The 55633-nt window shown below is 62.3% G+C and carries 60 protein-coding genes and 1 tRNA gene (1 of these 61 only partly in view); 25 read left to right on the top strand and 36 right to left on the bottom strand.

Annotated elements, in window-relative coordinates:
* Positions 1-459 carry the start of a PRC-barrel domain-containing protein gene (locus EOB49_RS14560; protein WP_127381350.1) on the bottom strand. Its footprint begins 879 nt before the window's first position, so the window shows 459 of its 1338 coding nt (coding positions 1-459); its start codon is at positions 457-459; the stop codon falls past the left edge of the window.
* Between the two features lie 252 nt (positions 460-711).
* Here EOB49_RS14560 and EOB49_RS14555 point away from each other — a divergent pair, with 252 nt between their 5' ends.
* Entirely contained in the window at positions 712-1632 is a 921-nt protein-coding gene (locus tag EOB49_RS14555) for a diacylglycerol kinase family protein (protein ID WP_127320892.1), read from the top strand.
* 29 nt (positions 1633-1661) lie between these two features.
* Here the strand turns inward: EOB49_RS14555 and EOB49_RS14550 are convergent, their stop codons facing one another.
* Positions 1662-1862 carry a hypothetical protein gene (locus tag EOB49_RS14550; protein WP_127330379.1) on the bottom strand — a complete coding sequence of 67 codons (201 nt, stop codon included), beginning with the start codon at positions 1860-1862 and terminating at the stop codon, positions 1662-1664.
* 149 nt (positions 1863-2011) lie between these two features.
* On the opposite strand from EOB49_RS14550, the gene EOB49_RS14545 reads away from it, so the two are divergent.
* On the top strand, positions 2012-3544 hold the full coding sequence (locus tag EOB49_RS14545; RefSeq protein ID WP_127320890.1) for an HWE histidine kinase domain-containing protein: 1533 nt from the start codon (positions 2012-2014) through the stop codon (positions 3542-3544).
* A gap of 15 nt (positions 3545-3559) precedes the next feature.
* Here EOB49_RS14545 and EOB49_RS14540 read toward each other — a convergent pair whose 3' ends face one another.
* The 3 genes from EOB49_RS14540 to EOB49_RS14530 form a co-directional block, all read right to left on the bottom strand.
* A complete protein-coding gene (locus EOB49_RS14540; RefSeq protein ID WP_127320889.1) occupies positions 3560-4018 on the bottom strand; it encodes a hypothetical protein in 459 nt (152 codons plus the stop codon).
* A gap of 11 nt (positions 4019-4029) precedes the next feature.
* The gene (locus EOB49_RS14535; protein WP_023811001.1) at positions 4030-4356 is read right to left on the bottom strand and encodes a DUF883 family protein; all 327 of its coding nucleotides are present in this window, start codon (positions 4354-4356) and stop codon (positions 4030-4032) included.
* Positions 4357-4484: 128 nt separating this feature from the next.
* A complete protein-coding gene (locus tag EOB49_RS14530) occupies positions 4485-5246 on the bottom strand; it encodes a Crp/Fnr family transcriptional regulator (RefSeq protein WP_127320888.1) in 762 nt (253 codons plus the stop codon).
* Between the two features lie 149 nt (positions 5247-5395).
* On the opposite strand from EOB49_RS14530, the gene EOB49_RS14525 reads away from it, so the two are divergent.
* Positions 5396-5767, top strand: coding sequence for a response regulator (locus EOB49_RS14525; protein ID WP_027163154.1), 372 nt, complete (start codon positions 5396-5398; stop codon positions 5765-5767).
* 13 nt (positions 5768-5780) lie between these two features.
* Here the strand turns inward: EOB49_RS14525 and EOB49_RS14520 are convergent, their stop codons facing one another.
* On the bottom strand, positions 5781-6332 hold the full coding sequence (locus tag EOB49_RS14520; RefSeq protein WP_013529285.1) for an RNA polymerase sigma factor: 552 nt from the start codon (positions 6330-6332) through the stop codon (positions 5781-5783).
* Positions 6333-6335: 3 nt separating this feature from the next.
* Positions 6336-6539 carry a NepR family anti-sigma factor gene (locus EOB49_RS14515; protein ID WP_127269630.1) on the bottom strand — a complete coding sequence of 68 codons (204 nt, stop codon included), beginning with the start codon at positions 6537-6539 and terminating at the stop codon, positions 6336-6338.
* A gap of 216 nt (positions 6540-6755) precedes the next feature.
* Here EOB49_RS14515 and EOB49_RS14510 point away from each other — a divergent pair, with 216 nt between their 5' ends.
* From EOB49_RS14510 to EOB49_RS14485, 6 genes are all read left to right on the top strand, one after another.
* Positions 6756-7550 (top strand): response regulator, encoded by a 795-nt coding sequence (locus EOB49_RS14510; RefSeq protein ID WP_023810997.1) that lies wholly within the window; start codon positions 6756-6758, stop codon positions 7548-7550.
* Between the two features lie 267 nt (positions 7551-7817).
* A complete protein-coding gene (locus EOB49_RS14505) occupies positions 7818-7985 on the top strand; it encodes a DUF1328 domain-containing protein (protein ID WP_013529282.1) in 168 nt (55 codons plus the stop codon).
* Positions 7986-8163: 178 nt separating this feature from the next.
* On the top strand, positions 8164-9195 hold the full coding sequence (locus EOB49_RS14500) for a sensor histidine kinase (RefSeq protein WP_164748875.1): 1032 nt from the start codon (positions 8164-8166) through the stop codon (positions 9193-9195).
* A gap of 145 nt (positions 9196-9340) precedes the next feature.
* Positions 9341-9505 carry a hypothetical protein gene (locus EOB49_RS14495; protein WP_127381349.1) on the top strand — a complete coding sequence of 55 codons (165 nt, stop codon included), beginning with the start codon at positions 9341-9343 and terminating at the stop codon, positions 9503-9505.
* A gap of 121 nt (positions 9506-9626) precedes the next feature.
* Entirely contained in the window at positions 9627-9953 is a 327-nt protein-coding gene (locus tag EOB49_RS14490) for a hypothetical protein (protein ID WP_127267715.1), read from the top strand.
* Between the two features lie 83 nt (positions 9954-10036).
* Positions 10037-10282, top strand: coding sequence for a membrane lipoprotein lipid attachment site-containing protein (locus EOB49_RS14485; protein WP_127381348.1), 246 nt, complete (start codon positions 10037-10039; stop codon positions 10280-10282).
* Positions 10283-10378: 96 nt separating this feature from the next.
* On the opposite strand, the gene EOB49_RS14480 is transcribed toward EOB49_RS14485, so the two are convergent.
* From EOB49_RS14480 to xylF, 4 genes are all read right to left on the bottom strand, one after another.
* Positions 10379-12007 (bottom strand): CHASE domain-containing protein, encoded by a 1629-nt coding sequence (locus EOB49_RS14480; RefSeq protein ID WP_127381347.1) that lies wholly within the window; start codon positions 12005-12007, stop codon positions 10379-10381.
* Between the two features lie 127 nt (positions 12008-12134).
* Entirely contained in the window at positions 12135-12935 is an 801-nt protein-coding gene (locus tag EOB49_RS14475; RefSeq protein ID WP_127267717.1) for an ATP-binding cassette domain-containing protein, read from the bottom strand.
* Positions 12936-12946: 11 nt separating this feature from the next.
* Positions 12947-14299, bottom strand: coding sequence for a sugar ABC transporter permease (locus tag EOB49_RS14470; RefSeq protein ID WP_127267718.1), 1353 nt, complete (start codon positions 14297-14299; stop codon positions 12947-12949).
* A 142-nt stretch (positions 14300-14441) separates the two neighbouring features.
* Positions 14442-15482, bottom strand: coding sequence for a D-xylose ABC transporter substrate-binding protein (gene xylF / locus EOB49_RS14465; protein ID WP_013529274.1), 1041 nt, complete (start codon positions 15480-15482; stop codon positions 14442-14444).
* Between the two features lie 270 nt (positions 15483-15752).
* On the opposite strand from xylF, the gene EOB49_RS14460 reads away from it, so the two are divergent.
* Positions 15753-17000, top strand: a complete 1248-nt coding sequence (locus EOB49_RS14460) for an ROK family protein (RefSeq protein WP_127267719.1) — start codon at positions 15753-15755, stop codon at positions 16998-17000.
* Positions 17001-17016: 16 nt separating this feature from the next.
* On the opposite strand, the gene phoB is transcribed toward EOB49_RS14460, so the two are convergent.
* The 7 genes from phoB to EOB49_RS14425 form a co-directional block, all read right to left on the bottom strand.
* Positions 17017-17706, bottom strand: a complete 690-nt coding sequence (phoB, locus tag EOB49_RS14455) for a phosphate regulon transcriptional regulator PhoB (protein ID WP_010911896.1) — start codon at positions 17704-17706, stop codon at positions 17017-17019.
* A gap of 16 nt (positions 17707-17722) precedes the next feature.
* Positions 17723-18430 carry a phosphate signaling complex protein PhoU gene (phoU, locus tag EOB49_RS14450; RefSeq protein ID WP_127267720.1) on the bottom strand — a complete coding sequence of 236 codons (708 nt, stop codon included), beginning with the start codon at positions 18428-18430 and terminating at the stop codon, positions 17723-17725.
* A gap of 26 nt (positions 18431-18456) precedes the next feature.
* The gene (gene pstB / locus EOB49_RS14445) at positions 18457-19281 is read right to left on the bottom strand and encodes a phosphate ABC transporter ATP-binding protein PstB (protein WP_127267721.1); all 825 of its coding nucleotides are present in this window, start codon (positions 19279-19281) and stop codon (positions 18457-18459) included.
* A 17-nt stretch (positions 19282-19298) separates the two neighbouring features.
* The gene (gene pstA, locus EOB49_RS14440) at positions 19299-20615 is read right to left on the bottom strand and encodes a phosphate ABC transporter permease PstA (RefSeq protein ID WP_127330389.1); all 1317 of its coding nucleotides are present in this window, start codon (positions 20613-20615) and stop codon (positions 19299-19301) included.
* Positions 20612-22078, bottom strand: coding sequence for a phosphate ABC transporter permease subunit PstC (pstC, locus tag EOB49_RS14435; RefSeq protein ID WP_127321968.1), 1467 nt, complete (start codon positions 22076-22078; stop codon positions 20612-20614). The genes pstA and pstC overlap by 4 nt, the downstream gene beginning before the upstream one ends.
* 96 nt (positions 22079-22174) lie before the next feature.
* Positions 22175-23203: a substrate-binding domain-containing protein gene (locus tag EOB49_RS14430; protein WP_127271977.1), complete on the bottom strand. Its 1029-nt coding sequence runs from the start codon at positions 23201-23203 to the stop codon at positions 22175-22177.
* A gap of 509 nt (positions 23204-23712) precedes the next feature.
* Positions 23713-28278: a PAS domain-containing protein gene (locus tag EOB49_RS14425; protein ID WP_164781674.1), complete on the bottom strand. Its 4566-nt coding sequence runs from the start codon at positions 28276-28278 to the stop codon at positions 23713-23715.
* A 168-nt stretch (positions 28279-28446) separates the two neighbouring features.
* Here EOB49_RS14425 and EOB49_RS14420 point away from each other — a divergent pair, with 168 nt between their 5' ends.
* Positions 28447-28797: a hypothetical protein gene (locus EOB49_RS14420; RefSeq protein ID WP_127322873.1), complete on the top strand. Its 351-nt coding sequence runs from the start codon at positions 28447-28449 to the stop codon at positions 28795-28797.
* A 72-nt stretch (positions 28798-28869) separates the two neighbouring features.
* Here the strand turns inward: EOB49_RS14420 and EOB49_RS14415 are convergent, their stop codons facing one another.
* The gene (locus EOB49_RS14415) at positions 28870-29106 is read right to left on the bottom strand and encodes a hypothetical protein (RefSeq protein WP_127381345.1); all 237 of its coding nucleotides are present in this window, start codon (positions 29104-29106) and stop codon (positions 28870-28872) included.
* A gap of 124 nt (positions 29107-29230) precedes the next feature.
* Positions 29231-30145, bottom strand: coding sequence for a DUF2865 domain-containing protein (locus EOB49_RS14410; RefSeq protein WP_127381344.1), 915 nt, complete (start codon positions 30143-30145; stop codon positions 29231-29233).
* A gap of 317 nt (positions 30146-30462) precedes the next feature.
* Here EOB49_RS14410 and EOB49_RS14405 point away from each other — a divergent pair, with 317 nt between their 5' ends.
* The gene (locus EOB49_RS14405; RefSeq protein ID WP_023810978.1) at positions 30463-30675 is read left to right on the top strand and encodes a hypothetical protein; all 213 of its coding nucleotides are present in this window, start codon (positions 30463-30465) and stop codon (positions 30673-30675) included.
* A gap of 14 nt (positions 30676-30689) precedes the next feature.
* Here EOB49_RS14405 and EOB49_RS14400 read toward each other — a convergent pair whose 3' ends face one another.
* From EOB49_RS14400 to EOB49_RS14370, 7 genes are all read right to left on the bottom strand, one after another.
* The gene (locus EOB49_RS14400) at positions 30690-31019 is read right to left on the bottom strand and encodes a hypothetical protein (protein ID WP_245472699.1); all 330 of its coding nucleotides are present in this window, start codon (positions 31017-31019) and stop codon (positions 30690-30692) included.
* A 331-nt stretch (positions 31020-31350) separates the two neighbouring features.
* Entirely contained in the window at positions 31351-32178 is an 828-nt protein-coding gene (locus EOB49_RS14395) for a glutathione S-transferase family protein (RefSeq protein WP_127320621.1), read from the bottom strand.
* Positions 32179-32200: 22 nt separating this feature from the next.
* Positions 32201-32782: a VOC family protein gene (locus tag EOB49_RS14390; RefSeq protein WP_127381342.1), complete on the bottom strand. Its 582-nt coding sequence runs from the start codon at positions 32780-32782 to the stop codon at positions 32201-32203.
* Positions 32783-33064: 282 nt separating this feature from the next.
* Complete coding sequence (locus tag EOB49_RS14385) at positions 33065-33241, bottom strand: Flp family type IVb pilin (protein WP_127381341.1); 177 nt, start codon at positions 33239-33241, stop codon at positions 33065-33067.
* Positions 33242-33420: 179 nt separating this feature from the next.
* Positions 33421-33495: transfer RNA gene (locus EOB49_RS14380), tRNA-Glu, on the bottom strand.
* 90 nt (positions 33496-33585) lie between these two features.
* Entirely contained in the window at positions 33586-33993 is a 408-nt protein-coding gene (locus EOB49_RS14375; RefSeq protein ID WP_127320619.1) for a VOC family protein, read from the bottom strand.
* A 45-nt stretch (positions 33994-34038) separates the two neighbouring features.
* Positions 34039-34422 (bottom strand): fimbrial protein, encoded by a 384-nt coding sequence (locus tag EOB49_RS14370; RefSeq protein WP_127268031.1) that lies wholly within the window; start codon positions 34420-34422, stop codon positions 34039-34041.
* A 28-nt stretch (positions 34423-34450) separates the two neighbouring features.
* Here EOB49_RS14370 and EOB49_RS14365 point away from each other — a divergent pair, with 28 nt between their 5' ends.
* The gene (locus tag EOB49_RS14365; RefSeq protein ID WP_127381340.1) at positions 34451-35491 is read left to right on the top strand and encodes an RluA family pseudouridine synthase; all 1041 of its coding nucleotides are present in this window, start codon (positions 34451-34453) and stop codon (positions 35489-35491) included.
* 190 nt (positions 35492-35681) lie between these two features.
* Complete coding sequence (gene rpoH / locus EOB49_RS14360) at positions 35682-36593, top strand: RNA polymerase sigma factor RpoH (RefSeq protein ID WP_127268033.1); 912 nt, start codon at positions 35682-35684, stop codon at positions 36591-36593.
* Between the two features lie 142 nt (positions 36594-36735).
* Here the strand turns inward: rpoH and EOB49_RS14355 are convergent, their stop codons facing one another.
* From EOB49_RS14355 to EOB49_RS14340, 4 genes are all read right to left on the bottom strand, one after another.
* Positions 36736-37608 (bottom strand): MBL fold metallo-hydrolase, encoded by an 873-nt coding sequence (locus tag EOB49_RS14355; protein WP_127381339.1) that lies wholly within the window; start codon positions 37606-37608, stop codon positions 36736-36738.
* Between the two features lie 146 nt (positions 37609-37754).
* Positions 37755-38414 carry a peroxiredoxin gene (locus EOB49_RS14350; protein ID WP_127320615.1) on the bottom strand — a complete coding sequence of 220 codons (660 nt, stop codon included), beginning with the start codon at positions 38412-38414 and terminating at the stop codon, positions 37755-37757.
* 220 nt (positions 38415-38634) lie between these two features.
* Positions 38635-39000 (bottom strand): cell division protein ZapA, encoded by a 366-nt coding sequence (locus EOB49_RS14345; protein ID WP_023810969.1) that lies wholly within the window; start codon positions 38998-39000, stop codon positions 38635-38637.
* Between the two features lie 11 nt (positions 39001-39011).
* Positions 39012-39284: a DUF4164 domain-containing protein gene (locus EOB49_RS14340; RefSeq protein ID WP_013529251.1), complete on the bottom strand. Its 273-nt coding sequence runs from the start codon at positions 39282-39284 to the stop codon at positions 39012-39014.
* Positions 39285-39547: 263 nt separating this feature from the next.
* On the opposite strand from EOB49_RS14340, the gene tkt reads away from it, so the two are divergent.
* The 7 genes from tkt (at position 39548) to EOB49_RS14305 (ending at position 49002) form a co-directional block, all read left to right on the top strand.
* On the top strand, positions 39548-41539 hold the full coding sequence (gene tkt, locus EOB49_RS14335; RefSeq protein ID WP_127381338.1) for a transketolase: 1992 nt from the start codon (positions 39548-39550) through the stop codon (positions 41537-41539).
* 153 nt (positions 41540-41692) lie between these two features.
* A complete protein-coding gene (gap, locus tag EOB49_RS14330; protein ID WP_127381337.1) occupies positions 41693-42703 on the top strand; it encodes a type I glyceraldehyde-3-phosphate dehydrogenase in 1011 nt (336 codons plus the stop codon).
* 217 nt (positions 42704-42920) lie between these two features.
* Positions 42921-44810: a potassium/proton antiporter gene (locus tag EOB49_RS14325; RefSeq protein ID WP_127381336.1), complete on the top strand. Its 1890-nt coding sequence runs from the start codon at positions 42921-42923 to the stop codon at positions 44808-44810.
* Between the two features lie 147 nt (positions 44811-44957).
* Positions 44958-46154 carry a phosphoglycerate kinase gene (locus tag EOB49_RS14320; protein WP_127381335.1) on the top strand — a complete coding sequence of 399 codons (1197 nt, stop codon included), beginning with the start codon at positions 44958-44960 and terminating at the stop codon, positions 46152-46154.
* Between the two features lie 139 nt (positions 46155-46293).
* Positions 46294-47319: a class I fructose-bisphosphate aldolase gene (locus EOB49_RS14315; protein ID WP_127271757.1), complete on the top strand. Its 1026-nt coding sequence runs from the start codon at positions 46294-46296 to the stop codon at positions 47317-47319.
* A gap of 166 nt (positions 47320-47485) precedes the next feature.
* Positions 47486-48226, top strand: a complete 741-nt coding sequence (locus EOB49_RS14310; RefSeq protein WP_127381334.1) for a thioredoxin family protein — start codon at positions 47486-47488, stop codon at positions 48224-48226.
* Positions 48227-48288: 62 nt separating this feature from the next.
* Complete coding sequence (locus EOB49_RS14305; RefSeq protein WP_127381333.1) at positions 48289-49002, top strand: SGNH/GDSL hydrolase family protein; 714 nt, start codon at positions 48289-48291, stop codon at positions 49000-49002.
* 21 nt (positions 49003-49023) lie between these two features.
* On the opposite strand, the gene EOB49_RS14300 is transcribed toward EOB49_RS14305, so the two are convergent.
* Both EOB49_RS14300 and EOB49_RS14295 read right to left on the bottom strand, forming a co-directional pair.
* Complete coding sequence (locus tag EOB49_RS14300) at positions 49024-49185, bottom strand: hypothetical protein (RefSeq protein ID WP_023810961.1); 162 nt, start codon at positions 49183-49185, stop codon at positions 49024-49026.
* Positions 49186-49301: 116 nt separating this feature from the next.
* Complete coding sequence (locus tag EOB49_RS14295; protein ID WP_127381332.1) at positions 49302-50249, bottom strand: ring-cleaving dioxygenase; 948 nt, start codon at positions 50247-50249, stop codon at positions 49302-49304.
* Positions 50250-50548: 299 nt separating this feature from the next.
* On the opposite strand from EOB49_RS14295, the gene EOB49_RS14290 reads away from it, so the two are divergent.
* From EOB49_RS14290 to EOB49_RS14275, 4 genes are all read left to right on the top strand, one after another.
* Positions 50549-50716 carry a hypothetical protein gene (locus EOB49_RS14290; protein ID WP_013529241.1) on the top strand — a complete coding sequence of 56 codons (168 nt, stop codon included), beginning with the start codon at positions 50549-50551 and terminating at the stop codon, positions 50714-50716.
* Between the two features lie 82 nt (positions 50717-50798).
* A complete protein-coding gene (locus tag EOB49_RS14285) occupies positions 50799-51389 on the top strand; it encodes a DJ-1/PfpI family protein (protein ID WP_127381331.1) in 591 nt (196 codons plus the stop codon).
* 72 nt (positions 51390-51461) lie between these two features.
* Positions 51462-51869, top strand: a complete 408-nt coding sequence (locus tag EOB49_RS14280) for a hypothetical protein (protein WP_127381330.1) — start codon at positions 51462-51464, stop codon at positions 51867-51869.
* A 127-nt stretch (positions 51870-51996) separates the two neighbouring features.
* Entirely contained in the window at positions 51997-52716 is a 720-nt protein-coding gene (locus tag EOB49_RS14275) for a YafY family protein (RefSeq protein WP_013529238.1), read from the top strand.
* A 62-nt stretch (positions 52717-52778) separates the two neighbouring features.
* On the opposite strand, the gene EOB49_RS14270 is transcribed toward EOB49_RS14275, so the two are convergent.
* The 3 genes from EOB49_RS14270 to EOB49_RS37610 form a co-directional block, all read right to left on the bottom strand.
* Positions 52779-53474, bottom strand: coding sequence for a DUF1013 domain-containing protein (locus EOB49_RS14270; RefSeq protein ID WP_023810957.1), 696 nt, complete (start codon positions 53472-53474; stop codon positions 52779-52781).
* A 306-nt stretch (positions 53475-53780) separates the two neighbouring features.
* Positions 53781-54827: a hypothetical protein gene (locus EOB49_RS14265; RefSeq protein ID WP_127381329.1), complete on the bottom strand. Its 1047-nt coding sequence runs from the start codon at positions 54825-54827 to the stop codon at positions 53781-53783.
* 70 nt (positions 54828-54897) lie between these two features.
* Positions 54898-55633: autotransporter domain-containing protein (locus EOB49_RS37610; RefSeq protein WP_245472695.1), on the bottom strand; the 736-nt coding region annotated here is incomplete at its 5' end.

Below are 55633 nucleotides of genomic sequence, written 5' to 3'. Positions count from 1 at the left end.
TGCGGTCGCGTCGGTCGATGCCGCAGGGGCGGGGGCCGGACTGTAGGGCTGGCTGTCGAATTCCGCCTGAGCGGTCAACTCGTCCTTGGTCGTCTGGGCTACCAGCCAGCGGTCACCATTCTTTTCGGCCCACTGCAGCTTGCCGTACTCGAAGGCGACGCTCTTGGCACCGACACCCAGAAAACCGCCAACGTCGATGACAACAGATTTCGCCTGCCCATCCTTGTCGAAGACGACGTCGCTGACATTGCCGATGTTCTCGGCATCATCGCCGGTGCCGTTATAGACGGATTCACCGATGATGTTGGTGACGATGCTGCCCTCTGCGCGGACCGTCGCGGCGCCTGACTCCTGAACGGCTGGGCTCTGTGCCGGCGCCGGGGTCGTCGCACTCTGCGCATAAGCGCCGGTGGCGATCAGTGTTGCGAGTGCGGTCGTGGCTAAAAGATTGCGGATCATGATAGTCTCTCCTCGTGCCTGATCTCATGCGCCGCGTCTTCGCGGGAAAGTGGACGCGGCATCTACAGGTTCACAACGTTGTGACCAGTCTGTTGTTCCGACAAAACCGCGCCGTCCGGAAACCGAAATCACAGAAATGATCGAGCCGCCGGGGCAGCCCTCTGCGTCAAGGGAACATTTCCGTAGCCGCCGCGTTTCAGCCATCGGCTGGGAGTGTCCCGGTCGCTTTTTGGCTGACATGGTGGAGCGGGTATGAAATTCGCAGCGGTGCTGAACCGGGATGGCGGCACTTTGCGCACCACCGACCTCGCCGCCTTCTCCGACAGGATGCATCAGACGCTGGAGACGGCAGGGCACTCGCTCAGCATCGAAATTGTCGCAGGCAAGGACGTGGTGGAAACGCTCGACAGCGCGGCTTCGCGTCGCTCTGTCGACATCGTGCTGGCGGGTGGCGGCGACGGGACCATTTCCGCCGCGGCCGCCCGGCTGATGGGCACGAAGAAGGCGCTTGCCATATTGCCGGCCGGCACCATGAACCTGTTCGCACGGGGGTTGGGCATTCCGCAGTCACTCGATGGAGCGCTGAAATCCTTCGCCGACGGCGAAATCATCGCGGTCGACGTGGCGACAGCCAATGGCCAACCTTTCATACATCAGTTCTCGATCGGCATGCATGCGAAGATGGTGCAACTGCGCCAGAAGATGGAGTTTGGTTCGCGGTTGGGAAAGATCCGCGCCTCGGCCAAGGCGGCTTGGGCGACGATCAACAATCCACCTGCGATGAATGTGACGCTCAGCATCGGTGGTGCCGAAATGGCGGCACGCATCACCGGCATCGGCATCACCAACAATTTGTTCGGCGAAGGCCATTTGCCCTACGCCGACAATCCGGCGGGCGGCGTGCTTGGTGTCTATGTCACGGTGGCGAAGCAGCGCGCCGAACTGGTCAAGTTCTTCTTCAACGTGGCGCGCGGCAAATGGCGCGACAACGAACATGTCGAAATCCACCAGACGAACAGAACGGTGCTGAAAATCCACTCGAGCAGCCGCAAATTTCGCGCGGTCATGGACGGCGAATTGGTCAGGCTTGACCGTGAAACGGTAATCGAAATCCAGCCTGGCGCGCTGAATGTACTGGTGCCGGCGAGCGCGGCCCAATCGAGAGCCGCCTGATGCTATGCGTTGCAACGAACAAAGCGGCTTTAACCAGCAGGAGCCTGCTCGGTGGTGCTGGGTGTCGGGACATGCTGTTCATCGCTGGTTGGCGTCTTGATCAACACACCATAAATCTCGGCAATGCCCCACGCCGCAAACACCAGAAGCAATCCGGCGATCAGGATTCGAAATCCATGCCAGCCCCATCGCCCCTGCCGCGCCTTGTTTTCGGGAATGATCTTGGCCATGCTCGATCCTTGTCTCATTCTGCACCAACTGGCGCGCTCGGCAAATCATGGTCGGGTAACGGTTCCTCGCTAGGATGGTTCCGGAAAAGCGCGCTGGCCTTGCACCAGCGCAAGCAGGCGGCGGCGAAGACCGGGACGAGGCAAGTGGGGTGACTGGCAAGACGCAAACAGTGCCCGAGCTGCCGGCCGAAGTTGCGCGCGCAGTCAAGGATGTTGACCGGCTCGCTGTGCTGCACGGGTTGGAGATGCTGGATACGGCGGCCGATCCCGATTTCGACCGCGTCAGCAGCCTTGCCGCGGCGGTGATGCAGGTGCCGATGGCCCTGGTCACGCTCGTCGACCTCGAACGGCAGTGGTTCAAATCCTGCTTCGGCCTGGACGAGGCCGAAACCGCGACCGACGTCTCCTTCTGCGCCCATGCGATTGCCGCCGGCGACGAACCGATGGTGGTGGTGGATGCAACGACGGATTCCCGTTTCAAGACCAACCCGCTGGTCACCGGAAAGCACCATGTCCGCTTCTATGCCGGCGCGCCGATGATCGTGGCAGGTGCCCGCATCGGCACGCTGTGCGTGCTCGACCACGAGCCGCATGGTTTTCCATCCCGCGCCGAGCTCCACCAGCTGAAGTCGCTCGCCGGCCTCGCCGCCAGCCTGTTCACCCTCAAGGACGCAACCCGCAGCGGCGCGATCGCCGAGGCCGCACTGGTTCGCGAGGAAAAACGACGTGCCATCGCACTCGATGCGGCGTCGCTCGCCAGTTGGGCATGGGATATCCGCACCGATATCATCGAATGCGACACATTGATGTCGGAGCTGTTCAGCCTGCCGCGCTCCAACCGGCTGCGCGCACGCGACATCCTCACCGCCATCGATCCGCGTGACGTCTACCAGACCGAAACCCGCTTTCGCGACGCCCTGACCGGCAGCGACGACTATTTCGGCGAATACCGGGTGAAGGGCTTTCATCCGCCGCGCTGGCTCGCCACGCGCGGCCGTGTCATCGAGCGTGACGGCGACGGCAAGCCGACCTTGATCTTCGGCGTCAACTACGACATCTCCGAGCGTAAGCTCGGCGACGAACGCCAACGGCTGCTGCTGCGTGAGCTCAACCATCGCGTCAAGAACACTTTGGCGACCGTCCAGGCGCTGGCAACGCAGACCGTGCGCCATGCCCGCCAGCCAAGCGAGTTCCTCGAGGCGTTCGGCGCCAGGCTTCAGGCCTTGGGCATCGCCCACAATCTGTTGTCGGACCGCGAGTGGCGCGGCATCGGCATCAGTGAACTCGTCCAGATCGAGGTCAAACCTTTCGAAACGGCCGAGCAGCCGCGCATGACGATCTCCGGCGACGACCTGCTGCTGTCGCCCGACCAGGCCGTCGGGCTTGGCCTGATCCTGCATGAACTGGCCAGCAACGCGCTGAAATATGGCTCGCTGTCGGTGCCGTCAGGCAGGGTCGATCTCGGCTGGAGGACGCAAGGCAGGAGGGATGCCCGGCGTCTTGTGCTGACCTGGCGCGAAAGCGGCGGCCCGCAAGTCGCTCCGCCGGATCGGCACGGCTTCGGCTCGATCCTCATTCGCCGCAGCCTAGCCAAGGTCATTTCCAGCGAAGTGACCCATGAATTCCGGCCGGAAGGCGTGTTTGCCGAAATATCGATGCCGCTGGAAGAGTTGTCAAAGTGACCTCTCCCAACAGCTCTATCTCCGTTCGCTCTCATCCAGATCGTCGGATTTCACATTCTCGCGGTAGATGGCGTAGGCCGCGAGCGCCACGGCCGGCCCCAGAATGACGCCGAGACCGCCTTTTCCCTTGAGCAGGCTCGGCAGCACGGCGAGTGCGGCGGTGATGCCGATCGCCTTCATGTCGGCATTGCGGCGCTGCGCCCGGCGCCGGGCGCGTGAGCCTGCGGAGATCCGGTAGATCAGCAGGATAAGTCCGGCAAGCACCAGGAAACCGACGCCGAACCCCAGTGCCGCGGCAAGCTGCCCATAGCGCATCGCCGTCCAGATATAGGCGGCCCCGACAAGAAAGCCGAGACCGCAAAGTGCGGCAGCCATGGCGATCACATAGACGATTGCCGCCGTGCGCGCCCGGTGTATGGCGGCCACGGTTTCCCCCGAGGCGAGGCCCGAGATCAGGGTTGCCAACATTCCCATCTGGAGCGCGACTAGCGACGCGCGATGAGCGCGAAAAGGAAGCCTACGCCGGCGGCGATCGCCAGTGACGTCACCGGCTTTTCACGCACGCTCGCCATCATCTGCGCTTCGATGTCCTTGGCGTTGCTGCGCAGGCTGTCAAAGGCTGCTTCGCCCTGCGCACGCAACTGCTCGACCCCTTCCGTGGCTGCGCGGCGCGCGGTGCCATAGCCATGCTCGCCGGTCTTGGCCAGTTGTTTGGTGAGCTTGTCGATGTCGGCCTTCAACTGCCTGATGTCGGCTTCCAGGTCCGCATTTGCACGGGCGTCGTTTGCGGTCTTTCCTGCGGCAGTGGCCATGGCTTAACTCCTTGTGATTGCTTGGTTTCAAACGCGCTGCGCGTCTCAAGGTTCCGGCATTGGGGACAAAGTAGCCGAAAACGCATCGGCGCGCACCCGGTCCGCCGGCTCCGGCAAAACACGCTTCCTCAGATTAATGGCCGGCGCGCTTCACCCAGCCCTTCCCAGCCGGCGAGCCGCTTGAGCCCTTCATTGTCGGAAACCACGCAGCCGCCGTCGCGCCAGACGATCAGCTTGCGATCCATCAGCTTGCGGATCGTCTTGTTGGTGTGAACCAGCGACAGGCCAAGCGTATCGGCGATGTGCTGTTGCGTGATCGGTATCTGGACGGATTGGTTGCCATTCAGTCCGACAACCTTGGCGCGGCTGCCGATGAAGGCGATGAGATAGGCAGCGCGCTCGATCGCACTGCGGCGCCCGAGGCTGAGCAGATTCTCGTCCAGCATCCGCTCTTCACGCGATGCGATCCAGGTGATGTCATAGGCCAGCCCGGGATGATTGCGGTACAGCTCATGCAGATATTCGCGCTCGAAAACACACAGCAGCATCGGCGACAGTGCCTCCACGGAATGCTGCATCTCGCCCATCACACTGCCTTGCAGGCCAATCAGATCACCGGGCATGAGATAGTTGAGGATCTGGCGGCGGCCGTCCAGCAACAGCTTGTAGCGAAACGCCCAGCCGTAGAGCACGGTGTAGAGATGGGCGCTATGGCTTCCCTCCACCAGCACCGTGCCACCCTTTTCGACTGCGAGTTCGCCCTTCTTGAATTTGCTGATGAAGGCCAGTTCCTGTTTTTCGAAGTCGCGGAAAATCGGCAACGGCCGCAATGGGCAGTTCTCGCAAGGATATTGGCGGCTGGAGAAAGCGCTATTGTTCTGAACTGACATTTCGACCCCCCTTCGAAAGCCCGCTCTTGGAGAGCGCGTTTCAACGCGTTGCAAGGATTGAGGTTCCGCCTGCGGGGCCACATGTCTTTTTTAAATGACAGCAAGCCAATTAGCGATCATGACTCCGGCGTTTCAAGGAGTCTTTGCCTGTGCCCACATTGCTTGACGGATTGCGGATACTGGTCCTGGAGGACGAATTTCTGATCGCCATGGACGTCGAGCAGCTTTGCCGCGACCATGGCGCCGATGAGGTGGTGATCGCCCGTGACCTGACCGAGGTCGATGGCCGCGAGGTCGCCACGCGATTCGATGCAGCCATTGTCGACTTGATGCTGGGCGGCGCCTCAACCATCGATTTCGCCTCCGGGCTGCGCGCGGCAGGCATACCTTTCGTGTTTGCGTCAGGCTATTCGGATGCCGATGAAATCAAGGCATCGTTTCCGGGCGTCAGGCTGGTTGGCAAACCCTATTCGGGTGAAGACCTCGTGCAAGCGGTCGCCGCGGCCTGCGGACGTGCTTGAGACACGATCGCGGTCAGCTCGCCGGCGAGCTCGTTACCTGGGCCGAAATTGCGTCCGGACCATACTCGTCCTCGCCTGATATTTTCAGGATCTCCTGCAAGCGCGTACGGGCTCGGCTGACGCGGCTCTTGATCGTTCCCACCGCGCAACCGCAGATCTCGGCGGCCTCCTCGTAGGAGAAACCAGATGCGCCGATGAGGATGATGGCTTCGCGTTGGTCCTCCGGCAATTGCTCCAGGGCGCCGCGAAAATCCTTCAGGTCGAGTTGGCCGTGCTGGGCCGGATGAACGGCAAGCCTGGCCGTCATGATACCGTCGCTGTCCTGCACTTCGCGCCCGCGCTTGCGCATCTGCGAATAGAACTCGTTGCGCAGGATGGTGAAAAGCCAGGCCTTGAGATTGGTGCCGGGCTGGAAGCTCTCATGCTTGTCCCAGGCCTTGACGAGCGTTTCCTGGACGAGGTCGTCGGCTTTGTCGGCATTTTGCGTCAGCGACACGGCGAACGCGCGCAGACTTGGGATTGCCCCAAGCAGATCGGTCTTGAAGCCTTGTGAGACCGCGGCCATGCCTCAGTCCTTCTTCTGTGCGGGTTCAGCCCGTTCCAGCTGGCTAAGCAACTGGGAAAAGCGATCCGGCACATCGTCGGAGACCAGCGCGTCGTAATATTGTTTGAGTTTGCGTCCGATTTCGGAGTTCGGCCCAAGAGCATCACCAGAACCGTTCCGGCGCCTGCTCTCGGCGCCAGCCAGAATATCTTTCGTCATATCCTTCATTTTGCCCTTGTATTCCCAGCGCTCAAACCGCTCTTATCATACTCAACACAACGCAAGCGGCGCCCTCGTCTGGTTGCCCATCCCGACCCCAAACGCCCCTCCCCGGTATTTGTTCCGTCGAGGCGGAACTTTTTCTAAAAACCCGCGTTATCGTTAGGGCTTGCAGTCAGCTTGACCTGCTACGCATTCACGTCATTCTGAGGGAGACGTCTTACCATGAGCTTATCCGCCACCATCGCACCACATCTGCCCTTCCTGCGCCGCTTCTCGCGGGCTGTTTCCGGGTCGCAAGAGAGTGGTGATGCGCTGGTAGCCGCGATGCTCGAGGCCATCATCGCCGATATCGAGATATTTCCCGAAGCATCGAGCGACCGCATTGCGCTGTACAAGGTTTTCGCCAAGCTGTTCACATCGGTCGCCATTCGCGTTCCACAGGAGCAGGCGCAATCGGCGTGGGAACAGCGCACCGCCGCCAATCTGAATGCGATCGCGCCGCGGCCCCGTCAGGCCTTCCTCCTCGTGGCTGTCGAAGGCTTCAGCGAGGACGAAGCGGCTGAGATCCTCGACGTCGGCGACCAGGAGTTTTCAGAGCTGCTTGCCCAGGCGAGCAACGAGATATCCCGCCAGGTGGCAACCGACGTTCTGATCATCGAGGATGAACCGCTGATCGCCATGGATATCGAAGAAATGGTCGAGAGCCTCGGGCACCGGGTCGTTGGAACGGCGCGCACCCATGCCGAGGCAGTGATGATGTTCGGCAAGACACGGCCGAAGATGGTGCTGGCCGACATCCAGCTTGCCGACGGCAGTTCCGGCATTGAGGCCGTGAACGAGATCCTGTCATCGACGTCGGTGCCGGTCATCTTCATCACCGCCTTCCCCGAGCGCCTCTTGACTGGCGAGCGGCCGGAACCGGCCTTCCTGGTCACCAAGCCGTTCAATCCCGACATGGTCAAGGCGCTGATCAGCCAGGCACTGTTTTTTGACCGGCAGGCGAAAGCAGCCGCATAGTCGCGAATTGAGGAGTGGAGGAATTGAGGAATTGAAGGGATAGCCTCGCTCGCCGATTTCTCCAGATCATCAAAATCGTCAATTCATCAATTCCTCAATTCCTCAATTCTTCACTTCGGGCCGCCTGATCCACGCATCGGGCGGTGAGGGCGAATTTCCTGCGCGTCCGGCTGCCGAACGAATTGCAAGCTCGGTCTTTTTCGGCAAAGGGTGGGAACAAACCGCAACCACCGACGTTTTTATCGCACCATTTGAAGGAGATGCATCATGCTTTACTGGGCGCTCGTATTTCTCGTCGTTGCGATCATCGCCGGCGCGCTTGGTTTCGGCGGCATCGCCGGTACATCTGCCGGCATAGCGCAGATATTGTTTTTCATCTTCCTCGCTTTCCTGGTCATTTCGCTTCTTGCGGGCCTGTTCAAAAGGGCTTCGTAAAGACGGACGGCCGAACACTGGAAGCCGCACCCCTCAAACGGTTTCCAGCCACCGCCGGGCGGTGTCCTTCAAAGGACGCCGTCCGGCGGACCGTTTTTTGGCGGCGGGTTCGGGAAACCTCTTTGGAACCCATTCACCGGTGAGCCGTTCAGCCTGAATTGGGTGGACAGTTTGGCCGATGGGTTCCAGGACCGGAAACAGGAAGGACGACGTGCAAAGCGATGAAGTCATCGCCCTCCATCCTGCCGAAAGCGGCATGCAGCTCGGCCGCGCCCTTCTTCACGCGTTGCACAATGCCGGCATTTCCGTTCTCTACCAGGATCGCGAGATGAAAACCGTATGGGCGCGCAACATGCGTGCGCCCTGGGTTTCGGACACCGCCGACAGCATCGGTATTCTGCCGGAGGCGCAGGCCGACCGCATCGGCGCGGCCAAGCGCGACGTCATTGCATCCGGCAACCCCCAACGTCTCGAGATCAGCGTTCCCGTCGAGGATGGCAGCCGCTGGTTTGAGGTCTGGATCGATGCCGACCACGGCGACGGCGGCACGGTGCAAGGCGTCGTCACCACGATGGTCGAGACGACCGAGCAGAAGCGCCGTGAGCAGACCCTGACGACGCTGTTGCGGGAGGTGAGCCATCGCTCGAAAAACCTGCTGGCGATCATCCAGAGCATAGCCACCCAGACCGGTCGCTACTCCGACAGCATCGGCGATTTCCTGACACGTTTTCGCGGCCGGCTGCAATCGCTGGCTTCGTCCCAGGATCTCGTGACCTCTTCCAACTGGCGGGGCGCCGCACTTCGCGAACTCGTATCGGGCCAGGTGGGCCGCTACGGCGGCGATCCGGTTCGCAGCCTGAGGTTTCAGGGGGCCAACCCCTATCTCAATCCCAACGCTGCCCTGCATATCGGCCTTGCGATGCATGAACTCGCCGTCAATTCGGTGAGCTATGGCGCCCTGTCGCGGCCCGATGGATTCGTCAATGTTACAGCCAACCTGACCGCCGCCGACACGGGAACCTCCCTGTCGCTGACATGGGCCGAGGCAATCGGAGCCAGTGATGTCAGGCGTAGCGAGAAGCGCTTCGGCAGCGTCGCACTCGAACGGGTCGTGCCGGCGTCACTGAACGGAACGGCGACGCTCGAAATCGCGGCTGGCCGTCTCGAGTACCGCCTTGTCGTTCCGCACGGCAATTTCGAGACGGATTGAGCGACCCGAGCTTTCTTAACCAGCTGTTCACCATAAAAGCAGATGCTGTTTTTCCCAGATACCGCTGGAACCTGTTGCATTACCGAACATTTCCGCAGCAGGATTTGCAGCATGGTGCCGGAGGGAATGCCTTGACGGTTGCCGTATGAACAGACTGGAGCAGGCCGCCCGGATTTCCATGGGCGAGTTTGAGGACTCCGAGTCATCCGCGCCACCGCTGGCCCCTGTCCCCAACGGAGCCTTGCGCCTTGTTGCGTTGGCCTTGGTGGCGGTGATCGTGGTGGTCGCCCTGTACCAGCTGGTCTATTGAGGCCAGCTCGTTTCGGCCGGCGAGAGAATCAATTGTCGCCGTCTTATTTCCCTGCCCGGCCCAGCGCGCCAGGAACTTTGGCTGATGTAGACCGTTACTATGGCGAGAGGACTTTCCCGCCATGGAACATATCGCTGCATTGCTGCTGGTCATCGGTTGCTCGAACACGATGGCCGACTGCCGTGAACTCCAGGTGCCCGTCAGCATTTTCGCGACCGCCGAGCAATGTGTGGCCGAGCGCCCATTCGTCTTGGGCGACGTGCAAGGGCAGGCTGATCACATCGTCGCCAAATGTCTTGCCGTCGATCCGGTGCTTGAAGACGACTATGATCAGATCGTCTGGAACGTGCGCGCCGATGGTACGCTTGACGCTTCTTTGGCAATTTCCAGCCTGGTAATGGCGTCGAACGCGGCAGGCCCAGAAAAAGACTATCTTCACCAACAATAGATTGCAGCAGCAAAGGCCGTCATTTCATGCTAAATGGCAGCTGGAGCTTTACCAAGTGAGGACAAAAAGTGAGGAGTGACTCTATGCGGAAGATTATTATTGCCCTGGTTGCGGTGGTTGCCGTCAGCGGCTGCACCTCGACCGAACAGGACGTGGTTGGCGGCGGCTTGATCGGCGCCGGTGTCGGCGGCTTGGTCGGCGGCGGCAAGGGCGCGCTGATCGGCGCGGCCGTTGGCGCCGGTTCCGGCCTGCTGGTGCGCAATCTGCGCAACGGCTATTGCCAATATCGCGATCATCGCGGCCGGATCTACACGGCTCGCTGCAACTAATTCGGCGATAATCGAAACGTCGATCCGGAGGCTGGTCCGCTGGCCTTCGGATTTTTCATGTCCGGACGCTTGATCCTTTTCGGGAGAAGGTCGCGCTCAATTGGCGAGTGGAATTTTGATTTCCACGTTCAGCCCATTGGCCTGGTAGTCGCGCTTGATCGTACCGCGTAATTCGCGCGTCACGTTGAGATCGATCAGCTTGGTGCCGAAGCCGGTTTCGGCGGGAGCTTCGAGTTTCTTCTGCCCGTTTTCGCGCCAGTTCAGGGCCAGCGTCCTGTCGCGCCCACGCCCTTCCAGAGACCAATCCACTTTCAGTGCCCCCACGGAATTGCCGGCTTCGCCGTATTTCAGCGCATTCGTCGCCAGTTCGTGGAAGGTCAGGCCGAGCGCTTGCGTCGTGGTTTCGTCAAGCAGCACCTGCGGCCCTGACAGCAGCCCCTCGGGCAACTCCTTGCCGAACACCTGGCCGAGTTCGATGCGCAAGAGATCGCCAAGATCGGCCTTCTGCCAACGAGAGCGCGTCAGCATGTCCTGGGACGCTGCCATCGCCTGCAGCCTGGCCGAGAAGGATGCGGAAAACTCGTTGACGTCGGTAGCCCGCGATGCCGTCTGGCGCGCGATCGCCAGCACCCTGGTGATCGAATTCTTGATGCGATGCTTCATCTCCTGCAGCATCAGGTCTTTTTCGATCAGGCTCTTTTCCGTGGTTTCGTGCAACCGCGACGCTGCCTCATAGGCCCGCTCCTGATATCGCGCCACCAGCGCGATGGCGCCCGCCAACAGCAGGCCGAATAGCCCCAGCATCACCGGAATGGCGCGCGACGACGGCTGCGAGAAGGCGCTTGTCGGCCGGAACAGGACAGTCCATGGCCGTCCGGCGACGATGATCTTTCGGGTGACCAGCAGCCTGTCCCCGAAAGTCGAAGCTGGCGGCGTCTCCGACCGGAACAGCAGATTGTCGCCGCTCACGGCCCCATCGCCGTCATAGATTTCGGTGTTGACCGGCAGTAGCGGCGACCGGCTGAGCGCGGTCTGGAACAGATCGCGAGCCCGGAAGGCCGCATAGAGAAAACCTGATGTCGAGGATCTCGAAGCATTGATGACGTCGGGAGCGGTTTCGACATTGAGCCGCACGAAAACGAAGAAGCCGGTGAACGTCTGCGAGGCGCCCGTGTCCTGGCCCAGCTGCACCAACCCGCTGGCGTGCTGCTGGTCGTCGGACATCGCCTTTTCGATCGCCACACGCCGCATCGGTTCGCTGAACATGTCGTAGCCGATGGCGGCTTGATTGGATGGATCCAGCGGTTCGAACAGCACGATGGGGGTACGCCAGGGTTGCGTGGCATCCGGGTAGATTGGATGACTGACGCCATAATCGTGCAGCATATCGCGTTCGACCGTCGCCTCGTCGCCCGTCTTTGCCAGCCTGAGGAAACCGATGCCGCGCAAGCCGGCGAAATTCTTGTCGACATCGAGCGCGTTGAAGAACGCCTTGAACTCATTGCGAGAAATATCGCCATTGCGGGCGTCGAACAGGGCCTGCGTCGAGCGCAGCAGCGACAGATGCAGGTCGATGCGGCTCTCGATCCGGTTGAGCGCGTCGTCGGCAGTCGCCTCGAACTTGATGCGCGCGGCTTCCTGTGTGGCGAAATAGGCGAAACCTGCCATCACCATGCTGATTAGTGCGACGGCGATAAAGGCGATGATCGGGAAAAGCTTCTTCAACGGATCGTGCGGTCCCTGAGCGATATCGGACCTTTATGGGCAAGTCGCCGTGCCAACACAATGCCAAGGCCAAGCCATCCTTACGGCTGGCATATCACGTGTCCGGCAACGGCGAGCTGGCTTGATCTCAGGCCGCGATCTTCAGCGCGCCCGGTCCTGGAATGGCGCCCGGCGGGCATTTGCCAAGAATGATCATCCCCAGCACCTCGTCCTGCGTGACATCGGTGGTGCGGGCGGTGCCAACGACCTGGCCGTTCTTCATGACGCAGACCCGGTCGGCAAGCTCGAACACATCGTGGATGTCGTGGCTGATCAGGAAGATGCCGATGCCATCGGACTTGAGCTGCTTGACCAGTTCGCCGACCTGCGCCGTTTCCTGCGGACCAAGCGCCGCCGTCGGCTCGTCCATGATCAGGATGCGGGCGTTGAACAGGATCGCACGCGCGATCGCCACCGATTGCCGCTGGCCGCCCGACAGCTTGATCACCGGCTCCTTGAAGCGCTGGAAGCGGGGATTGAGCCGGCCCATCACCTTGCGCGCCTCGGCCTCCATGGCAACGTCGTCGAGCGTGCCCCAGGCGGTCATCAACTCGCGGCCGAGGAACAGATTTGCGGCGGCGTCGACATTGTCGGCCAACGCCAGCGTCTGGTAGATCGTCTCGATGCCGTATTTCTTGGCGTCGCGTGGATTGGAGATCGATGCCTCCTCGCCGTTGACGAAGATCTGGCCCGAATCGCGCTTGTAGGCGCCGGACAGGATCTTGATCAATGTCGACTTGCCGGCGCCATTGTGGCCGAGCAGCGCCACGACCTCTCCGGGGAAAAGATCGATCGAGGCGTCGTCGACGGCGCGGATGCCGCCAAACGCGATCGAGATGTTCCTCATGTCGATCAGCGCGGTGGCTGCAGGAGCAGTCTTGTCATTCATGGCATGCCCTCCTAGACGCGCTTGCGATAGACGGTGTCGAGCCACACGGCGATGACCAGTACGGCCCCGACGACGATGCTCTGCAGCGGCGAGTCGACGCCGAGCAGCACCATGCCGGACTGCAGCGACTGCATCAGCAGCGCGCCCAGCATGGCGCCGATGATCGTTCCCGACCCGCCGGCCAGCGACGTGCCACCGATCACGGCGGCTGCAATGACGAGCAGTTCGTCGAGCGTTCCAAGCACGTTGGTGGCCGAATTCTGCCGGGCCGAGGAGATCGCCGCGGCAATCGTGGCCAGCACGCCCATGATCATGAACACCTTCATGGTGATCCATCGCGTGTTGATGCCGGCGAGATTAGCCGCCTCGGGATTGCCGCCGATGGCGAACACATAGCGGCCGAAACGGGTGCGGTTGGTGATGAAGGTCATGACCAGCCCGACGGCGACAGCCATCAGCACCGGTATGGCGATACCGTGGGCGATGAACAGGCCGCCTTCGGGAACGGTGATGTTGTTGGCGGCCGCATATCTGTTCACGATGCCGATCGGCCAGGGGTAGGAGTTGGCGAGCCAGACCGCACCCATGATGGCGCCGCAGGTGACGACTCCAAGCAGCGCCTCGGCCCAGATCGGACGTAGCGGAAACCGGAAACGCTTGCGCTGCACCCGCCCGTTGAACAGCCCAAACACCACGGCGAGGCAGGCGACGATCCCAACGACCCAGCTCCAGGTCGCGCCGATCGATCCCGCCGGCCCACCGCCCATCAGCTGAAAAGTGGCGTTAAGCGGCGCCACGGTCTGGCCTGAAGTGACCCACCAGGCGGCACCGCGCCAGACCAGCAAGCCGCCCAGCGTCACGATAAAGGCGGGCACTTCGAGATAGGCGATGACGAAGCCTTGAAAAGCGCCGATCAACAGGCCGAGCGCCAGGCCGATGACCAGTGCCAGGACCCAGATCCACGGGTTGCCGAGTTCGAGCCCGACAAAGCGCACCAGGAAATGCACCTGGGCAAACCCCATCACCATGCCGATCAGGCCCTCGGCGGAACCGACCGACAGGTCGATGTTGCGCATGACGATGACCAGCACCATGCCGCAGGCCATGATGGCAACCGCGGATGTCTGCACCGACAGGTTCCACAGATTGCGCGGCGTGAGAAAGGTGCGGCTGTCGAAATCGAGCGGATTGACGCCAAGGCGCAGGCTGGAAATGACATGCAGCCCAATCCAGATGACCAGCAGCGCGCCGATCATGCCGAGCATGCGGGTGTCGATCTCGGTCGCCTTCAGGAACCGGGCGACGGCGCCGAGTTCCGACGCGCGCGCCGTATCGGTCTGCGGGTTTGACGTCGTATCGGTCATGGTTTCCTCCCACCGGCTGGCCGTCTGACGCGCATGCCGGAGCCCAGCCTAGAAGCTATCCGCATGATGCGGAAACAGAATTCTTTGAGAAAACGCCGCGGCTTTTGGGCCGCGGCGTTCAGATATTGCAAAGTGGTACGGATCAGTTGCAGGCCGCCACGGTGCCGGCGGCGACACCCGCGCAGACTTCGTCCTTCTTGATCCAGCCGGCGTCGATGACGACGTTGAGATTGTCCTTGGTGATGGCAACCGGGGTCAGGAACAGCGACTTGACGGTGTTGCCGCCCGGCGTCGTGAAGTCCTTGGCGCCGGCGATGTCGCTCGTCTTCTTGCCGTCGGCGAGCTGCGAAGCGATCTCTGCAGCGTTCTTGCCCAGTTCGCGCGCGTCCTTCCACACCGACACGGTCTGCGTGCCGAGGGCGATGCGGTTCAGCGCGGCGTGGTCGCCGTCCTGACCCGAGACCGGCACGGTGCCGGCCAAGCCTTGAGCCGTCAGCGCCGCGACGACGCCACCGGCAGTGCCGTCATTGGCCGCGACCACCGCGTCGACCTTGTTGTCGTTGGCGGTCAGGAACTGTTCCATGTTCTTCTGGGCGTTAGCGGGCAGCCAGCCATCCGTGTAGGCTTCGCCGACATTCTTGATCTTGCCGCTGTCGATGGCTTCCTTGAGCACTTCCATCGAGCCCGAGAACAGGAAGTCGGCATTGGGATCGGCGCCGGAGCCCTTGATGAAGACGTAGTTGCCTTCCGGCTTGACCTTGAACACTTCGCGGGCCTGCATGCGGCCGACTTCCTTGTTGTCGAAGGTCAGATAGAAGACGTCCTTGTTCTCGATCAGCCGGTCATAGCCGACGACCGGAATGCCTTCGTCCAGCGCCTTCTGCACGGCCGGGCCGATGGCCGAAGCGTCCTGTGCCAGGATGATCAGGGAATTGGCGCCCTGCGAGATCAGGCTTTCGACATCGGTAAGCTGCTTGCCGGGATTGGACTGCGCATCGGCGGAGATGTACTTGTCGCCAGCGGCCTCGATCGCCGTCTTCATGGCGGCTTCGTCGGTCTTCCAGCGTTCTTCCTGGAAGTTGGACCACGAAACGCCGACAACCTTGTCCTTCGCCTGCGCGACAGACGCGAGCGTCAGCGACATGGCGGCACCCGCCAGGATGGCGGCCGTGAATCTTTTCATATTATCCTCCCTGCGCCGCGTATGGCGCGACCAAACTGACCCGAGGGCCGGCACAGAGGCTCTATTTTTTCGAGCCTCGAAAAAATACTGGGCCAACGCCCGAACGCTGTCAACATCGATTCTGATGGATTTTGATGTCACTTCGAGTTTTTTTCGAGTCTCGGAATAAATAAATGACACGGCCTGCAGCTTCTGCCAGTATTTACCGGCGTCACCGACAGCGTTCCATGGGCAGGAGGAACCGCGGCGGCCGGGAGGATATGAAAGAACATGTCGGTCGGAATCCGCCACGACGATCTGCGCCGCCGCAACCGCGCCATGGTGATCGCGGCAGTGCGCCGCGCCGGACAGCCGTCGCGAACCGAGATCGCCGCGACCACAAGCCTCAGCCATTCGACCATCTCGGCGATTTCATCCGACCTGATCGTCGAAGGCATCCTGACCGAAAGCAAGCCGAGCGAGGCCGGCTCGCTCAAACGCGGCCGGCCGCAGGTCGGCCTCAGTCTCAATCCGGAAGCGGCCGCGGTAATGACCGTGGTGCTGTCGCTGAACTTCCTCTCCGTCGCCGTCATCGACTATGCCGGCCAGGTAATATCCGAGGAACAGCGCCGGCTGGACACGCTGACGATGTCGCGCGAGTCGCTGATCGGGGAATGCACGGCCATCGTGCGGCGCCGCCTGGCAGATCCCGACCTGGACGTGCGCAGCATCGCCCGCATCGCGCTGGCCATCCAGGGCATCACCGACACCCGTGCCCGCGCCATGCTGTGGTCGCCGATCACGCCGCACACCGACATCGCCTTCGCTGACATATTCGAAGACGAGTTCGGCATCCCTGCCATAATGGAGAACGACTGCAACATGATGGCGGTGGCGCTGCGCTGGCGCGACCCCGATCGTTACCGCGACGATTTCATCGCTATCCTTTTGTCGCACGGCATCGGCATGGGACTGGTGCTGAAGGGCGAATTGTTCACCGGCACCCATTCTTCGGGCGGCGAATTCGGCCACATGATCCATCGGCCGAACGGCGCGCTATGTCGCTGCGGACGGCGCGGCTGCGTCGAAGCCTATGCGGGCAATTACGCCATATGGCGCAACGCCAGGCAGATGGGCGAGGATGCAGAACCCGTTGCCGATGTCAGCGACGCCGACATGCGCGCCCTGGCTGCCGCGGCCCGCGAAGGTGACGGACCCGAACGGGAAGCCTATCGCAAGGCCGGCGAAGCGCTCGGCTACGGCCTCGGCAGCCTGTTCGCGCTGATCGATCCGGCGCCGGTCGCCATGGTCGGTGTCAGCGCCGCCGCCTTCGACCTGATCGAGCCGGCATTGCGGCAAGCGATTGCCCAGACCGCCGGCGGCCAGCATTCCAAATCGATTTCCTTCGACACCGAGCCGAACGAACTGCCGCTGATCCGCGAAGGCTGCGCCATGCGGGCGCTGATCTTCGTCGATCAGGAGATTTTTGCGCCGGGCGTGCAGGCGAGATCCGGTTTCGGCGGCAAGAACGTGGCGTGAGTTCAAACGAGGGAGTTCAGTCCTCTCGGATGGCGTATCCGGCCCCACGGATCGTGCGGATGACATCAGGCATACGGCCATTGTTGACCGCCTTGCGCAGCCGGCCGACATGCACGTCGACTGTGCGCTCGTCGATGTAGATCGTCTCGCCCCAGACATTGTCGAGCAGCTGGCTGCGCGAGAACACGCGGCCTGGATGGCGCATCATGAATTCGAGCAGGCGGAATTCCGTCGGCCCAAGCCGGATCTCGCTCTTCTTGCGATAGACACGGTGCGACTCGCGATCGAGCACGATATCGCCGACCTTTAGCACGCTGGACAGCACTTCCGGCTTGGCCCGGCGCAGCAGCGCCTTGACCCTGGCCATGAACTCCGGCGTCGAGAAGGGCTTGACCAGATAGTCGTCGGCGCCGGTCGACAGGCCGCGCACGCGGTCGCTTTCCTCGCCTCGCGCGGTCAGCATGATGATCGGCAGCCGCTCGGTCTCGGGACGCATTCGCAGGCGCCGGCAGAGTTCGATGCCCGAAACCGCAGGCACCATCCAGTCGAGCACCAGAAGATCGGGAACGTTCTCCTGCAGCCGGATTTCGGCCTCATCGCCGCGCGTCACCACCTCGACCTGGTAACCTTCGGATTCAAGATTGTAGCGGAGCAGCACGCCTAGCGGCTCCTCATCCTCCACCACCATGATGCGTGGTGCGATCATCGGCTGGTCACCCCTGTTATGCCGCTGGCGCGGACATTGCCGTCTCGTCCTGCTTCGGACGATTGGCTGGCAGCTGCGTGCCGGTCAAAACATAGTAGGCATTTTCGGCGATGTTGGTCACGTGGTCGCCGATCCGCTCGAGGTTCTTGGCGCAAAACAACAGGTGCGTGCACGCCGTGATGTTGCGGGGATCTTCCATCATGTAGGTCAGCAGCTCGCGGAACACCGAGGTGTATTTGACGTCGATGCGTTCATCATTGTTTCTGAGCGTGGCAAGCGCAGCCGCGTCAGCGGCGGCATACTCGTCGACGACCCCCTGCACCTGGATCAGCACCAGCTGCGCCATCGCGTCGATCGAATGCGAAAGGTCGTGCGGCGTAACGCTCAGCCCGACAGTGCCGACGCGCTTGGCGATGTTCTTGGCAAGGTCACCGATGCGCTCGAGGTCGCCGGCCATGCGGATCGAACCGACCACCGCACGCAGGTCGTTGGCCATTGGCTGGCGCTTGGCGATCAGCGTGATGGCGCGATCGTCCAGCTCGCGCTGGCGCGCATCCATGATGGCATCATCGGAAACCACGCGCTGCGCCAGCGCATTGTCCGAATTGAGCAAAGCCTTGGTCGAGCCACTGACCATCGAGCGGGCGAGATCGCCCATGTCGCGGATCAGCTGGCTGATCTGCTCCAGATCCTCATCGAAAGATGCAACGGTATGTTCACCCATGATCTTCGTCCCTCATATGCCTGAGCTCAGCCGAACCGGCCGGTGATGTAGTCCTGGGTGCGTTTGTCGTCGGGGGTGGTGAACATCTTGTCGGTGGCGCCCTCCTCGACCAGATAGCCTAGATGGAACATCGCGGTGCGCTGCGACACGCGCGCTGCCTGCTGCATCGAATGGGTGACGATGACGATCGTATAGTTTTGGCGCAGTTCGTCGATCAGTTCCTCGACGCGAGCAGTGGCGATCGGGTCGAGCGCCGAACACGGTTCGTCCATCAGGATCACCTCGGGTGACACGGCGATGGCGCGTGCAATGCACAGACGCTGCTGCTGGCCACCGGAAAGACCCGTGCCAGGTTCCTGCAAACGGTCCTTCACCTCGTTCCAGATCGCCGCCTTCTTCAAGCTCGACTCGACGATCTGATCCATGTCGGCCTTGCGCTTGGCCAATCCGTGGATGCGCGGGCCATAGGCGACGTTCTCGTAGATCGACTTGGGGAACGGATTGGGTTTCTGAAACACCATGCCGACGCGCGCCCTGAGTTCGACGACATCGATGTTCTTGTCGTAGATGTCTTCTTCGTCGAGCGTTATCTTGCCGGTTACCCGCGCGGAATCGATGGTGTCGTTCATGCGGTTGAGGCAACGCAGGAAGGTCGACTTGCCGCAGCCGGAGGGGCCGATCAGCGCCGTCACCTGATTCAGGCGGACGTCGAGATTGACATCGAACAGCGCCTGCTTCTCGCCATAGAACACGCCGACCTTGTCGCCGCGCATTTTGATCACTTCGTTCGACTTGGCGTTCATCTTATCGCCCACTGCATTTTCAAGGGACTGTTCGGTCATGATGTTCATACCAAAATGCCTTTTTTCTACCAGCGCCGCTCGAACCGACGCCGAAGCACGATCGCGGTGATGTTCATGGCCATGAGGAAGACGAGCAGGATGATGATCGCGCCCGACATGCGCTCGACGAAGGCGCGTTCGGCCTCGTTCGCCCACATATAGATCTGCACCGGCAGCGCGGTGGCCGGATCGAAAGGCGTCGTCGGTGGATCGGCGACGAAGGCGACCATGCCGATTAGCAGCAGGGGCGCGGTTTCACCGAGCGCACGCGCTAGACCGATGATGGTGCCGGTGAGGATGCCGGGTGCGGCAAGCGGCAGGATGTGCTGGAACACCATCTGCATCTTGGAGGCGCCAAGACCGAGAGCCGCCGAGCGGATCGACGGCGGCACCGCGGCAAGTGCAGCGCGCGTCGCGATGATGATCGTCGGCAGCGTCATCAGTGTCAGCACCAGGCCGCCGACGAAAGCGGCGGAGCGCGGCATGCCCAGGAAATTGATGAACACCGCGAGGCCGAGCAAGCCGAAGACGATTGACGGCACCGCTGCCAGATTGTTGATGTTGACCTCGATAAGGTCGGTGAAACGGTTCTTCTTGGCGAACTCTTCCAGATAGATGGAGGCGGCGACGCCGATCGGCAGCGCCAGGAGCAACACGATCACCATCATATAAAACGAGCCGATGATCGCCACGCCCATACCCGAGGTTTCCGGGCGGCTGGAGGCGCCGTAGGTGAACAGGCCGCTGTTGAAGTGCTCGGCCATCGCGCCCTCGGCCTTGAGCTTGTTCATCCAGGTGATCTGCTGGTCCGAGACCTTGCGTCGCGCTTCCTCGACACTGAGGTCGATCTGGCCCTTGAAAGCCGAGTCGAGATTGGCGGCGGCGAGGATGTTGACGTTGCGTGTCGTGCCGATCACGGACGGATCGGCGGCAACGATGTCGCGCAACTGGACGCGGGCGCCTTCCGACAGGAAGCCCTTGAGCTTCTGGATCATCGGCTTGTCATCAGGAGAGATGCCGAGCTTGGCCACAAGCGCGTTTTCGGCGAGCCTGGGATAATTTGCCTTGATCAGAACGCTCGGATCGGTTGCACGCTTGCCGGAAGGATCGATCACCTTCTCGTCGAACGAGATCGGCAGTGATACCGTCGTCTGCCAGAAGGCGGTGTAGCCTTTCGAGACGATGGTGATCAGCATGATTGCCAGGAACGCCAGGCCTACGGAAATCGCCACGACGCCATAGATGCGGAAACGGCGTTCGGCGGCGTAACGGGCCTTCAGGCCGATGTCGCGGCGCGGATGGGCCGCCGCCCTGACCATCGTATCCATGGAAATGTCGGTCATTCGTACTGCTCCCGATATTTGCGCACGATGTAGAGCGCGACGATGTTCATCACCAACGTCAGCGCGAACAGCGTCAGGCCGAGTGCGAAGGCGACCAGCGTCTGCGGCGAATTGAACTCGAGGTCGCCGGTGAGCTGGTTGACGATCTTGACGGTGATGGTCGTCATCGCCTCGAACGGGTTGATGGTGAGGTTGGCGGCGACGCCCGCCGCCAGCACGACAATCATCGTTTCGCCGATGGCGCGCGAGGCGGTCAGCAGGATGGCGCCGACGATGCCGGGCAGTGCAGCCGGCAGGATCACCCGCTTGATCGTCTCGGAGCGGGTCGCGCCGAGGCCAAGCGACCCGTCGCGCATGGCGCGCGGCACCGCGGTTATGATGTCGTCCGAAAGAGAGGACACGACCGGGATCAGCATGACGCCCATGACCAGGCCGGCGGTGAAGATGCTCTGGCCCTGGATGAAGGGCGAACCGCCGGTCAGCGCCGCGGACAGGTCGCGCAGGAACGGCCCAAGCGTGACGACGGCGAAGATGCCGTAGACGATGGTCGGTATGCCGGCCAGCAGTTCAAGCGCCGGCTTGACCACCGAGCGCACCTTGGGCGTTGCATATTCGGCCATGTAGACAGCCGACATCAGCCCGACCGGCACCGCAACCAGCAGCGCGACGGCGGCGATGTAGAGCGTGCCCGCAAGAAGCGGGATCAGGCCGAATTGGCCCTGGCTGCCGCCCGAACCGGCAGCGGCAAAACGCGGATCCCAGACGGTGCCGAAGAAGAAACTCATCGGCGAGACGCTTTCGAAGAAGGTGATCGTCTGGAACAGCATCGAAAGCACGATGCCGATGGTTGTCAGGATGGCGATGGTGGAGGCGGCAAGCAGCCCCCACAGCATCAGCCTCTCGACATTGTTGCGTGCCCTGGCGCGCGGCTCGATCTGCCTGAGCGCATAGACGGCGCCGGCGATCGAGGAAACGAGAATGACAATGGCGCCGAACAGGCCGAGCCGGTCCTGGACCTTGTTCGCCTCGACGGCGATCGGGATCATGTAATCCTGCGTGTCGCTCGCCAGTGCCACACCCTTGGCGGCGAGCAGCGGCTGCAGCTCGGCAAAGCTGGCAGGCATTGCGGCCAGTGTGCCTGCATCGAGTTTGCGCAGGCCCCTGGCGAGGCTCTTTACGAGGCTGACATCCAGTGCCTCACTGGCAACCTTGCTGTCGACGGTGCGCTCGGGCAAGGCAGTGTGAATGTGTCGGTCAAGATAGACGGAAGACCCGACGGTCCAGACGGCAAGCAGCAAAAGAGCAGGCAGAACGGCGAGCAGGAAGGCCCACCAGCCATGATAGTGGGCGCGCGAATGCGGCTTGACCTTGCCATTGTCCTGGGCCGCGGCACGTTGCCGACCGATGAAAAAGGCAACCAGGCCGACGGCAACGACGATGGCCAGTACGAGCAAGGACGACATGGACCCACCCCAAGAGAAATTCTTACGCAGCCGCCATTGCGGCCTGCGATGAAACCGGGGCGCGGGATTTGGCCCGCACCCCGGTTCGGCAGCTGATTACATCGACTTTCCGGCGGCGAAAGCGTCACGCTGGGCCTGACGCTCGGCATCCGGAGCAGCAACGAGGCCGTATTCGGCGAGCGGGCTTTCCGGGCCAACCATCTGGTCGTCAAGGAAGAACTCGACATATTCCTTGAGGCCGGGAACGACGCCCAGATGCGCCTTCTTGACGTAGAAGAACAGCGGGCGCGAGACGGGATACTTGCCGCTGGCGATCGTCTCGGTCGAAGGCACGACGTCTTCCACGGTGGCGACCTTCAGCTTGTCGGCATTGTTCTCATAGAAGGCGAGGCCAAACACGCCGACGCCGGTCTTGTTGGAGTCGATGCGGGCGAGCGTCTCGGTATAGTCGCCATCGATGTCGACGGCCTTGCCGTCCTTGCGGATGGCGATGCAGGTTTTGCCGATTTCCTTGTCGTCGGCAATGCCGGCGGCCTTGAGAGCAGCCTTGTCACAGCCGGCATCGAGAAGCTTGGTCTCGAACACTTCGCGCGTGCCGTGCTTTTCGCCCGGAATATAGGCGGCGATGTCCCAGTCGGGCAGCTTCGGATTGACCTGGCTCCACTTGGTGTTCGGATTGTCGACGAGCTTGCCGTCGACGACCAGCTTGGCCGCCAGCGCCTTGTAGATGTCGGCGGGAACCAGCGCCCAATCCGGGCCCTTGATGTCGGTGGCGAAGACGATGCCGTCATAGCCGATCCGGACTTCCTGGACTTCCTTCACGCCGGCGTCGGCGCAGGACTTGAGTTCGTCCGCCTTGATCGGACGCGACGAGTTGGCGATGTCGATGGTGTCTTCGCCGACGCCCTTGCAGAATTCCTTGATGCCGGCGCCGCTGCCGCCGGATTCGACGACCGGGGTCTTGAAGTTGGTGAATGTTTCGCCGAACTGCTCGGCGACGATCTTGGCATAGGGTAACACGGTCGATGATCCGGCGACCTGGATCTGGTCGCGCGCGGCGGCGAAGCCGGACGTCGCGGCGAGCGCAAGCGCAGCGGCCGACGCCGTATAGAGGAATTTCTTCATGTGGCCTGCTCCTGTTCGGAAGATGGTCTCTCGGCGCTCGTCAGTCGGCGCCCGCTGAGGCCAATAGCCTTCGATTATAACAGTCGCATGACAGTTTGATGTCACCCCGGTAACGCGTCATCGGGATGAGCAGAATGCCGCCTGGCCGGCACTCCCGACGCAGCCCCGCTTTGTCACCGGAATCAGGGACTTGCTCGATTCGGTCGAGGCTGGCCGGCGATTTGGGGATCAGCCGGCCTTTATGAAGAAAAGCCGGACGGGAGCGCGTTGCTCTCAGCCAGACGGTGTCGTGGCCGGGCCATCGCCGAAAACAGGTCCGTTGGGGTAGGTTGACGCTGTCTCATGCCGGCGGTCGCTGCTCCCGCCCGTAACTGGGAAGAGCGGAATTCGAATGTCGCCATTGTCTCGGCTGGATGCCGCCTTTCATATGGTGCGATCGCACCATAGTCTTGGCCGCTGACAGGGGCGCGAATCTTCGCCGTATTCCCGGTACTCGGGCAGAGCCGGCCTTACCCGGCGTTGCGCTGCGCCTGCCGGCTGGCGCCGACCCAGCGCTCGACCTTCTCGAGCAACGCCCGGGGACTGATCGGCTTGGGCAGATAGTCGTCCATGCCTGCCTCCAGGCAGCGCTCGCGGTCGCCCTTCAGCGCATGCGCGGTGACGCCGACGATCGGCACATGCGTGCCGGTTTCTTCCTCCAGCCGGCGAATGGCGGCGGTTGCTTCGAGACCGTTCATCTCCGGCATGGAGACATCCATCAGGATCATGCACGGGTTGAGCCGGCCGAAGGCGTCGAGCGCCTTGCGGCCATTGCCGACGATCTCGAAACCATAACCGGTCTCGCCGAGGATCTGGGTGAACACCATCTGGTTCACCTCATTGTCCTCGGCCACCAGGATATCCAGCCTGTCGCCGCCAGCCGCCACCGGTGGCCGGGGGCGAATTGAGGGCGGCTGCAGCAGCGCCCGCTGTTCGGACGGCGCCGAGGGCTGCGTCGGCATCACATAACTCGCAGCGACGTCGGCTGCGAGCGGCTGCGCGTCGCTGCCGCTCGCGTTGTGGCGATGCCGCTGGATGGTGGCGACCAGCGTTTCCAGCAGCACCGAGGAGCGCGCCGGCTTGATCAGCTGGGCATCGATGCCAAGATCGCGATAGCTGGTGTTGGCGAGCGACTGGTCGACCGAGGTCAGCATGATGATCGGCGTGCCGGCAAGGCCGGCGGTGCTGCGCACGATCCGCGCCATTTCGGCGCCGCTCATTCCAGGCATCTGGTAGTCGAGCACGACGCAGTCGACCGGGACACCATATGCAGCGGCGGCGATCAGCACCTTGAGGCCTTCGGCGCCGCTTTCGGCCGCGCAGGAATCGAACGTCCACGATGTCATCTGTTCGGTCAGGATGGCCCGATTGACGGCATTGTCGTCGACGATCAGTACACGCGCACCGGTCACGTCGATCGGCATGATGCGCTGTCCGTTCTGCTGTCCGGCCCTCGGCAGCGTCACCGTGAACCAGAAGGTCGAGCCCTTGCCTTCCGCACTTTCGACACCGATATCGCCGCCCATCAGCTCGACGAGCCGTGAGGTGATGGCAAGACCGAGGCCGGTTCCCTCGTGCCGCCTCGTCGAAGAGGTGTCGACCTGGCTGAATTTCTCGAACACCAGTTTCAGTTTTTCCTCGGGGATACCGATACCGGTATCGGTGACCGAGATCGTCAGCTTCGTTCCGGTCGGAACCCTCTCGCCGGTGACGTCGACCAGCACATGGCCTTCATCGGTGAATTTCACCGCGTTGCCGAGCAGGTTGGTGACGATCTGTCTGATACGGCCGACATCGCCGACGAACAGGCTCTCGAGCCGAGGTTCAACACGCACGATCAGCTCGAGGTCTTTTTCCTTGGCTCGTGTCGACACCAGTGTCGCCACATCCTCGATCGCCTCGGCCAGATTGAAGGGCGCCGGATCGAGCACCAGCTGACCGGCATCGATCTTGGAGAAGTCCAGTATGTCGTTGATGATGGTGAGCAGCGCATTGCCCGATTTCACGATGATGTCGGTGAACGTCTTCTGCTTCGGGTCGAGGTCCGATTTGGCCAGCAGTTCGGCCATGCCGAGCACGCCGTTCATCGGCGTGCGGATCTCATGGCTCATATTGGCGAGGAATTCCGACTTGGCGCGGTCGGCGAGCACGGCGCGCTGACGCGCTTCGCGCAGTTCGGCCTCTCGCATCTTCAGCTCGGTGATGTCGGTGGTCGAGCCGATCAGATAGAGCGAGCCGTCGGAGGCGATCATCGCGCCCTTGCGGGCGAATTGATGCCTGACGCTGCCGTCGGCCAACGTTACCGTCTCTTCGACCTCCTGGGTTTCGCCGGTGCGCAGCACGGCGAGGTCGCCATTGACGAAAGCCTCGCCATCCGGCCCGAAAATCTCGATGTCGGTCTTGCCGATAGCCTCTTCCTTGCTGAAGCCCGTGAGATCGGACCAGCCCTTGTTGACATAGAACTGCCGGAGATCGGAGCGCTTGGCGTAGATCGATACCGGCACGTTGTCGATCAGGCTGCGGAACACCTCGTTCTCGCGCATGCTTTCTTCCAGCGCACGCTCGCGCGCCTTGACGTCGGTGATGTCGGTGCTCGAACCGACCAGATGCACCGACCCGTCCAGCGTCACCAGGCGGCTCTTGCGCGTCATCAACTGCCGAACCGTGCCGTCGCGATGGGTGACGGGTTCCTCGACCTCCCTGACGTCGCCCGTCACGGCGACTTGCGTGTCGTCATGGCTGTAGCCATCGGCGTCCTGCGCACCGAACAACTGCCGGTCGGTGCGGCCGATGACATCCTCCTTGGCCAAGCCGGTGATCGCGCACCAGGCCTTGTTGACGAATTCTATGCTCAGGTCCTGCGCCTTGATGAAGGCGGCCACCGGCAACTCGTCCATCACGTGCCGGAACAGGTCGATCTGGCGCATCGAATCGCGCAATGCCGCCTCGCGGCTCTTGATCTCGGAGATGTCGACGCGAACACCGATGAAGGTGCCATCATCGGTCCGCATGTCGTAGACCTGGTACCAGCGGCCGTCGGGGTTATGACGCTCGTAGCAGGAATTGGGCAAGCGGTAGCGGGCGAGGATCGCATCCAGCCAGCGGTCATGGTCGCTGTCGTAGAGCTGGTCGACTTGTGGATCGCCGCTGTCGCGGAAATAGCCGTTCGCATGGCCCAGAACGAGTGCCTCGCGGAATGTGCAGCCGGGCTGCCATGCCGGCTTCAAGGCCGGCAGCGTATCCTGGATCTTGCGGTTGGCGAAAACGAACCTGTCGTCGCGATCGTAGATGATCACGGCGGCCGGCAAGGATTCCAGCACGCTGGCGAGATGCTTGCGCGCATCCTGCGCTTCCGTCTCGCGGCGCTTCATTTCGGAAATATCGAACAGGAAGCCGGCAACATAGTTGCGGCCGCTGGCCATGCCGACGCGGCTCTTCCTGACGATACGCGATCGGCTGGCGCCATCGACCTCGAAATTCTCTTCCACTTCGTACGGCCGCCCGGTCGCAAGGACCTCACCTTCGCTCTGCTCGAAAAGCGCGACAGCGTTCGCTGGGAGGAAATCGCCGCCGGGTTTGCCGAGCATGGCTTGCGGCGTCTGGCCAAACAGGGCCGCGAACGCCTCGTTGACGAAGACGAAGCGCAGATGGTCGTCCTTGACGAAGATCGGATCCTTGACGGCGTTGATCACCGCCTCCGCCAGCCGCGCCTTCTCCAGCGCGTCGGCAAGTTCGGCCTCCCGGTCCTTCATGTCGGTGACGTCGACATAGGAGATCAGCCGCTTGCCGCCGGCCAGCGGCGCCATCGACGATATCAGGGTGCGGCCGTCATTGCGCGGGAACTGCCGCGAGGCGGCGATCCCGGCCCTGATTTCCGCCTCGCGCTCTGCGACATGCCCCTGCCATGATGCATCGTCGGCACCAAACGGATCGATGTCGCGGCTGGCGTCCATCAGATCGCGGAAGCTGCAGCCGATCTCGGCGCGCCGGGCGTCGATCTGCCAGAAATCATAGAAAGCACGGTTGATGATCTCGGTGCGCATATCGGCGTCGAGGACGAGGACACCGATCGGCATCTGGTCGACCATGGTGCGGAGACTGGCGAAGGTCTCGGCGATCTTGGCGTTCGCGCTTTTGATCTCCGCATCGCGTTGCTTGATCTCGGTGACCTCATAATAGGTCAACAGCCGCTTGCCGCCTGACAGCGCCGTCACCGAGAACATCATCGTCCTGCCATTGGCATGGACAAATTCGCGCGGCGCGACGGATCCGGCGCGAATCTCCTCGAGACGAGTGGCAAGGTAGCGCTGCCATTGCCGTTCGTCGATGTCGCCATAGATGCCGCTGCGGCGGTTGAGTTCCATCAACAGGCTGAACGGAGCGCCGACGCCGACAGCGCCGTCCGGAATCCTCGAGAGGTCGCGATAGGCCTTGTTGACGATCAGCGTGTCGAGCCTGGCGTCGAGGAGCACGACGCCCATGTGCATGGCGTCCATCGTCCGCTCGAGGTCGGCCAGATGCTGGTCGGGCTCGCCGTCGGCCGATGGTTCCTGCCCCGGACCTTTGAAGGCGCCGGCCAATGCCGGGACGTTGCGGCCGATTCCGCGATAGCCGGCAAATCTTCCTTCGTCGTCGAACTTCGGAAAGCCTGATGTCAAGACCCAGCGACAGTCGGCGCTGCCACCCTTGAGTTCGTAGACGAAGTCGCGAAAAGGCCGGTGCGCCTGCAGATCCTCCAAATGCGCGGCGCCACTACGATCGCCGTTCAGGACCTGATTGAGGAAGTCGAAGCGGAACCGGCCAAGCACGTTTGCCGGATCGATGCCGGTGGCTGCCTGGTAATTTTGCGAGAGCCAGGAGAAGCGCAGTTCGGCGTCGGTCTCCCAGACCCAGTCGGAACCGGCTTTGACGAGTTGGCGAAGCGCATCGTTCGAATCCATGCAAGAGGCGGACGATGATGCATCATCGCCATGCGCTGTGGATCTGCGAGGCGCGCGCTTGCCGCGCGCGCTGATTGTTTCGTTCGCTTCCGCCATGCCGTCCCCACCCCGAAAACCAAAGCCGAACCCTCCTCCGCGGTTCGTCGGCAAAATGTGCCCGAGAAGCATTAAGGATCCGCTAACCTTAACGGTCAGTTAGCTTCATTCCGCCCGGTTGTCGGCGGGGTCGAACCCGCTATATAAGCAACGGCAGGGGTATTGCTGATGCTTGGACGGATTGTGCCTTTTTTCATGGGGCTGGCGCTGCTTTTCGGCGGCGGTTGCTCGCGCAGTTATGACGGCACGGTCGTCATCCCGAGACCGCTCGATGTCCGGCGCATCTGGGATCGGCCGCCACCGAATGTCGACTACGGCCAATCCGAGGTCGAAAGCGGCGCTTTTCCGGTGGCGCCGCAGCCACCCCGGCGTTTTTCCGAGCGCAAGGTCAGCCATGCCGCACCGAAACGGCACCATACGAGGTTGCCTGCGTCGGCGTCCCTATCGGCGCCGGCGAAGTCGCTGACCTGCAGGAACGTCAGCGAGCCTGGCAAGAGAGCTCGCATGGTCTGCGATTAGATTGGAGCTTGGTCTTAAAAGCGGGATTCGGTCAAACAAACGCGATCCGCGGATAGCTCGGCGAACCGGCCTTCACAGGGAAGCAGCGCCTTTTTTCGGCTCCTTCGCTCCGAGTTTGTCGAGTGCAAGACGAACCTGACGCAGATCTTCCTGCCAACCGTCATCGTCGTCCATTGGACCCTCCGAGGCAGCCCGCTGCAACCCACGCGCCTCGGATTCGATCTCGCGCAGTTCGGCGATTTTCTGTTCGGTGGTCAGCGAGTCGTCTTCGACGATCTTCAGCACCCGCATTTCCCTGAACGTAGCCATGGCGTTCCTCCCGGCTGATGTCGATCACAACGCCGTGAGCGCCCCTCTGTTCCAGACGGATCGCGCAGCCGCATAGCAGCAGGCACGCCGCCGCCGGTGATCGCAAATCGGGGAAGACCGGCGATCATTCGGCCGGGAAAAATGCCGGGCCGACCAAGCGCACCGGCCGCTCGCCGGCCTCGATCGAAAGGTGCTGGGCGGCACCTGGGGCTTCGGCATCGATCCCGGGGACGGCCGCAACCGTGCCGAGATCCGGCTTCGCCGTCGGCAGCGGAATAATGGCGTTGCGCATGTTGGCGGGCGTCACGGTCCTGGCTCGCAGTTCGGTGACCCGCTGGTAGTAGCGCTTGACGTCGCATGCCTTGAAATTCGCATCATCGCGATATCTGAAGGCTGCCGGCAGCTCGGTATAGGGTTTGCGCGTGTCGAGCGCGGCCATCTGGTCGGTTTCGAGGCTGGCGTCGTTCAACGTGTAGAGGTCGACGCCGGGGTCATCGCAGATGTAACGGCATTGATCGACCGTCTCCTTCAGATCGCCGCTGGCGGCGAATTGCGACTTTGGCGCCGGGAAGAAATATCCGTCCGACAGACGCACGCAAAACAGCATCGCATTGCCGGCGAACGTGGTGCTCGCCGATTGGGTGCTGGGCGCGGCGCGCACAGGCCGTTGCTTTGCCGAAGGCGCACAGCCAAGCGCGACGAGGCGCGCCTGCAGGCCCGCTGTGTCGCGGCCCGAATTCCCAGCGGCAGCAATCCGGCGCTGCACATCCGAGCGGCTCCTGGCGAGATCGGCGCAAGCGTTGAAGAGACCACCAAGCGAACTCTTCGCCGTGCACTGGCGCTGTCTCTCGATAGTCTGGATGGCTGCAAGTTGCCGGCGCAACTGGGCAAGCTCCGGGCTCGCCCCGCCGCTGCGGCCAGCCGAAAGCAACTGGCTTCTGATCGCGCCGCAGCTGTCCGCGTAGGACGAAAGCGTACCGAACAAAACTGCGGCCAGCGAAATAAATGCGATCACCATGGAAGGCCAGAAACGGATCATCGGGACAACTTGGTCCTTTTTGCGGAGAACCTGAATTTAGGTTCCATGACTTCAGCAAGATCTAGCTACATGAGTAGTTTCTAATAATCTAAAGAATTTCAACCTGAAGGACCTATTGTCTATTGTACTACGTCACCTCATGTAAATTCGATATTACATTTTTATTTCAAGATTGAGACGAACCTCGAAAGAAAGCGCAAGCCTGACCATCGCCGAGGACCTGCAGCGCAACGGACCGAGATCAATGCGCCATTATCGCCATGCGTTCGAAACCTTTGCCCGGTCTTCCGCGTTGAAGGACCAAAAGGAGAACGCAGATGTCGATCCACTTCACCGTCTCCGACCTGACAAGAAACCTGTTTCACTCGCTGGGGCTGGACCAGCGCGCGCCAAGGCCACTCAATCCCGAGCAAAGCCTGTTGCTGGAATGCTATCTGGCCGGCCAGGTTCCTGAATCAGCCTGGAGCGACTACGTCTTCGAGACGCCCGATCTTGCCCGGCATGCCGAGGCAAGGCGCAGTCACCACTGAGCCGCTGCGGGCGCCTACTTTGGAGAAGCGAATTGCAATGTGAACACGTTGCCGGCGATCCCTTGCGCCAGCTTCGGTGAAAAGGTCAGGGGCAGGCAATTCCGCAGGGCATCTGTCGCGGCATCGACAAACGTTTTTTTCGCCTTAGCATCACCATTCACCTTGATGGCCGTCGGCCTCGGCGGGCCGATCAGCGTGCCATCCCGCTCGAAGCTGAAGCTCAAGGTGACGCTGGCGGTCCCGGCGTCCGCCGGCGGTGTCCAGCATGCCTGGATCGCTGCTCCGACATCGTCCATCGTGTTGAGTTCGGCTGCACTCGAAGCATGGACAGCGGCCGCCGGCATCACGCCCGCAACCGCAATCCGTCTCGCAACGCTTTTCATCGCCAGCCCTCGTCTCATGCCTGACCGACAATCCATGCCGGACTGCCGAGATGGATGGTAGGGCCAACGCCGGCAATGACAATATCTCTCGAAAAAAGTTGACGCCAAAAAAGCGACACTGGACGAGGCCTGCGTGCCAGTTCGCACTTGGCGATGGCGTGCGAAAGCAAAAAGGCCGGCATTGCGCCGACCTTTCCTATCGCTACGACGTTCTGCGCCAGTACATCCGTGGTCGCGGGCCGAAAGCGAATTGCCTGCAGTAGACAGGGCTTTGGTTAACGTATCCTTAACCTCATGCCTTGGCCTGCGACTTCACATGGGCGATGTAGCCGCGCACATCGCCGGCCGGCTCGCTATAGGCCTTGCCGAGCGTCTTCTCGATCGCCGCCACATAGTCCTTCGCCCACTTGGGCAAGGCATAGTCGACGACGGCCAGGAATTCGAGCGTCGCCGCCAGGCGGATATCGGCGATCGACGGGTTCTTGCCGCCGATGAACGGCTTGCCGTCCCTGAAGAAGCTGTGAAACACTTCGAGCGGCTCGGCGATCGCCGCCATCGCCGCCTTCTGGGCCTCCGACTTCCTGTCGGGGTGCGCGTCGCTGTGGCCGACCTCGCCGGCATATTGTGGGAAGCCGAGCGCCGGATAGGTGGCGCGCGCCACATAAGGGTAGAGCGTACCGATCAGGTAGAACATGGCACTGTCGACCATCGCCCGCTTGGCCGGCGCCTTCGGATAGAACTTCTCCAGCCCGTGCTTGTTGGCGAGATACTGCATGATGGCGCAACTTTCCCACAACACGCCTCTGGGAAGGCCCTTGTCCTCGATCATCGGTGTCAAATGGGCGGGATTTCGCGCCATGAACTCCGGCGAACGGGTGTGGCCCCAGGCATCGGTCTCGGCATGGTCGAAACCGGCCGCGCGCGCAAACACCCGCACGGTCATGTTGTTGACGCTGGGCTTCAGCATGCTGAGCTTCAACGCCGGCTTCTTGGCCGGCTTGGCCTTGGGCGCGGCTTTTGCCGTCGCCTTCACCGCAGGCTTGGCGGCCGCCTTGGCTTTTGGCTTTGCCGCAGCTTTCGCCGCGGATTTCCCGGCAGTCTTCGTCGCTGTCTTGGCCATCTTGTTCCTCCCTCTGGTCTGTTCAGTATGGGTTCTTCGGCGCCCGATCGTCCGACAAGGTGGCGCGGGAACGCTCGACGAGCGCCTGGATCGCATCGGCGAGATGCACTTCGGCGATGTTGTAGTCGCCGCGCGCGACCCGCAGCCTGTGCGCTTCCATCAGCACATCGGCGTGGGTGAAGCCCGCTGGCGGTTCGAAGCGGTAGGACGCCAGTTCGATCAGCAGGCCGAGCGGATCCTCGAAATAGATCGAATCCATGAAACCGCGATCCTTGACGCCGCTGTGCTTGATGCCGCGCTCGTCAAGCCGGGAGACCGCCTGCAGGAAGGTGACGCGCGACACCGAAAAGGCGATGTGGTGGACACAGCCCGGATCGGTCGGCGTGCGCCGTTTCTCCGGTGTGCGGCTCTCGTCGGTGAAGATGGTGATCAGCCGGCCGTCGCCGGGATCGAAATAGAGATGGCTTTCCCTCGGCTTGTCGAGGTTGGGCTGTTCGAAGACGAACGGCATGCCGAGCACGCCTTCCCAGAAATCGATAGAGGTCTGGCGCCCGGCGCCGACCAGCGTGATGTGATGAACGCCCTGCGACTGCAGCTTCTGCATTGGCCTTCCTCCCCCACGGCATCAACTGGTCGGCGAATCTGCCCGACATCCGGCGTTCTGTGCGCCGCTGGAACCGTGCTTCAGGATCCGTGACGTGATGCTAATGCAAACAGCCCCACGGCGCCAGAAGCGACGAACGCAGCGACGCAACGGATAAGCCGAATGATTGAGAGTGCGCCGTCCGCATTTCCGATGCCGGACATCGGAAGGGCGTACACGCTACGCTTTTGGAGGCTGAGGGTCGACGATCCGGCCGACGGCCGACCGAATTGAGGTACCGACTTACGAGCCGCCGCTGTTGACCGTAGTGCCGACGTTCGTGAAGATCCCGTTGAGCGAATTGCCCAGCGCCCCGGCGCCGGTGATGATCGCCAGCGCGATAAGAGCCGCGATCAAGCCATACTCGATCGCGGTCGCGCCCGACTCGTCCCAAGCGAAACGACAGGCTATTTTCTTCATGTCGACCTCCTACAGCTACTAAAGCGACAACTAATATATCGCCGTGAGTTGCGGGGGCGTTAAGGTTCTCGGTTTCGGGTCCGTTAACATTTGCCAGACGAATGAAATGAAGGCCAGTATCGAGGGTCGTCGACTTCAGAAACGAAATCGACGGCATCCTGCAAATTTGTCGAAAAACTTGGTACGCCCAAGGGGAATCGAACCCCTGTTCCCGCCGTGAGAGGGCGGTGTCCTGACCGCTAGACGATGGGCGCGTTCAAGAACCGGCGATATAGGCTGAGCGCTGGGAAAAAGCAACTGGGCTTAGGCCGCTTTCCCTTGCCGAGGAAAAGCCGGCCGTCAGCCTATCGTTTTGGTTCGATCAAATCCCAGAGATTCCCATGCAGATCGGCGAAAACCGCCACCGTGCCATAGGGCTCGAAGCGCGGTGCTTCGCGGAATTCGACGCCCTTCTCCAGCATCGCCGCATGGTCGCGGGCAAAGTCGTCGGTTTCCAGGAACAGGAAGACACGCCCGCCGGTCTGGTTGCCGATGCTCTGCCTTTGCGCCTCGTCGGACGCTTCGGCCAGAAGCAGCCTGGCGCCCTGACCGTTGGCCGGCGCGACCGTGATCCAGCGCTTGCCGCCGCCGAGATCGACATTTTCGACGAGCAGGAAGCCCAGCCGCTCGACATACCAGGCAATCGCCTCGTCATAATTGGCGACGACCAGGGCGACCGTGGCGATGCGGCGATGCTCGGCGAACCCGCTCATGCCTGAGGCTTGCTCATTGGCCTGCCGCTCATCGTTGCGGCTCGGTCACTTGTTGCGGATCGCAAAGCGGCCGATCAGGCGTCGCTCGGTGATGTCGTAGACGAAGATCGTGCGGCTGCCATCGGCAAGCTCGGCGTCGATCGAGACACGATTGCCGGACAGCGACTGGCTGACCACCGTGGCGCCGACCGGCAGCACGATGTCGCCGTTGACCGGTTCGCCGGCGGGTGTCTGGATATCGCCGGCCAGCGGCGGGTTCGCCGGCGGTGCATTGCGCGCTTTGTAGACAAGGGCGCCGATCACCACCATAAGGGCGAGGAACAGCAGGCCGAGATTGATCCCGACGAAGCGGACGAGTTTCCTGCGCACCTTTTCGACCTCGGGGTCGAGCGGCTTATCCTGGTCTTCTTCGGCGATCGGGCTGGCCATGGCAAAACAGTTCCGGAACGGTTTTTCAATGAGCGCTCATAGCGAAGAGGCCCCTGAATTGATAGAGGCGGAACCGACAGTGCTGGTGGCGGGCGCGGATGCGGCCGGCCTGCGCCTCGACCAGTGGCTGGCCGCAAACCTTGGCCCGGACATGTCACGCAGCCGCGTGCAGATGCTGATCAGGCAGGGCGCGGTCTCGGTCGACGGCAAGCCCGTCGACGAGACCAAGCGCAAGATGGCGCCGGGCGAGAGCGTGTCGGTTACCATGCCGGAGCCGGAGCCGGCGGAGCCGCAGGGCGAGAACATCGCACTCGATGTACTCTATGAGGACGACGAACTGATCGTCATCAACAAGCCGGCCGGGCTTGTCGTGCACCCCGGAGCGGGCAACTGGACCGGCACGCTGGTCAATGCGCTGATCCATCATTGCGGCGACAGCCTTTCAGGAATCGGCGGTGTGCGGCGGCCAGGCATCGTCCACCGCCTCGACAAGGAGACCAGCGGCGTCATGGTGGTCGCCAAGACCGACCGCGCCCACAAGTCGCTGTCCGAAGCCTTCGCCGATCACGGCCTGACCGGCGATCTCGAACGTGCCTATCTGGCGCTGGTCTGGGCTATACCGCAGAGGCCGACCGGAAGGGTCGACGCGCCGCTCGGCCGCGCCGCCGACCGCGTGCGCCGTGCCGTGGTGCCGGAAGGACGCGATGACGCCCGCCATGCGGTCACCCACTTCGCCGTGCAGGAGCGCTTCGGCGAGAACCAACAGGAGTTCGCCACGGCCAGCCTGGTCGAATGCCGGCTGGAAACTGGCCGCACCCACCAGATCCGCGTCCACATGGCGCACATCGGCCATCCGGTGGTCGGCGATCCCGACTACGGGATGGCCTTTCGCACCAAGGCCAACCGGCTGCCCGAACCGCTGAAAAGCCAGGTCAAGGCATTTCCCCGGCAGGCTTTGCATGCCTGGCTCCTTGCATTTCGCCATCCCACTACCCATCTAACCGTGAGGTTCGAAGCGCCTATACCGGGGGACATGGAGGAACTCGTAAGCGGTTTCCGCAAGCTCTGAACCTGCCACCGAAAAACCTGAGCGGCATTGTTCACTTCAGCGTGACACACTGTTTCGTGTTGAACAAATGCCTGTCTTTTCTGGTTTTGTTCCTGTATAAGATCTGATGTCGCGGGCGAGCCTTTTGGTGCTCGCGTCACATGCCCGCCGCGTTTCGGGGGCATCACTCCAATAGAGAGGGGGCGCTATCATGGCCCAGTCATTACCCAGTATCGTTTCCGGCGAAGGCGGCCTCAGCCGCTACCTGGAAGAAATCCGCCGCTTTCCCATGCTGCAGCCGCAGGAAGAGTACATGCTCGCCAAGCGTTACGCCGAGCATGAAGACACCTCCGCTGCGCACAAGCTCGTCACCAGCCACCTCAGGCTCGTCGCCAAGATCGCCATGGGCTACCGCGGCTATGGCCTGCCGATCGGCGAAGTGATCTCGGAAGGCAATGTCGGCCTGATGCAGGCCGTCAAGAAATTCGAACCCGAGCGCGGCTTCCGCCTCGCGACCTACGCCATGTGGTGGATCAAGGCCTCAATCCAGGAGTACATCCTGCGCTCGTGGAGCCTGGTCAAGATGGGCACGACCGCCAACCAGAAGCGCCTGTTCTTCAACCTGCGCAAGGTGAAGGGCAAGATCCAGGCGCTCGACGACGGCGACTTGAAGCCCGACCAGATCACCGAGATCGCCACAAGGCTGAACGTTTCCGAAGCCGAAGTGGTGTCGATGAACCGCCGCCTGTCCGGCGACGCCTCGCTCAACGCCCCGATCCGGGCCAGCGAAGGCGAATCCGGCGAATGGCAGGACTGGCTGGTCGACGACCACGAAAGCCAGGAAGAGATGCTGATCGAGCAGGACGAGCTGGAAAACCGGCGCGGCATGCTGTCAGGCGCTCTTGCCGTGCTCAACGAGCGCGAGCGGCGCATCTTCGAGGCCCGTCGCCTCGCCGAAGAGCCGCTGACGCTGGAAGAGCTGTCGTCCGAGTTCGACATCAGCCGCGAGCGCGTGCGCCAGATCGAGGTGCGCGCCTTCGAGAAGGTGCAGGACGCGGTCAAGGCCGCCGCCAAGCGCCAGACCCAGGCGCTGCGCACGATTGAGGCGCAGCCGGCGGCGTAAGGTTAGCTAAGGCAACAAAAAATCAAGGCGGCGCCAGGAAACCTGGCGCCGCCTTTTTTGTGGCTGATTGGGAGTTGGCGAACGGGGGCGACAGCCAATCTCCCCCGCAAGGGTCGAGATTGGCAGCTTCACCAACGGCCCCTCAAAGCCCGTCCAGCGGAAACTTCAGGTACCGCCGGCCATTGGCTTCGGGTTCGGGCAGCCTCCCGCCATTCATGTTGACCTGCAGCGCATGCAGGATTAGCCGCGGCATCGGCAGCGTCCTGTCGCGCGCCTCGCGCAGGGCGACGAACTCGGCCTCGCTGCAGGCGGCGGCAAGATGGATGTTGGTAGCCTTCTGTATGGCGACCGTGCTTTCCCACAAAGGTTCGCGGCCGCCGGCCTGATAGTCATGGCCGACGAACACCCGCGTCTCGTCCGGCAACGCCAATATGTCCTGGATCGAGCGCCAGAGCCGCGCGGCACTGCCGCCGGGAAAGTCCGTCCTCGCCGTGCCGCTGTCGGGCATGAACAGCGTGTCGTGGATGAAGGCGGCATCGCCGATCACATAGGTGATCGAGGCCAGCGTGTGTCCGGGCGAGAACAGCACCTTGACCGGAAGGGTACCCACTTGGAAGGTTTCGCCTTCTCTAAACAGCCTGTCCCACTGCGAACCGTCGGCGGGGAAATCCGGCCAGTTGTAGATCGCTTTCCACAGTTTCTGGACCTCGATGACCCTGTCGCCGATCGCCGTCGGCGCGCCGGTCTTCTCTCTTAGATAGTGCGCCGCCGAGAAATGATCGGCATGCGGATGGGTGTCGAGGATCCATTCGACGCTCAGTCCCTGCTCGGCGACGAAGTCGAGCAGGACATCGGCATTCGTCGTTGCCGTAGCACCGGATTTCTCGTCGAAATCAAGGATCGGATCGATGATGGCGCATCGCTTCGTCGCCTGGTCGGCGACGACATACTGGATGGCGCCGGTCGGCTTGTCATAGAAGCCGCTGACCTGCGGCCTGGCCAAAGCTACGTCCAATTCCGGCTTCCCCAACTCTCGGTCGCCAGGAATGATTTTCTCTGACGACACCCGAGAGGAGCATGGTTGTCCGCTCGGTGTCGTCAGTCAAGTATCACTTGGCTCGCAAGGGCGAGGAGGCCAAAGATCGTTCCGAGGCGCCTGGATCAGGCCGATGGCTGCTTGGTCTTCCGCAGATAGGGCAAAATGGTCTCGTAGGCGCCGAAGCGCTTGATCGCGTCATCGTTGGAGACAGCAGCGGTGATGATGACGTCCTCGCCCTGCTTCCAGTTTGCCGGTGTCGCCACCTGATGCTTGGCGGTGAGCTGCATGGAATCGACCGCGCGCAGGATCTCGTCGAAGTTGCGGCCCGTGGTCATCGGGTAAGTCAGCACCAACTTGATCTTCTTGTCCGGTCCGATGACGTAGACCGAGCGCACCGTGGCGTTGTCGGCGGGCGTGCGGCCCTCCGACGTCTCGCCGGCACCGCCCGGCAGCATGTCGTAGAGCTTGGCGACCTTGAGGTCCTTGTCGCCGATCAGCGGATAGTTCACCGAATGACCGGTCGCCGTCTTGATGTCGTCCTGCCACTTGCCGTGACTTTCGACCGGATCGACCGAAATGCCGATGATCTTGACGTTGCGCTTCTTGAACTCGCCTTCGAGCCCCGCCATCGTGCCAAGCTCGGTCGTGCAGACCGGCGTGAAATTCTTCGGGTGACTGAACAGGATCGCCCAACCGTCGCCGATCCAGTCATGGAATTTGATCGTCCCTTGCGTGGTCTCGGCGGTAAAATCCGGCGCAATGTCGTTGATACGAAGGCTCATGGTACATCTCCCCTGTAAACGGAACCGTCGGCAGCGAGGAACGGCACGCGGCAACCCACGCCACCATCAAGCTGTCCCGCCCGGCATCGTTGCATCTTAGCGCAAAAATCGTGGCTGCAAGATAATATGAAACTCTTGTCGGCGGCAGGCGAGCATTTTTATGCTGCCGAATGCGCGGCGCGCGGATGAGAGCCTGGGGCTGGACAGGAAAGGTTCTGTCTCAGCTCTTGTTGACCGCCAGCGTCACAGTCAGGTCTTCCATGCGCTGTGCCAGCGCGCCGAGCGCATTGGTGAGCACGCTATCGCTCTTGTCGGCCTTGGTCAGAGCCTCGTCGCGGGTCTTGCGCAAGGTCAGCACTTCGCTTTCCATGCCCTTGACGCGTTTCTGCAACTCCGAGAGTTCATCCATCACCATGATGCCGGCCATAACGGTCAGCCGCTGATCGCCGATCTCGCCGAACGAGTCCTTCAGGTGTGAAACATAGCGGTCGAAGCGTTCGGCAAGGTCGATCAGATGCTCTTCCTGGCCCTCGTCGCAGGCCATGCGATACTGCTTGCCGTCGATTGAAACCGTGACCTGTGCCATCGGGCCAGCTCCTATCTGTCCAACACGGCGCGGATGGTTTCCATGGCGGTCACCAAACGTCGCGAGACTTCCTTGTTGGCGTCTTCCAGCCGTTCGGCGCGCGCTTCGGAATTGTCGAGTTCCTGCGCCAGCCGCGAGCGGTCGGCGTTCATCCGCTGCACCTCGGCCTCGGCTTCGGAGTAGTCGCGTTCATGCTCTAGCTTGGCCGCGACGGCGTTTTCCAGCCCCTCGATGGCTTTGCCCAGCCTCGCGATGACTTCCTTAAGTGTGGCTTCCCCGGTCATGGCCTTCGTCCTGTGCCCTGCCCATCACCGAATCGTTCACGTTCAGAACGCGTTATCTCTGAAACATTAGGCACCGGGTGAAGGCAACGTCAACAAAGCTCTCGCGACTGTCCCCCGCTAACGCTAATGTAGGCCCGCCGCCGGCATCACAAGACCGGCAAATGTGCACCCGATTTGTTGACTAAAAGCCCGCGCCTGCTATGTGTCGCGCACCCTTTTCAAGGGCTCTCCCAAGCCCCCAAACCCCCACTTCTGGAGGAACCATGACGTCGCGTGAACAACATGACCGGATGGCCAATGCGATCCGCTTTCTCTCCATGGACGCCGTCGAGAAGGCAAATTCCGGCCATCCAGGCCTGCCCATGGGCTGTGCCGATATCGCCACGGTGCTGTTCACGCGCTTCCTGAAATATGATCCCAAGGCCCCGCACTGGGCCGACCGCGACCGTTTCATCCTGTCTGCCGGCCATGGCTCGATGCTGCTCTATTCGCTGCTGCATCTGACCGGCTACGAAGACATGACCCTCGACCAAATCAAGCACTTCCGTCAGTTGGGCTCGAAGACCGCCGGCCATCCCGAATACGGCCATGCCACCGGCATAGAGACGACGACCGGCCCGCTCGGCCAGGGTCTCGCCAATTCGGTCGGCTTCGCGCTCGGCGAGCGCATCATGAACGCAGCCTTCGGCAACGATCTCGTCGATCATTACACCTATGTGCTGGCCGGCGACGGCTGCCTGATGGAAGGTGTTTCCCAGGAAGCCATCGCGCTTGCCGGCCATCTCAAGCTCAACAAGCTGATCGTCTTCTGGGACAATAACGACATTTCGATCGACGGTCCGGTCTCGCTGTCCGACAACACCGATCAGGTTGCCCGCTTCCAGGCCTCCGGCTGGAATGCCAGCCACATCGACGGCACCGATCCGGAAGCCATCGCCTATGCCATCGAAGCCGCCCGCCATTCCGACAAGCCGACCATGATCGCCTGCAAGACGACCATCGGCTTCGGCGCGCCGACCAAGGCCGGCACCAACAAGGCGCACGGCTCCCCTCTGGGCGCCGACGAGATCGCCGGCGCGCGCAAGTTCTTCAACTGGGATTCGCCGCCCTTCGAGATCCCGGCCGACATCCTCGACGCCTGGCGCACCGCCGGCAAGGCCGGCGTCAAGGCGCGTACAGACTGGGAAGGCCGCCTGGCCAAGGCCGATGCCAAGCTGAAGGCTGAGTTCGAGCGCCGCATCAGCGGCAAGCTGCCGTCCAATTTCGACGCGGTCATTGCCGATTACAAGAAGAAGCTGTCGGCCGACAAGCCGAAGGTCGCCACTCGCAAATCGTCCGAGATGGCGCTGGAAGTCATCAACGGCGCCGTGCCCGAGACCATCGGCGGCTCCGCCGACCTGACCGGCTCCAACAACACCAAGACCAGCCAGACCAAGAACATCACCTCGGACGACTATGGCCAGCGCTATGTCCACTACGGCATCCGCGAGCACGGCATGGCGGCTGCGATCAACGGCCTGACGCTGCATGGCGGCCTCATCGCCTATGGCGGCACCTTCATGTGCTTTTCCGACTATGCCCGGCCATCGATGCGGCTGGCTTCGCTGATGGGCATCCGCTCGATCTTCGTCATGACCCATGATTCCATCGGTCTGGGCGAAGACGGCCCGACCCACCAGCCGGTCGAGCATATGGCCGCATTGCGCGCCATTCCCAACCACAATGTCTTCCGCCCGGCCGACGCCGTCGAAACCGCCGAATGCTGGCAGATCGCCCTTGAGTCGGAAAAGACGCCGTCGACGCTGGCGCTGACACGCCAGAACCTGCCGACGGTACGCAACGAATTCGTTGCCAAGAACCTGAGCAGCCAGGGTGCCTATGAGCTGGCTGCCGCCAGCAGTGAAGCGGCGGTGACGATCTTCGCCACCGGCTCCGAGGTCGAGATCGCGCTCGGCGCGCGCGACCTGCTGGAAAAGCACGGCCATCCGACCCGTGTCGTCTCGGTGCCCTGCTTCGAACTGTTCGACCAGCAGAGCGACGACTACCGCAAGAAAACGATCGGCAACGCGCCGATCAAGATGGCGATCGAAGCCGGCATTCGCCAGGGCTGGGATCATCTGATCGGCTCCGACGGCATCTTCGTCGGCATGACAGGCTTCGGAGCCTCGGGCACGATCGAGCAACTCTATCCGCATTTTGGCATTACCGCCGAAGCCGCGGCCAAGGCGGCGGAAGCCCGCCTGCATACCAAATAGGCTCAAGGTTCGGCGAAATCGCGTAAGGCGGTTTCGCCGGGCTGGCCTAACTTAATCGATTTAAATCCACGTCGCTGCGGCTGGATTCTTTCTGCTTCCACAGCTATGAAACTGCGGACCCCTCATCCGCCTCCAACTCCCAGGGAGAGAATTATGACCGTCAGAGTTGCCATCAACGGATTTGGCCGCATCGGCCGCAACATCCTGCGCGCCATCCATGAATCCGGCCGCAAGGACATCGACGTCGTCGCCGTCAACGACCTCGGCCCGGTCGAGACCAATGCGCATCTGTTGCGCTACGACAGCGTGCACGGCCGCTTCCCGCATGAAGTTTCGGTTTCCGGCGATCAGATCACCGTCGGCAAGGAAACGTTCAAGGTCACCGCGATCAAGGATCCGACGCAGCTACCGTGGAAGGAACTCGGCATCGACATCGCGCTCGAATGCACCGGCATCTTCACCGCCCGTGACAAGGCAGCGGCACACCTGATCGCCGGCGCCAAGCGCGTCATCGTTTCGGCCCCTGCCGAAGGCGCCGACCTCACCGTCGTCTACGGCATCAACCACGACCAGTTGACCAAGGATCATATCGTCATCTCGAATGCCTCCTGCACCACCAACTGCCTGGCGCCGCTGGCAGCCGTGCTGCATGAGACGGTCGGCATCGAAAAAGGCATGATGACGACGATCCATTCCTACACCGGCGACCAGCCGACGCTGGACACCATGCACAAGGATCTCTACCGCGCCCGCGCCGCTGCCCTGTCGCAGATCCCGACCTCGACGGGTGCCGCCAAGGCGATCGGGCTGGTGCTGCCCGACCTCAAGGGCAGGCTCGACGGCATCTCGATCCGCGTGCCGACCCCGAACGTCTCGGTCGTCGACTTCAAGTTCATCGCCAAGCGGTCGACCACGGTGCAGGAGATCAACGACGCGGTGATCGCCGCCTCCAACGGCAAGCTCAAGGGCATTCTCGGCGTCACCCATCATCCGAACGTGTCGATCGACTTCAACCACGATCCGCGCTCCTCGATCATGGCGCTCGACCAGACCAAGGTGATGGACGGCAACTTCGTGTCGGTGCTGTCCTGGTACGACAATGAATGGGGTTTCTCCAACCGCATGGGCGACACATCGGTCGCCTTCGGCAAGACCATCGCCTGATCACAAGCTCTCTTTTCGAGACTTGGAACGCCCGGCTTTGCCCGGGCGTTTTTCATGAGCGCAGCTTGCGCCTTTCCAAATTGTGTCCTGGACGCCAAAACATCCAAAAATCAGCGGCATAGGCCAAAAAGCCACCCTGCCGCCTTGCACTGGTCACGTCTTCGCCCCACTCTCTCGCAAAGCAGGAGACAGACGAATTTGAGGGGCTGATTTCAGGATGGAGCATGCGATCTATCTCGTCACGCTGGTCGGCACAGCGCTTGTCGTCGCCGCCGCGTTTTCGAGCCTGATCGCCTTCCGCTTCGGCGCCCCTCTTCTGCTCCTGTTTCTCTGCATTGGCCTCGCCACCGGCACCGACGGACTCGGCATCCAGTTCGACAACGCCCGCATCGCTTATTTTGCCGGCTCACTGGCGCTGGCCGTCATCCTGTTCGATTCCGGTTTCGGCACGCCGCTCAACGCCTTGCGGCAGGCTGCAGGCCCGGCTTTGTCGCTGGCGACCTTCGGCGTGCTTGTCACCACCGGCCTGTTCGGCGTCGCCGCCCATTATCTGCTCGATCTCACCTGGCTGGAATCCTTCCTGCTCGGGGCTGCCGTCGCCTCCACCGATGCGGCGGCCGTGTTCTTCCTGCTGCGCGCCGGCGAGATCAATCTGCGCGAACGCGTGCGCTCGACGCTCGAGGTGGAATCCGGCACCAACGACCCGATCGCCATCTTCCTGACCATCACGCTGGTAGAGATCATCGCCGCCCACGCCAACCCCGAAACCAATGTCCTGGTCACCAGCCTTTTCCTCGGCTTCCTCCTCAACATGGGCCTTGGCGCTGTCGTCGGCGTGCTCGGCGGCCTCGCCATCGTGCGCCTCGTCGACCGGCTCAATCTCGACCACGGCCTGCTGCCGATCTTCGTGCTGACCTTGTCGCTGATGGTGTTTGCAGCCGCCGGCGCCATTGGCGGCTCGGGCTTCCTGGCGGTCTATATCGCCGGCCTCATCTCGGGCAATTCCGATATCCGCGCCGTCACCATCCTCAAGCGCTTCCAGGACGGCATGTCATGGCTGGCGCAGATCATCATGTTCCTCATCCTCGGCCTGTTCGCGACACCGTCGCAATTTCCGGCGATCATGGTGCCGGCGGTGCTGCTCGGCCTGTTCCTGATGTTCATCGCCCGCCCGATCGCGGTCTGGCTCTGCCTGATCCCGTTCCGTCTGCCGCGCCCCGAGGTCGCCTTCGTCTCCTGGGTCGGCCTGCGCGGCGCGGTGTCGATCCTGCTCGCCATCACCCCGCTGCTGGGCGGGCTGGAAAACGGCCGTGTCATCTTCAACACCGCCTTCATCATCGTACTCGTGTCGCTGGTCATCCAGGGCTGGACAGTCGGACCGCTGGCGCGCCGCCTCGGTCTGATCGTGCCGGCACGGCTCGGACCGCTGGACAAGGTCGAGCTGGAACTTCCGGGCTCGGCCCATCACGAGCTTCTTGCCTATCGCGTTGCACACGGCAGCCCGGTGGCGCGCGGCGAGCGCATCCCACGCTGGGCGCGACCCTCGCTGGTGTTGCGCGACGGCCGCTCGATGCGCTTCCAGGACATGGGCCGGCTCGCCGCCGGCGACCAGGTCTACATTTTCGTGCCGGACCGCTATCCGCGCCTGCTCGACAAGCTGTTCGCGAGCCGTGCAGTGGTCGATCCCGAGGATGCCGATTTCTTCGGTGCCTTCGCCGTCGACCCCGCACGCTCCGCCGCTGAACTGGAAACGGCCTATACGCCAGGCCTGACCGAAGCGGAGCAAAAGCTCACCGTTGGCGCGCTGGTCACGGCGCGGCTCGGCGGCCATGCCGAATACGCCGACCGCGTCCTGCTCGGCCCGATAGAACTGATCGTCCGCGACGTCGACGACAAGGGCAAGATCATAGGCCTCGGCCTCTCGTTCGAGCCGACCGCGCCGGTGGCGCGGGTGCCGGTCTTCCTCAGCGCCGGCGAAATCGGCGATCGTCTTTCCGCCTTCATCCGCAACTGGCGCAAGCCGACCGAGACGCAGGAGGCCGAGGCGCGGGCGGACGAAAAGCAGGCCCCGGAGCCAGCGCCGGAAAAGGCAGCAACCGAAAGCTGACAAACCCGCTATTGAGCGCTGCCATTCATCCGCGCCGCCGGTGCAAGATCGTGCCCACTTCAAAATTTCGGTTCGAGCGCGCCCTAAGCCTTGCATCGACACCGATGCGGGGTATGGTCCCCCGGTTTTTCGCGAAAGGAACCCCGCATGGCCGCCTTCAAGACACTCGACGATATCGGCAACATCAGCGGCAAGCGTGTGCTGGTGCGCGTCGACCTCAACGTGCCTGTCACTGAGGGCAAAGTCACCGACACCACCCGCATCGAACGCATCGCGCCGACCATCGCCGAGCTGTCAGGCAAGGGTGCCAAGGTCATCCTGCTCGCCCATTTCGGCCGACCCAAGGATGGTCCCTCGCCCGAATTCTCGCTGGAGCCTATCGCCAAGGCGACAGCTGATGTGCTTGGCCGTCCCGTCGGGTTTGCCTCCGACTGCGTCGGCGACACGGCCGGAAGCGCTGTCGCCGCCATGAACAAGGGCGACGTGCTGCTGCTCGAAAACACCCGCTTCTACAAGGCCGAGGAGAAGAACGATCCGGCCTTCACGGAAAAACTCGCCGCCAATGGCGATATCTTCGTCAACGACGCCTTCTCGGCCGCGCACCGCGCGCATTCTTCGACGGAAGGCCTGGCGCATCTGTTGCCAGCCTTTGCCGGCCGCACCATGCAGGCTGAGCTTGAGGCACTCGAGAAGGGCCTGGGAAAACCGGTCCGTCCGGTCGTGGCCATTGTCGGTGGCGCCAAGGTCTCGACCAAGATCGACCTGTTGATGAACCTGGTGAAGAAGGTCGACGCACTCGTCATCGGTGGCGGCATGGCCAACACCTTCCTTGCCGCGCGTGGCACCGATGTCGGCAAGTCGCTGTGCGAGCATGATTTGGCCGCGACCGCCAAGCAGATCATGATCGAGGCGGCCGAGGCCGGCTGCGCCATCATCCTGCCTGTCGACGGCGTCGTCGCCAGGGAGTTCAAGGCAGGCGCGGCCTGCGAGACCGTCGCCATATCGGATGTACCGGCCGACGGCATGATCCTCGATGTCGGCGCCAAAACCGTGACGACCATCGGCGAATGGATCGACCGCGCCGCGACACTGGTCTGGAACGGCCCGCTCGGCGCCTTCGAGATCGCGCCCTTCGATCATGCGACGGTGGCGGCGGCCAAGCATGCGGCGGCGCGCACCAAGGAAGGCAGGCTGGTCTCGGTTGCCGGCGGCGGCGACACGGTGGCGGCGCTCAACCATGCCGGCGTCGCGGACGACTTCACCTATGTCTCGACCGCCGGCGGCGCTTTCCTGGAATGGATGGAAGGCAAGCCACTGCCCGGCGTCGACGTGTTGAAGCGCTGAGGCTCCGAGGCGAGGCGATCAACACTCGGAGAGCGAACAAGGCTGCCCGAGGCTTTCAATCGATTCGAGCTTTCCGATGCCATTCCTTTGGCGGTAGACTTCCGTTAAGCGCGGAACAACCGTTTCAGGAGAAGCAACAATGAGCGAACGTCTCGAAGACATTGCCGCCGCAATCGTCGCCGACGGCAAGGGCCTGCTGGCCGCCGACGAAAGTTCCGGCACCATCAAGAAGCGCTTCGACGTGATCGGCGTCGAATCGACCGCCGACAGCCGCCGTGACTACCGCGAGATGATGTTCCGCACCAGGGAGGCGATGACCCGTTACATCTCCGGCGTCATCCTCTATGACGAGACGATCCGCCAGAAGGCCGCCGACGGCACGCCGCTGGTCGACATCATCAAGGCGGCCGGCGCCATCCCCGGCATCAAGGTCGATGCCGGCGCCAAGCCGCTGGCCGGTTTTCCCGGCGAGACCATCACTGAAGGCCTCGATGGCCTGCGCGAGCGCCTTGCCGATTACTACAAGCTCGGCGCCCGCTTCGCCAAATGGCGCGCGGTGATCGATATCGATATCGCCAAAGGCGTGCCTTCGGGGACCTCGATCGGCTCCAACGCCCATGCGCTCGCCCGCTATGCCGCCCTTTGCCAGGAAGCCGGCATCGTGCCGATCGTCGAGCCGGAGGTGCTGATGGATGGCGCCCACGACATCGACACGTGCTACGACATCTCGAAAGCAACGCTGATCAAACTTTATGACGAACTCCATGCAGCGCGCGTCGTGCTGGAAGGGACTATCCTGAAACCGAACATGGTGCTGGCCGGCAGGAAATCGGGCAAGGTGAGCAGCCCGGAAGAAGTCGCCGAAAAGACTATAAAGCTGTTCCGTGAGACTGTGCCCGCAGCGGTGCCGGGCATCGCCTTCCTTTCCGGTGGCCAGGAGGACGAAGAGGCGACCGCAAACCTCAACGCCATCAACGCCATCGGGCCGCACCCGTGGAAGCTGACCTTCTCCTATGGCCGCGCGCTGCAGGCCGCGCCACAGAAAGCCTGGAGCGGCAAGGCCTCGAACGTTGCCGCCGGTCAGGCCGCCTTCACCCATCGCGCCCACATGAATCATCTGGCCGCGCTCGGAAAATGGAAGGCGAGCCTGGAACAGGCCGCCTGACCACAGTCCTTTCGTCCTCCTTCGAACCCGGGCCGATGCGCCCGGGTTTTTTTGTTTGTGACTTGCCGGGCTTGGGGCGGAGCCTCTCCGTCCTTATTTCCTCTCGGGCGATGTCGGGTTGTGCTCATCCCGAACGTCCTTGGAATGACACTTCAGGGAGAGGTTCATGCATCGCAACAAGATCGTTTCGCGCGAAGACTGGTTCCAGGCGCACAAGGCACACCTGGCCCGCGAGAAGGAACTGACGCGGTTGCGCGAGCGTGTTGCCGCTGAACGGCGTGAACTACCCTGGCTGAAGATCAGGAAGGATTATGTCTTCGAGACCCGGCAAGGGCCGAAGAGACTGGCCGACCTGTTTGCCGGCAACAGCCAGCTGATCGTCTATCACTTCATGTTCGGGCCGGGCTGCGTCAATCATTGCGAGGGCTGCTCATTCCTTGCCGACCATATCGACGGCGCCAATCAGCATCTGCGGCATCACGACGTGTCGCTGGTCGTGGTTTCGCGCGCTCCACTGGCGGAACTTCTGCGTTACAAGCAGCGCATGGGCTGGAAGTTCGACTGGGTGTCCTCCTATGCCTCGGATTTCAACTTCGACATCCAGGTCTCCTTCACCGACAAGCAGATCGCCGCCGGCGACACCACCTACAATTTCGAGACCCGTCCACGGACATCGAAGGAGCTTCCCGGCACCAGCGTTTTCTACCGGGACGAGACCGGCGACATCTTCCTCACCTTCATGTCGCGCGCCCGCGGCGGCGAGGCGCAGATCGGCGCCTACGACTATCTCGACATGACGCCGAAGGGCCGCAACGAAAACGGCCCCTATCACGGACTGATGGATTGGGTGCGGCTGCACGATGAATATCAGGGCAACCAATCAGGGCAGGCGAGTTGCTGCGATTGAAGATCGTTCCCGTCAGCCGAAACATGCGCTAAGGCTGCCGCGGATCGTTTAACGGTACTGTCATGCTCTTCCCGGCCCTACTCACCTGGCTCGCCTTCCCGGTCTATATCTGGCAAGGCCTCGGCGTGCGACGCCGCACCACGCGCATGCTGCCGGCGCAAGGGCCGGTCATGCACGAAATATCAGGCAAGGCGCCTGATATCTCGCTTCTGGTGTTGGGCGATTCCTCCGCCGCTTCGGTCGGCATCGGCAATTCGGAAGATGGGCTCGCCGCGCAGCTCGCGGTGCTGATTTCACAAAGCACCGGCCGCGCCGTGCGCTGGCGGGCGGCCGGCTTCAATTCGGCAACGTCGGGCCAGATACGCGACCATGTCCTGCCCAATCTGTCGGCCGATCCGTGGACGCATATCGTGCTGGCCATCGGCACCAACGACACCAAGAATTTTCACTCCGTGCCGCGCTTCAAGAAGGAGTTCGGTGGCCTGCTCTACGGCCTGCGCGCCAAATGGCCGGAAGCGCGCGTGGTGTGGTCGCCGGTGCTCGAGTTCACGCGGGCGCCGGCCATGCCGCCGCTGCTCGGAAAGATCCTCGAGATTCGCGCCACCGAAATGAACCGGATGGGCGAACGCCTTTGCCTGGAGCGCGGCGCGGTGCCGGCGCCGCGCCTGCCGATCACCAATCCGGAAGCCGGCTTTGCCTCGGACGGCTTTCACGCCTCGGAAGCAGGCTACCGGGCCTGGGCCGAGCATCTGGTTGGCCCGGTGCTTGGCAATTGAGCACCGACGACAAGTGCCGTCCTACGTCAAATGCCCGAGCACGGCCGCCAGGGAAATTGCGGCCATGGCGAGCAGTGCCAGTTTCCAGAAATCACCACGTCGCTTGAGGCCCGGCCAGCCAAGCGGCTTGATCAGCTGGATGACCATGAAACCGACGATGACAAGGGCGAGGAATTTCGTCATGCCGCCTTTGACCAGCAACGCGCCCGGCTGTCAAAGCACGTCGTTCATTGCCTGAGAAAGAACGACGCCGCGATCCTGGGTCAGAACGCGGCGCCCGCCTGCGGCTGGCAAACGATCTACTTCAGCGGCTTGAGGCCAGCCTCGATCGAAGCGCGCTTCGGTTCGAGGAATGGCGGCAAGGCGAGGCTTTCACCCAACGTTTCCAGCGGCTCGTCGGCGGTGAACCCCGGTCCATCGGTGGCGATCTCGAACAGGATGCCGTTCGGCTCGCGGAAATAGAGCGAACGGAAGTAATAGCGCTCGACCTCGCCGCTCGACGGCAGGCGGAATTCGGCCAGCCGCGCCGTCCATTGATGCAGCGTTTCCTGGTCCGGCGCCCTGAAGGCAACATGGTGAACCGCACCGGCACCTTGCCGTGCCGGCGCCAGTCCCGGCTGCACCAGGACATGCAGCTCCGCCGCCGGCCCGCCCTCGCCCATTTCGAAGACGTGGACCTGACCCTCCGGCGAGGCATAGTCGCGCGCCTTGCGCATGTTCATCACCGTGGTCACCACCGCCTCGGTGTTGGTGATGTCGGGAACGCTGATGACGATCGGCCCGAGCCCGCGTATCTGGTGCTCGGCCGGTACCGGGCTTTGCGCCCAGGGATGGCTGCCGCCCTTGCCGCCATCGCTGACCAGGCGCAGACGCTGGCCCTCGGGATCTTCGAAGTCCAGTGACGCATAACCGCCGATGTCGGCGATCTCTCCTGTTACCAGGCCTTCGTCGGTCAAGTGTTGCTTCCACCAGGCAAGGCTCTCCCGGCTGCCGACCCTGAGGCTGGTCCGCACGATGCTGTGCGTGCCGCGCCGCTCGCGGCCGACCGGCCAGTCGAAGAAGGTAAGGTCGGTGCCCGGTGTCGCTTCGCCGTCGGCATAGAAAAGGTGGTAGGCCGAGGTGTCGTCCTGGTTTACGGTCTTCTTGACCAGCCGCAGACCCAGCACCTTGGTGTAGAAATGAAGATTGCCGGGCGCATTGGCGGTGATGGCGGTCAGATGGTGGATACCTGTCAGTTGCAAGCTCATCGTCGTCTCCCTGCTGTTGGGGAAGAATTTTCTCCCTTCATATCAGACCTGCGGTCACCTCGCTGAAGGCCTCGTATTCCGACAGTCCGTCGCCGGAAGCTGAACAGCGGCGCCGAAAACAACGCCGTCGCCATGAACAACCGGAAGTCGCAAACCTGCCTTGAGGCACCGTTCGATGGCGAAAGCGATGCCTTGCCTGCGGGGCCGCACCTTTGTCTCGCGCCCTGACATCCTCCTGACAGACTGCTGTCAGGAGGGGTATGCGATAGTGCCTCTACACAGAGAGAGGAGACTTAGCCATGAACGGTTACACCATTCTGCGCGGCATGCAGCACTATGTCGGCAAGATCCGCACGATGCGCAACGAGATCCGCACCCAGCGGTTCATGAACTCGTTGCCGGCGGACATTCGCAAGGATATCGGCTGGCCGGATATGTATGCGGACCGTGGCCCTCGCGGCAATTGAAGTCAATTTTCGACCGGCGATTGGATGTGGGCGCGTCAACGCCCAGATAACAGGTCCGGTGCGTGAGGATGGGAGCGAGCTTATGCCCGAACAGAAGACGATCGGTTTCCTTTTCATCGAAGGTTTTGCCGACTGGGAATATGGGCTTCTGGCGGCCTCGGCGGTCGAGTGGTTCGGCGCCCGTGCCATGTCGCTAACACCGGATGGCAAGCAGGTGACTGGCATTAGCGGCTTTCGGCTGATCCCCGATCGCTCAACAGGCGCCAGCGAGAATGCCGATCTCGATGCCATTGCCGTCATTGGTTCCGACCAGTGGACGAGCAAGGCACAGCCTGATGTAGGCAACCTGCTTGCCGCCATTGCATCGCGCGGCGGTGTGGTCGGCGGCATCTGCGCCGGCACGCTGGCGCTGGCCCGCGCCGGCCTGTTCGAGAAGGCCAAGCATACCAGCAATGGCCGCGAGTGGATCAAGGGTCATGAAACCGGTTATGCCGGTGCCGAGAACTACCAGGATGTGCCGCATGCCGTAGCCGACGGCAAAATTGTTTCCGCGCCGGGCTCGGCGCCGGGCACCTTCGCGCTCGCCTTTCTGAAGACGCTCTACCCCGAAAGAGGCAGCGATCTCGCGCGGATGCGGACACTGTTTGCCAAGGAATATGCTGAAGGCTCCTGACAGTATGCTGTCAGGAGGGCCGTGCAATGGTGTCAGCTTCGGACACCGCGCATTGGCGTCAAAGGACGATCGATGAAGAGTTGGAACGACAGACTGAGCACACCAGGCATCATCGGCGTGAAGCCAACGCCACGCACGATGGCCGATGTCATCGAAGGCCAGCTTATGCTGGTGCCGACGGCGCGCCAGGTTGATGATTTCATCCGCTCGATTCCCGAAGGCATCGAGATAGATGTGCGTGCGCTACGGACAGCACTTGCCATCCAGCATGGCGCCGAAGTGACATGCCCGGTCACCATAGGCTATCATCTGCGCACTGTTGCCGAAGCCGCCAACGAGGACCTCCAGCGCGGCATGGCGCTGAGTGACGTGGCACCGTTCTGGCGCGTGCTCGATGCGAAAACACCGACGACGAAGAAACTGTCCTTTGGCGCGGAGTTCGTCGCCGCGCAGCGCAAGCGCGAAGGGCTGAAACCATGAGGCACGCGCCCAAAAGTGTTCTGCGGTTTTGGGATAACGGCATGCGCGAAAACACGGTGCCGTGCCGTCCAAAAGTGGACATCAGTTTTGGGCGACATGCATAGAGACAACGCCGAGGGACCATACGATGCGCCGCGCCGACAGGCTCTTCCAGATCGTGCAGCATCTGCGCGGTGGCCGACTGGTCACCGCCCAGAAGCTCGGCACGTGGCTCGAGGTTTCCGAGCGAACCATCTATCGCGACATTGCCGATCTGCAATCGACCGGGGTGCCGATCGACGGCGAGGCCGGCGTTGGCTACATGATGAGGGAGGGTTTCGACCTTCCGCCGCTGATGTTCACACGTGACGAGATCGTCGCGCTGGTCGCCGGCGCCCGCATGGTGCGTGCCTTTGGCGGTGCCGCCATGGCGAGGGCCGCCGACGAGGCGCTGGTCAAGATCGGCGCCGTATTGCCCGATGCCGAGAAAGACCGCATCGCCCGCACTGAGATCCACACACCGATGTGGGTGGTCAGCGACGCCGCCCGCGAGGCGATCGACCTGATCGAGCGCGCGGTCGAAAAACGCCAGGTGCTGACCATCGACTATTCCGACGAGGCCGGCCGCGGCACAGCCCGCGATATCCGCCCGCTCGGTCTGTGGTTTTGGGGCAAGGTGTGGACCCTGGTCGCCTGGTGCGAGATGCGCGACGATTTCCGCGCCTTCCGCATCGATCGCATCGCCTCCGTGGTCATCGCCGGCCGCATCTTCAAGCCGGAGCGCGGCAAGCAGCTTGCCGACTTCTACCGCGCGGTGGAGCGCAGCGAGGACTATGGCATGGCGCCGGACCGCGCGGCGCGCAGCTGAAACCTGACGCAGCTACAAAAAAAGCCCGCTCGAAGCGGGCTTTCTTGGAATATCAGACAACCTCACTCGTCGTCGTCATTGTCCGTGTTCTTCGACTTCAAGGCCGAGAGCTTGGCGAACACGGCATTGGCGTCGAGTTCGGCATCCTCGTCCTTCGGCTTTTCGGGAGCCGGCACCAGCCGCTCGGTTAGGGCCGCCGGCAGCAGCGTGTCGCCGACCGGCTGCGCCTGTTCGCGGCCGCGCGAGGCGCGATTGACTTCCATGTCGAGGTCGATCTGCGAGGCGAGGCCCAACGTGACCGGATCCATCGGCTGCAGATTGGCCGAATTCCAGTGCTTGCGCTCACGGATCTGTTCGATCGTCGACTTGGTGGTGCCGACGAGACGCGAGATCTGCGCGTCCTTGAGCTCGGGATGGTTGCGCACCAGCCACAGAATCGCGTTCGGCCGGTCCTGGCGCTTCGACAGCGGCGTGTAGCGCGGACCCTTGCGCTTGGATTCAGGCACCCGCACCTTGGGATCCGAAAGCTTCAGGCGCTGGTTCGGATCCTTCTCGGCACGGGCGATCTCGTCGCGGGTCAGCTGTCCGGTCATGATCGGGTCCATGCCCTTGATGCCTTGCGCCGATTCACCGTCGGCGATTGCCTTGACCTCGAGCGGGTGCAGCCCGCAGAACTGCGCGATCTGCTCGAAGGAAAGTGCGGTATTGTCGACCAGCCAGACAGCGGTCGCCTTGGGCATCAGCAGCGTATTGGCCATTTTACAAATCCTTCTCGTTCGCCCGCGTTCCCGCGCGGGCGGTGGTTTAGAGCCACCAAAATGGGAAATTCGCGGTCTGTATAACCGCTCTCGGGTCGTTTCGCAACGTTTTTGGAACCAAAGACCGCACCGCGTGCGCTGCGCGCTCAAGACCGCCGGATCGCCCGGAGCGCGGCCGCCCCCTGTTCGATGGACGGCACAAAAATCGCGCGTCGGCTTTCCGGCCTGCCGGTTATCGGCCCGACAGTTCCACCTTATCCCGGTTCGAATGTCTCGAAACGGTGGCGGCCCAGTTATCATCCAGGTTCAGTAGAATGGCGAATATGGCTCCAGTCCCGCTCGCGTGAAGATGGAAATGGGGTGGTCAATTCGCGCGACAACGCCCGCCCCCAAATTGATGCCCGTCCCGTCGCAAACACTAAAGACTTTCGACCGCGTTCCGATCAGCACATGGACCGGCTTTCCTGCCTGGACGGGATATGTACTGTTGTGAATGAAAAGGACCCCGCTCGCTTGTAGCGTGTCGTGCGCATTGCCGTTGCTGCTCGAAATTTCGACGTAGTCGCGACCCGCGAATGAATTGTTCGTCCAGATGCCGACAACTCCTTCCACCGAGAGCCAACCATTCGCCCAGCCGTCGGCATCGCGCGGATAGTATTGTCTGAACAGGCGATAGGTCACGCGGTCCGATAGCCAGAAAACCGTTACGTAGCCGTCCATGTCCGGCACATAGGTGAACCAGATGCCGGTCTCGCTCGTTGCGCGCAGGCCATCCGAATCGTATGGATCCAGATTGTTGGCACTGACGAAATCCATTGAGAGCGGTACCGGATCGGTCACGGCATGATCGTAGAGTTGGGTGAGCGTCCACCGTCCATTATAGTTGAACCACTTGTCGAAGTAGGTTCCTCGATCGACCGTGTTCAGGTCGATCCTCTGCAATTCCCCCCGTTCGACCGGACCAAAAGGAACGGGCCCCAGGTCCGGTATATCGAGGCGTGGTATCATAACCGTGCTGGTCGCTGGTCGTTGCGACAATCTGCCTAGATCGAGCAAGGATCCTGTTTTGCCAACCGCCGATCGCACTTTCCGCGCAATCAGGTCCGACCGATAGTCTCGCCAATAGTGTCCAGACCGGATCTTTTCGAACGCGACCATCTCTTCGATCAGATGGTCGACGTCTTTGGCGGAGCGTCTTGCCTTGGAAAGGAAAGCGTTCTGCTTGCCAAGCAATTTCTCTCGCGCCTTGGCCTCGCCTTCCAGAAGGTCCGTGTCGAATGGCAGTCTACATCCCTGTGTTGGGGCAAAACCGCTTTCATGCTTCGTGTGGAAATCGACCTTTGACTTGACCATGCAACCTCCAGCAGTTTCTTGCCATTACCGTGGTGACGGTGCGCTTCTTGCTGCTCGCCACCTGTTGCCGTCAGAACTTCACGGCGAGATCGACCTTGGCGCCCTGGTCGACCGTGCCGCCGCCGAATTGGCCGGTGTAGGACAGGCCGAGCTTAGCGTTGGAAGCGAGGTTGAAGTCGAGGCCAGCCTCGATGACGGCGCTGTCCCTGGCGATCGGCACCCCGGCGATGGTGAAGGCGTCGCCGCCAGCGAAGGCGAAGGTCGAGGTCGGCGTGACGTCGCCGAAGGCATGACGCCAGCCGAGCATGCCGCGCACCGTGACGTTCATGCCGCCAAACGCGAAGTGCGAGGAACCGCGCAGGCCGAGCGTGGTGAAGGTCGCATCGGTGGACGTACCGGCGCTGGTCAGTGCCGCATCGCCACCGTCTTCGGTGAAGCCGTCGGTATGGACGCTGACATAGGCCAGGTTGGCGAACGGTTCGAACCTGAATTGTCCGGCATCGGCCTTGTAGGCGAGTTCGCCAAAGACCTGCGCGGTGCCGGCATCGTAGTCGGCCGACAACCCATCCGTAAAGCCGTTGAAAGCAACCGAGCGTTTGGTCGACAGACTGCTCCAGGAGTAGGCGGCGCCGGTGCGGAAAGCGATGGCGCCCCAGTTGGTGCCGCCATAGAGGCCGAGATGATAGCTGTCGCTCTTGCCCGAAGAGTTGCGATCGTCGGCATCGAAGCTCGAATGGCTGTAGCCGCCGAGCAGGCCGACACGCTGGTGGGCGGCTGGCGCGTCGGCGCCCGCCAGCAGGCCCCCC

The organism is Mesorhizobium sp. M7A.F.Ca.MR.148.00.0.0, from assembly GCF_003997735.1.
In the GTDB taxonomy this organism is placed as follows: Bacteria; Pseudomonadota; Alphaproteobacteria; order Rhizobiales; family Rhizobiaceae; genus Mesorhizobium.
The sequence above is the reverse complement of the archived record's forward strand: the minus strand, read 5'-3'. Positions and strand labels throughout refer to the sequence as shown.

Coding starts and splice junctions, on each gene's coding strand:
- EOB49_RS14310 (WP_127381334.1), top strand. CDS start 47,486: ATGCATCGCAACAAGATCGTTTCGCGCGAAGACTGGTTCCAGGCGCAC.
- EOB49_RS14275 (WP_013529238.1), top strand. CDS start 51,997: ATGCGCCGCGCCGACAGGCTCTTCCAGATCGTGCAGCATCTGCGCGGT.
- pstC (WP_127321968.1), bottom strand. CDS start 22,078: ATGTCGTCCTTGCTCGTACTGGCCATCGTCGTTGCCGTCGGCCTGGTT.
- EOB49_RS14345 (WP_023810969.1), bottom strand. CDS start 39,000: ATGGCACAGGTCACGGTTTCAATCGACGGCAAGCAGTATCGCATGGCC.
- EOB49_RS14300 (WP_023810961.1), bottom strand. CDS start 49,185: ATGACGAAATTCCTCGCCCTTGTCATCGTCGGTTTCATGGTCATCCAG.
- tkt (WP_127381338.1), top strand. CDS start 39,548: ATGACGTCGCGTGAACAACATGACCGGATGGCCAATGCGATCCGCTTT.
- EOB49_RS14350 (WP_127320615.1), bottom strand. CDS start 38,414: ATGAGCCTTCGTATCAACGACATTGCGCCGGATTTTACCGCCGAGACC.
- EOB49_RS14530 (WP_127320888.1), bottom strand. CDS start 5,246: ATGTCAGTTCAGAACAATAGCGCTTTCTCCAGCCGCCAATATCCTTGC.
- EOB49_RS14320 (WP_127381335.1), top strand. CDS start 44,958: ATGGCCGCCTTCAAGACACTCGACGATATCGGCAACATCAGCGGCAAG.
- pstB (WP_127267721.1), bottom strand. CDS start 19,281: ATGAACATCATGACCGAACAGTCCCTTGAAAATGCAGTGGGCGATAAG.
- EOB49_RS14385 (WP_127381341.1), bottom strand. CDS start 33,241: ATGAAGAAAATAGCCTGTCGTTTCGCTTGGGACGAGTCGGGCGCGACC.
- EOB49_RS14315 (WP_127271757.1), top strand. CDS start 46,294: ATGAGCGAACGTCTCGAAGACATTGCCGCCGCAATCGTCGCCGACGGC.
- EOB49_RS14400 (WP_245472699.1), bottom strand. CDS start 31,019: ATGCCGGCGGCCGCTGTCCATGCTTCGAGTGCAGCCGAACTCAACACG.
- EOB49_RS14490 (WP_127267715.1), top strand. CDS start 9,627: ATGGAACATATCGCTGCATTGCTGCTGGTCATCGGTTGCTCGAACACG.
- EOB49_RS14265 (WP_127381329.1), bottom strand. CDS start 54,827: ATGGTCAAGTCAAAGGTCGATTTCCACACGAAGCATGAAAGCGGTTTT.
- EOB49_RS14460 (WP_127267719.1), top strand. CDS start 15,753: ATGTCGGTCGGAATCCGCCACGACGATCTGCGCCGCCGCAACCGCGCC.
- EOB49_RS14470 (WP_127267718.1), bottom strand. CDS start 14,299: ATGACCGATACGACGTCAAACCCGCAGACCGATACGGCGCGCGCGTCG.
- EOB49_RS14500 (WP_164748875.1), top strand. CDS start 8,164: ATGGGTTCCAGGACCGGAAACAGGAAGGACGACGTGCAAAGCGATGAA.
- EOB49_RS14495 (WP_127381349.1), top strand. CDS start 9,341: ATGAACAGACTGGAGCAGGCCGCCCGGATTTCCATGGGCGAGTTTGAG.
- EOB49_RS14515 (WP_127269630.1), bottom strand. CDS start 6,539: ATGAAGGATATGACGAAAGATATTCTGGCTGGCGCCGAGAGCAGGCGC.
- EOB49_RS14430 (WP_127271977.1), bottom strand. CDS start 23,203: ATGAAGAAATTCCTCTATACGGCGTCGGCCGCTGCGCTTGCGCTCGCC.
- EOB49_RS14405 (WP_023810978.1), top strand. CDS start 30,463: ATGTCGATCCACTTCACCGTCTCCGACCTGACAAGAAACCTGTTTCAC.
- EOB49_RS14290 (WP_013529241.1), top strand. CDS start 50,549: ATGAACGGTTACACCATTCTGCGCGGCATGCAGCACTATGTCGGCAAG.
- EOB49_RS14485 (WP_127381348.1), top strand. CDS start 10,037: ATGCGGAAGATTATTATTGCCCTGGTTGCGGTGGTTGCCGTCAGCGGC.
- EOB49_RS14510 (WP_023810997.1), top strand. CDS start 6,756: ATGAGCTTATCCGCCACCATCGCACCACATCTGCCCTTCCTGCGCCGC.
- EOB49_RS14555 (WP_127320892.1), top strand. CDS start 712: ATGAAATTCGCAGCGGTGCTGAACCGGGATGGCGGCACTTTGCGCACC.
- EOB49_RS14280 (WP_127381330.1), top strand. CDS start 51,462: ATGAAGAGTTGGAACGACAGACTGAGCACACCAGGCATCATCGGCGTG.
- EOB49_RS14375 (WP_127320619.1), bottom strand. CDS start 33,993: ATGAGCGGGTTCGCCGAGCATCGCCGCATCGCCACGGTCGCCCTGGTC.
- EOB49_RS14475 (WP_127267717.1), bottom strand. CDS start 12,935: ATGAATGACAAGACTGCTCCTGCAGCCACCGCGCTGATCGACATGAGG.
- EOB49_RS14410 (WP_127381344.1), bottom strand. CDS start 30,145: ATGATCCGTTTCTGGCCTTCCATGGTGATCGCATTTATTTCGCTGGCC.
- EOB49_RS14540 (WP_127320889.1), bottom strand. CDS start 4,018: ATGGGAATGTTGGCAACCCTGATCTCGGGCCTCGCCTCGGGGGAAACC.
- phoB (WP_010911896.1), bottom strand. CDS start 17,706: ATGATCGCACCACGCATCATGGTGGTGGAGGATGAGGAGCCGCTAGGC.
- EOB49_RS14420 (WP_127322873.1), top strand. CDS start 28,447: ATGCTTGGACGGATTGTGCCTTTTTTCATGGGGCTGGCGCTGCTTTTC.
- EOB49_RS14415 (WP_127381345.1), bottom strand. CDS start 29,106: ATGGCTACGTTCAGGGAAATGCGGGTGCTGAAGATCGTCGAAGACGAC.
- phoU (WP_127267720.1), bottom strand. CDS start 18,430: ATGGGTGAACATACCGTTGCATCTTTCGATGAGGATCTGGAGCAGATC.
- EOB49_RS14550 (WP_127330379.1), bottom strand. CDS start 1,862: ATGGCCAAGATCATTCCCGAAAACAAGGCGCGGCAGGGGCGATGGGGC.
- EOB49_RS14520 (WP_013529285.1), bottom strand. CDS start 6,332: ATGGCCGCGGTCTCACAAGGCTTCAAGACCGATCTGCTTGGGGCAATC.
- EOB49_RS14325 (WP_127381336.1), top strand. CDS start 42,921: ATGGAGCATGCGATCTATCTCGTCACGCTGGTCGGCACAGCGCTTGTC.
- EOB49_RS14505 (WP_013529282.1), top strand. CDS start 7,818: ATGCTTTACTGGGCGCTCGTATTTCTCGTCGTTGCGATCATCGCCGGC.
- EOB49_RS14270 (WP_023810957.1), bottom strand. CDS start 53,474: ATGGCCAATACGCTGCTGATGCCCAAGGCGACCGCTGTCTGGCTGGTC.
- gap (WP_127381337.1), top strand. CDS start 41,693: ATGACCGTCAGAGTTGCCATCAACGGATTTGGCCGCATCGGCCGCAAC.
- rpoH (WP_127268033.1), top strand. CDS start 35,682: ATGGCCCAGTCATTACCCAGTATCGTTTCCGGCGAAGGCGGCCTCAGC.
- EOB49_RS14390 (WP_127381342.1), bottom strand. CDS start 32,782: ATGCAGAAGCTGCAGTCGCAGGGCGTTCATCACATCACGCTGGTCGGC.
- EOB49_RS14535 (WP_023811001.1), bottom strand. CDS start 4,356: ATGGCCACTGCCGCAGGAAAGACCGCAAACGACGCCCGTGCAAATGCG.
- EOB49_RS14365 (WP_127381340.1), top strand. CDS start 34,451: ATGAGCGCTCATAGCGAAGAGGCCCCTGAATTGATAGAGGCGGAACCG.
- EOB49_RS14305 (WP_127381333.1), top strand. CDS start 48,289: ATGCTCTTCCCGGCCCTACTCACCTGGCTCGCCTTCCCGGTCTATATC.
- EOB49_RS14295 (WP_127381332.1), bottom strand. CDS start 50,249: ATGAGCTTGCAACTGACAGGTATCCACCATCTGACCGCCATCACCGCC.
- xylF (WP_013529274.1), bottom strand. CDS start 15,482: ATGAAAAGATTCACGGCCGCCATCCTGGCGGGTGCCGCCATGTCGCTG.
- EOB49_RS14395 (WP_127320621.1), bottom strand. CDS start 32,178: ATGGCCAAGACAGCGACGAAGACTGCCGGGAAATCCGCGGCGAAAGCT.
- EOB49_RS14370 (WP_127268031.1), bottom strand. CDS start 34,422: ATGGCCAGCCCGATCGCCGAAGAAGACCAGGATAAGCCGCTCGACCCC.
- pstA (WP_127330389.1), bottom strand. CDS start 20,615: ATGACCGACATTTCCATGGATACGATGGTCAGGGCGGCGGCCCATCCG.
- EOB49_RS14340 (WP_013529251.1), bottom strand. CDS start 39,284: ATGACCGGGGAAGCCACACTTAAGGAAGTCATCGCGAGGCTGGGCAAA.
- EOB49_RS14285 (WP_127381331.1), top strand. CDS start 50,799: ATGCCCGAACAGAAGACGATCGGTTTCCTTTTCATCGAAGGTTTTGCC.
- EOB49_RS14425 (WP_164781674.1), bottom strand. CDS start 28,278: ATGGCGGAAGCGAACGAAACAATCAGCGCGCGCGGCAAGCGCGCGCCT.